Source organism: uncultured Microscilla sp. (genome assembly GCF_947493425.1).
In the GTDB taxonomy this organism is placed as follows: domain Bacteria; phylum Bacteroidota; class Bacteroidia; order Cytophagales; family Microscillaceae; genus Microscilla.
In genome coordinates this window covers 1-40,842 of the sequence record NZ_CANLRP010000071.1, presented here as the reverse complement: position 1 = coordinate 40,842, position 40,842 = coordinate 1, and the positions used below count along the sequence as shown (strand labels likewise).

Below are 40,842 nucleotides of genomic sequence, written 5' to 3'. Positions count from 1 at the left end.
AAAAATATTGAGGCAAGGGCTTTTGCCTCTATCCGTTAACGTGAACCATTGGGTTATGCGTTGGGTGAGAATCCCCTTTGCTTTAGCTTGGGGAGTAGTCAAAAATCTGTGACTTCTACCTTCACCGTAGGGGGTATGTTCGATTTAGGAATGAGCAAGTGGTATACCACAATAGGTGCTATGGTCAATCGCCCTTTTTTAAGGGTAATATTGAGCAGGTTAGATTCACAACTTTGGGCAAGCTCATAACCCAAGTCAGCCAGATTACTGCTTAGTTGTTTTTTGCCAATTACTAGTTCATATTTTGAAAAATCTATAGGAGTAAAACACTGCGATGGAGTGACCAGTTCATTGAATCTTTCTTGTGTTTGTATAATGGTATACTCGTTTTCGGGTAAGTTTACATCAATGACAATCGGTGTTTTGCAGGTATTCAATGAGTCTAAGCTAAGTGGACGTAAGTCAGGCATTACACAGCCTGTTTCTTCGTCTGATTTATTAGTACAGCTACTCAGACAAGCGACACATAAAAATATGCCCAGACATAAAAGTATAAACAGCCTTATTTTATAAATATTTTTCATGACAATTGTAGACAGGTATAGCATATAATCAGTTCTTAGCAAGGTCTTGTGAGCTTTACCAACCTTGCAGTTGTCTATTCGTTGAACAACACAAAAACGTTTCAATTCCAATGAATGTCCCATATTTACTGTATGCAACAGATCAAAAAAAAATTACAAGAAGTATTTGCTTTGCAACCCAAAATCCAAGCACAGGTATGGCAGTGGCATCAAGCCCAACAGTGGAAATACTTACCTGCCCTTCGGTATTCGCTCAAAGAACTCGAATATCACTTCGAGCTATTGCCAGATAAAAAACAGAATCTACTCACCTGCGAAGAATATCTCAAAACCTATCTCATCCGTGAAAACGGGCGAAAAACATTGCCCAACGAATGGGTAGATCTTGCCACAGGTAAACTTGACCAACAAGGTTTAGATCATTTGTGGCTTAAGCCTGAAGAGGGGTATTTGGTAAAGCTACTTAAGGCATCAGGCCAGGAAGGAGACCAAGAACGCCTCAAAAAAATAGTCAAAAGCAAAGCTTTTAAATATCGTGGACTGGACAAAAGCATTGAAGAGCGTAAACAAGCGCGCCTAGGCAAGCTTCAGCAAAGTATTGACAAACAAGAGGTTGTGTTGTTTTTGGGTAGGCAAAACCGGGTGTACAAGGCTTTGCAACAAAAGCTGAATGAGCGATACAGTGGCAAACTACGCTTTATAAGCGATCATGTATGGTCGTCGCGAGGTTATATAGAACCAGGAGTGAAAGCGTCAGACAATCGGCTGAGCCTTATTCAGGCGGCTGAAACTATTCATCGTTTACCAACATTGGGGTTGAGTGGTGAGGCTATAGCCCAACGTTTTATTATGTTTTCTTTGGACAACTACAACGCCAAAACTTGTATGGCAGCCATGTACTCAGATTGTAATCGAATTGCGCGAAGTTATGGTAAACCTATAATTGAGGGCATCGATAGGTTTGCTTTTGCCTACACTGGTTTGACCGATCTTGAGCTTGCCAACATTGTAAGAAATAAACATTGGTTAAGTTATACCCGGTTTTGTCGCACCGGTGCCAATGGCGAGCCTGAAGAGTTGAGCCAACAACAAGTGTTAGAAGAGTATGGTATTAAGGAAGTTCCGCTGCCGCTTGTATAGAAATAGACATTGTCTAAAAACCTGATTAAAACCTCTACTTTACAAACTTAAAAGTATAAGCATATAAATGTAGAGGTTGTAAGGCAGTTTAAGTGGGCAGTTTGGAGATAGTTGCCCTAGCCAAAACAGTTTAAAAACAAGTTCTTACTTCAGGTTTTCCTCAAACAGCTTAAAAATGCGTTTATACTCGTCTGCCCAACTGGTAGGTTCTACAAAACTGTGGCGTTCTATAGGGTAAACCGCCAATTCCCAGCGCTCTTTTCTTAGCTCTATCAAACGTTGGCTCAAGCGTACAATGTCTTGAAATTGCACATTGTAATCAATCATTCCGTGACACATCAACAAGGCTCCCTTGAGCCCTTCAGCAAAATAAATGGGGGAACTTCGGGCATAAGCAATGCTGTCGAGCACCGGAGTGTTGAGTATATTGTTGGTATAAGGGTGATTGTAATGCGCCCAGTCAGTAACGGACCTTAATGCAGCACCTGCTTTGAATACATCAGGAGTGGTAAACATTGCCATCAGTGTAATAAACCCACCATAAGACCCTCCGTAAATCCCGATTTTATTAGGGTCAATGTTATAACGGTCAACCAATACCTTAGCCCCATCTACATTGTCAGTCAAGTCTTTACCGCCCATGTGCCGATAAATACCCGTGCGCCAGTCTCTGCCATAGCCCCTACTTCCCCGGTAGTCTATATCCATGACAGTATAGCCATTTTGCACCAAAAAATTATGAAACATGTACTCTCTGTCATAGGTGCTCCAGCCTTTATGGGCGTTTTGTAAATACCCTGCTCCATGCACAAAAATAGCTGCCTTACCTTGTTTAGGAGAGTTTTTGGGACGGTATACTCTAGCATATACAGTAGCTCCGTCACGGGCTTTAAAACTAATGATCTCAGGAGCAAGCCAAGAATATTGTTTAAAGGCAGTAGTGCGTGAATCAGTGATTTTTACTGCTGGTGCGCCTGCTTTATTGGGCATAAGATAGAGTTCGGGCGGGGTGTTGGTGTTAGAGTATAACACAGCTGCTTGTGTTTCATCGGGCGAAAGGGTTACATTGTTGAACCCGGTTTTGGTAGTAATTTGGGTGCGTTTTCCCCCTTTTAAGGGCATTTTGTAAACCTGGTAGACCCCTGGGTGCACCTCGTTGGTACGTAAATACCACCATTTTTTATCCCTCGAAATCCAGGCTTCTGTCACTTCAAATTTTCCTTGGGTCAATGCCTTGGTTTTGCCATTGTTTACATTGACTGTGTACAAATGTGAGTAGCCCGTTTTTTCTGATTGAAAATATACCCGTTGGTTATCAGGCATCCAGCCTACATTGCCCATAAAAAAATTCCAGCTAATTCCTGGACCGCCTATCCAAGCTTCGTTGCGTTGGCGATTGAGGAGTTTAAGTTTACCAGTGCTGGCGTCTAAAAGTACAATCCAGCGGTCTTTAGAGTCTTGCGAACGAATGACCATTACCGCCTTTTTACCATCTGCCGACCAAATAGGTGAGTGTGGAATTACTTTTCGGGCTTTTTTCTTGTCAGGTTTTCGGCCGTACTCTTTATAATAAGCAGGTAAGTCGTAGATACCTGGTAATTGGTCAAAATCGACCATTTTTACTTTGTTTGCCTTCAAGTCAAATATACCAAACGCATAACTTGTTTGGGGGCTACCCACTTTGGGGCGTTGGTTTACCGGGTTGGTATAACCCGATTTGGTAATAAATTGCATGACACTGGTACGCTTGCGGTCAGGATAACTTGATAGCCTAAAAGTAACAAAGTCCTTATTGGGGCTTAGTTGTAAACTGTTCACGTATTTGCCCTTGAGGTAAATTGTCTTGGGGCGTTTGGGACGGGGAGTTCGTCGGTTTCTTTTCCTAAAAGCTTGTTCTTTTTGGCGTTTTTTCAAGACATCCATCAGCACCATTTGTTGGTCTTTCAGCCATTGGTCTTGCTTATTGGTTTTTTTGTTACGTTTGGGATTACCCGACTTAAAGTTAGTCAGTTGTTTAAGACTACCATCATCCAGGCTCCATTCAAATAAATTATTCCCTTGTTGGTAAATTAAGCTTTTTTCATCCCCCGAAAAACTCACGTTACTTTCTTGTGCTGTAGTATGGGTGATTTGGCGTATTTTGCCGTTTTTATACCAATAAACATCCCCGTTTTGAGTATACACTTTTTGGGTGCGAGCTTTGTTATAACTGCCAAATCTGCCTGGCATATTGGCTAGTTCATTTTTGCTTATTTTTTCAGGCGTACCCACTACTTTCCCATCACGTATTTTTACCCCATACAGTGCTCCTTGTGGAGCTTGTTTAGGGTTCCAGCGAAAGTAAACCTTGCTGCCATCTTCTGCCCAAAATATTCTTGAGGGAGCATAGCCAATAAATTTTTCTCCCTCCATGATTTGATCAATGCTCAGTTTTTTTTGAGCCATTGCCCTTTCATAAACACCTGATAAGCAAAAGTAGCTTAAGCAGAAAAAGGTTTGTAAGAATAGTTGTTTCATTGTTATATGATAATTATTTATTGAATATATGAGAATATACTAGCCCTAGTAAAGTCCCTGCGCTGGCACTGCCTAGTGTCCAGACAATAAAACTTGTCACTGCTTCGGTGGGAATAACCTGAAGTAAATAAAGGATAATGGCAATTATCACCACTATCATAGTACCACCACCAACCAGTTGTAGCAAGTTTTTAAAAATTTGAGGAACCATTCATCAAGTGTTTATAAGAGAGGATGTTATGCATTTATATTGCCTGAAAATCAGTTGTTTAGTATTTTGGTAATAAAAAAATGCAGTAAAGCCACCCCCTGCGTTGGTATTTGACCACCACAAGGTGAGCAGCGAAAACTATTCACAGATTTTGTTCAAATATATGTTAAAACTACCTTAGATTGCGAATATCCAGAGTGGATTTGCTTGGTATTCTATGAATTTTACGATTTAGATAAAATAAAAATGAAAGCTGTAGTTATCAAAGAATTTGGTGGTCCCGAACAACTTAGGTTGGGAGAGTGGGACAAGCCAATCCCGGCAAAAAATGAAGTATTAGTAAAAGTTCATGCGTCGGCACTCAATCGTGCCGATACGCTCCAGCGCAAAGGAGTGTATCCACCACCAGCTGGAGCCAGCCCTATCTTAGGACTTGAGCTTGCCGGAGAGGTAGTAGAGGTAGGAAGTGCCATAAGTCGTTGGAAAACAGGCGATCAAGTGTTTGGTTTGGTGCCAGGAGGGGGCTATGCTGAGTATGCTGTTATTCATGAAGATATGGCCATGCCTTTGCCCCAGGGTTTTACCTTTGAGCAAGCGGTGGCTATTCCAGAAGTATTTCTGACGGCATTTCAGGCGTTATGCTGGCTTGCCCGTGTTCAACCCAACGAGACGGTGCTGGTACACGCAGGCGCCAGTGGGGTAGGTACTGCAGCCATTCAACTTGCCAAAGCAATGGGAGCCAAGGTGGTGGTGACTGCCTCAGCGGGCAAACACCAAACCTGCCTCGACTTGGGAGCAGAGTTGGCCATCGATTACAAAACGGAGGATTTTCAGCAGCGTACCCTTGATTTTACCCAAGGCAAAGGGGTTGATGTAGTCATTGATTTTATTGCTGCACCATATTTCCATCAAAACATAGAAGCCTTGGCAGTAGACGGGCGTATGGTGATATTAGCCTTAATGGGGGGAACTAAAGTGTCAGCGTTTAACCTTGCCAAAATGTTGCGTAAACGTTTGTCAGTGATGGGGTCTACCTTAAGAGCACGTAGCCAAGACTATCAAATAAAGCTTACTCAAGACTTGGCTGAGTTTGCTATTCCATTAATAACCCAAGGTAAAATAGCACCTGTTATTGATTCGGTGTTTGACTGGACAGAGGTTGCTGAAGCACATCGTTATATGGAAGCCAACAAAAATGTAGGTAAAATTATATTGAAAATAAGTTAAAAGCCCCGACAAGGTTCTAGGTATACCCTGTTCCACAAGTATCTACGCTTTTTGTATCACATTGATTTTCAATTGTTTACAAAAAGCGTAGTTAAAAGTAAGTTTATGCCTCTTCAGGTATTCCTTCTTTCAGAATGATACTAAAAGTAGTGCCTTTGTCAACCTCTGAGGTTTTGATAAAAATACGCCCTTTGTGGTATTCTTCAATAATTCGTTTGGCAAGCGTCAGTCCCAGCCCCCAGCCGCGTTTTTTGGTAGTAAAACCAGGATTAAACACTTGCTTTACCTGCTGTTTGTTCATTCCTTTGCCCGTGTCGGTAATGTCAATTACTACATCTCCTTCTGGGATTTCGCGTAAGCGCAAACGTAGTTCTCCACGGCCTGCCATGGCATCTACCGCATTTTTACAAATGTTTTCTATGACCCACTCAAACAAATAACGGTTCATGTTGACCATTTTTTCGGGAGGAAGCCAATCCTTTACTCTCACCTTTACTTGACTGGAAATACGCCTTTGCAGGTAGTTCATAAAACCTTGCACTACTGCTGAGATATTTTCTGGCTGGAGGGTAGGCTCAGAGCCTATACTTGAAAAACGCGCCGTAACCATTTGTAAACGTTGCACATCTTTTTCGAGTTCATCGGCTACTATTGGGTCAGCGGTGTCATCCAGACGCAAGTATTCTACCCAAGCCATGAGCGACGAAATAGGTGTGCCCAGTTGGTGGGCAGTTTCTTTGGCAAGCCCTACCCAAATCCGGTTTTGTTCGGCACGACGTGAATAGTTAAATGCCATATAGGTAAGCAAACCAAAGATAACAATGACAACAAACTGCACATAAGGATAGTAACGGAGTTGTTCTAACAGGTCAGAGTTTCGATAATAGATGTAGTTTTTTTCGCCCAAAAATGAGACTACTATAGGTAGGTTTTCTTCCCTCATAATGGCAAGCTCTTTTTGAAGAATCTTTTCCTCTTGCTCCACAATCTTTTGTGCTTCGCCTACTGATAGTAGCTTTTGGGGTTCTTCGATGGAGCCATTTTGCTCGCTGGGTAATTTTATGTTACGTGAATTGATGATTTTACCTTTCTCATCAGTCAAAATCATAGGAACCGAGTTATTGGCGCCCACTATTTCTTGCATCAAAAATGTCAGCTCATCACCTACTTTTTCATCTACAGCAAACTCCAGCCCTTTGGCATACAAGTCAATCAACCTTTTCTCTCGTTGTTCAAGTTTTTTTACCAATGTGTTGGTATAGTATAATGACACCCCGGCAAGCAGCAAAGCAATAGCTACTATTCCAACCTTAAACTTCGATTTGTTGTTGTATATATCCATAAAACCTCTGTGTGCTTTTCAAGAAAGAGTCGAGCCTGCAAATATCAAAACTAAAATGGTATAGTAAATATAAAATACAAAATTAAAGCTAATAAAAAGACTTGGGCATGTGAATATTCACATTGCCAGGTGTCCAGTCAAAAGGACAATTAATTGGGTAAGTACTACCAGGTGATGTAATAAAATCGTACATAATGAACAAACTTAAAGCCTTTTCAGGGTGTTAAACCAAGGAAAATTGACATATATCATTTTCTTATCAGAGGGAATTGGCTTCCTTGCAGCATCTTTAATAAGTCAAACTTAAAGACTAAAAAACACAAGCCCTTATTTGGAATCTATCTAAATTAGTAGGGTGTGGCTCTGTTACTTTCTATGTTGAAAAATTAGATATTACTTTTGTGAAAAATAATCGTGCGGCTCATATGTATAACAACTTCAAATCTGTTACATTATCATACAAAAACACTCCAATCAATATTCGTGAAGCTTTGTCATTAAATGAAAATGATTGCAAGGCTTTGTTGCGTGAACTTAGAGAGTTGGAAGACATGACCGATATGTTGGTACTGTCTACCTGTAACCGTACCGAAGTGTACTATACCTCGTCACAGGATTATTCTGCCGAAGTAATTCAACAACTGGGCGTTTTAAAGAATATTCCGCATATTCAAAACTACACTGAATACTTTACCCTCCTTAATAATTCGCAAGAAGCAGTACATCACTTATTTAGTGTAGCAATGGGGCTAGAGTCTCAAGTAGTAGGTGATATGCAAATCTCTAATCAAGTAAAAAATGCTTACCAGTGGGCAGCCGATATAGGTACAGCCGGACCGTTTCTGCACCGTTTGTTGCACACTATTTTCTTTACCAATAAGCGAGTAGTACAAGAAACAAATTTTCGCAGTGGGGCAGCCTCCACTTCTTATGCTTCAGTAGAATTGATAGAAGACCTTGCCAATGACATTCGTGACCCTAAAGTGTTGGTATTAGGTGTAGGCGAAATAGGTACCGATGTGAGCCGGTCGTTGGAAGGCAGCTTTATCAATGACATTACGATATGTAACCGTACCTTGGCAAAAGCCGAAAAACTTGCTGCGGAGTGTGGCGCAAAGGTAATACCGTTTGAAAATGTAAGGCAAGCCATTCTGGAAGCAGACATTGTCATTTCTTCGGTAGCCCTTAACGAACCCTTTATTACTAAAGATAGTTTGAGCCAGCAAGACCTACACTCGTTTAAGTATTTTATAGATCTTGCCGTGCCTCGAAGCGTAGAGCCAGTAATAGAAGATCTGGCGGGAATGGTGGTATACAATATTGATGATATCAACAATAAAGCGTCTAAGGCACTTGAGCGTCGCCTTCAGGCAATTCCTGATGTAAAGGCGATTGTTAATGAAGCAATAGCCGAGTTTGGCGAGTGGTCAAAAGAAATGGAAGTGTCGCCCACTATTAAAAAAATAAAAATGTCGCTTGAGCAAATTCGCCAGGAAGAGCTTGAACGTTATATGAAAGACCTTACTCAAAATGAGTCGGACAAACTGGAAAAAATCACCAAAAGCCTCATGCAAAAAATTATCAAGCTTCCAGTGTTACAGCTCAAGGCAGCCTGCAAAAGAGGGGATGCCGAATCATTAATTGATGTCTTAAATGATTTGTTTGACCTCGAAAAACAACCTACCCAAAAAATACGCAAGTAATCTTACACGTTACATACTAAGTGTTAAAATAATGTGTTTATAACAAACATAATTACAAATGAGATTATTTTTGTTAAGGCATATATGCCACAATGCTTAGGCTAAGTTGGATTTCATTACCCTTTTTTATAGCTTTACCCGCTTAGTTTAGCATTGTAAATTTATTTTTACAAAATGTATCAGGAATTGTATATTTTTGCTTGAAATATGTATTTGTAACATTTAAAATTACATCCTATCCCTTCAACGTGGATTGAATAATTTTTAAACTGATAAAAGGCTTATTTTTTGGTATAGCCTAACCAACCTAAAGTATGATGTACTTATTAACTACAAAAAAAACTTGGCTACTGGTTTTATTTTTTTTCACTACTACTTTCATACAGGCTCAAACTGTTCAATGGGCATCCAGTGTGTTGGGTGTTTCGTCTGAGCGTAGAGAGTTAAACCCAGAATCTAAGTCACCCGAACCACATCAGTTTCGGGCAAAACAAGCATTGGGCATCCCTAATAAATTACCTGCGTTAGGCAGTAGCAAATGTGCCTGGTCACCGGCTCAGTCAAAAAATGCTACTCCTGAATGGATCAAAGTAGGTTTTGCCAATCCTATGCAAATAAGCCAAGTGGCTATTGCCGAAAATCATAATCCTGGAGCCATTACTCATATATATGTATACGATGAGGCTGGCAGAGAACACTTGCTTTATCGCAATACCAATGTTGCTCCACTTACAGTAAGTGGTCGTATTTTTCATTTTTTTGTTAAAAAAACAGCCTACAAGGTAAAAAGCGTAAAAGTGACCTTAAATACTGCCCGTGTGCCTGGTTATAACCAGATAGACGCCATTGCTATTTCAGATTCAAATGACCCGGTACAAGCAAAAATTAATTTGGCAAAAAAATTAAATGTAAAATCTAAGCCTCTCAACCTGGGCACCAATATCAACTCTCGCTATGACGAGATTTCTCCTGTAGTAGCCCCCGATGGTTCAGCCATCTATTTTACCAGAGCCAAGCACCCCCAGAACATTGGCAAAGAGCACAAGCAAGATGTGTGGTATGCCAATCTAAGGCCTGACAATAACTTTGATCTTGCTAAAAATATGGGTCCCCCCATTAATACTGAACACCATAACTCGTCTTTTTCTATTGCTCCTGATGGTAATACTATGTTGTTAAACAATGTATATCGTCCTGATGGCAAATTGGTAAAAGGTCTATCAATTACCCGTAGAGGGGCAGATGGTAATTGGACCCGCCCCGAAAAAGTAACCATTAATGGCTATAAAAATCTCAACAAATATTCTGAGTTTTGTTTGTCACCAAATGGCAAGGTATTGTTAATGACAATACAACAAACCGACACAAGGGGAGGTAAAGATATTTATGTATCATTCTTGAATTCGGATGGTAAAACTTGGTCGAAGCCGCGAAACCTGGGCAGTAGAGTAAATACAGCCGAAAGTGAAACTTCACCTTTTTTGGCTGCCGACGGAGTAACATTATACTATTCTACTTCAGGCTTTAGTGGTTTTGGTTCAAACGACATTTTCGTAACTCGTCGTTTAGATGATAGCTGGTCAAACTGGAGTACTCCTAAAAATCTGGGGCCTGAGATTAACACAAGCAAATGGGATGCATACTTTAGCATTCCTGCCAAGGCTGATTTTGCCTATTATATTACTTACCATCGTTCAATTGCTGGTAGTGGTGATATTTTTAGAGTAAGTTTGTCAGAGTCAAACAAGCCTAAACCAGTAGCTTTGGTAAAAGGTAGGGTGTTCAACGCAAAAACCAAACAGCCTATCAGCGCAAGCATCGAGTATGAGATTTTGTCTACTGGAAAAAACGTAGGTAGGGGACGGTCAAACCCCAAAACAGGAGAATACAAAGTAGTATTACCTCTGGAGCAAAAGTATGCATTATTGGCAGAAGCCAAAGGGTTTTTATCGGTAGACACGACCATTGACCTCAAAGGGATTACTAAATATACAGAAATTGTTGCCGATTTGTACCTGGTACCTATAGAGTCGGGCGGATTGGTAAGGCTAAACAATATATTCTTTAGTAGAGGTAGTGCTCGTTTGTTGCCAGAATCTTATCCAGAATTGAACCGTCTGGCCAAAGCAATGAAAGAGAATCCTACCATGAGAATTCGCCTTGAAGGACACACTGAAATTTTTGGTAACAAGAAGTTCCTGATGAATTTGTCTAAACAAAGGGTAAAGTCTGTACAAAAGTATTTGTCAGAAAAGGGAATCAATGATCGAAGGGTAAAACTCAAAGGGTTTGGATATAAACGTCCGCTGAGTCGTAAAAAAGATGAAAAGTCCAGAGCGCTTAATAGAAGGGTAGAAGTAAGAATTTTATCAAAATAAACTAAGGGATGTTGTCTGATTTCAGACAACATTTTTTTTTGCCTGTGACAGAACAAAGTACATATACACATAAGTTTGGAATATGCCATCTGGGTATTATCCCGGTAAGGGCAACACCTGCCAGCAAAAGTGAGCAGGTAACTCAATTGCTTTTTGGCGAAACATACCAGGTAACCAAAGTAAGTGCAGATCATAAGTTTGTATGGATCATTGCCGACTACGATGAATATAGTGGGTGGGTAGACATCAGCCGTTGGAAAAAAGTGTCTGAGGCTTTTTATCAAAAAGCAAAGCAAGCCCAACATTTGATGGTTGACCAAGCCTTTGCTTTATTGACTAAGTCAGTTTATACAAATACCTTGTCTTTTGGTTCTACCTTGCCTACTTATACCAAAGGTGAGTTGTGTTGGGAGGAGGAGGCAATGTGCTACAATGCCAAAATAAGGGATACCCGAAATAAGGTGGACAGGGATCAAATAATATGGATGGCTTTTACTTTTTTAGGTACTCCTTATCTCTGGGGGGGGAAGTCTATATTTGGCATAGATTGTTCAGGTTTGACACAATTGGTATACAAGGCAGGAGGATATTTTTTGCCACGCGATGCTTACCAACAAGCAACACTTGGTGCCAAAGTAGCGTGTCTGGCAGAAGTCAAAACGGGAGATTTGGTATTTTTTGCACGTAAAGACAATATTATTCACGTAGGTATTGTTTTAATAATCAGTGACATATATAAAACTTTTCCTACAATTGCCCAAAAAATGGAAGAAACTGTCGCAATATTGGAAGGGCAAAAGTTAGAAGTCAATCCTGCAACCAAACAACCTTACCAGTGGGTTTTACATGCGTATGATTGCGTACGTATAGATATTTTAGACAGCAAGGGGATTTACAACGTAAATGAAAAACAATATACTCATTACACACATTCTATAAAACAAATCATTCCATAGCTTGATAGTTTATAGGGGAAACAAAGGCTGCTTCAACTCTAATGATTGGCAGTATTGGTGAATTAGATTTAAATAAGATGATGAGCGTATCACGATTGCTTTTACGCTGGTTTATTGAACAAATATAATTTTAAGTTGGGCTGAAAGTGACAAATTGATTTTGGTTTTATGAGTTATATATCATACTTTTGTTGCTATTTGGAGCATAACATGTGTAATATGTGTGAATGTTAATTTAAATACACGTGTTTTTGAAGTAATTTAAGGAGCTATTAGAGCGACTTGTCTTGAAAGAGTGATGGTAACCAGATGTTTGAACGTTGTGCTACTTCATAACACATTACAAAACCAACCCAAAGCAGAGTGCTTTGTTCACAATTTATTACCAAAAATTAAATTCAAGGGAAGATGAGTCTCAATGGAAGAAAGGTTCTTATTTTAAACCAAGACTACACTGCACTGACAATATGTACAGTACAGAAGGCGTTTATATTGGTTTATTTGAAAAAGGCTGAGATGATTTCTGAAAATGAAGATCAGCCACTGCGTACAGTGTCCAGTACTTATCCAATGCCATCCATTATTCGTTTGTTTCGATATGTAAATCTTCCATATAGAGGAGTAATGCTGAGTCGTCAAAACATTTTTAAACGAGATGGCAATGCATGTCAATACTGTGGGTCGCCTTATGACCTCACTCTGGACCACGTAATTCCTAAATCGAGAGGGGGACGTTCTACCTGGGACAACCTCGCCACAGCTTGTAAAAGCTGTAACTCAAAGAAGGGAGATTTAACTCCTGAAGAAGCAAGTATGCCCCTCAAAAGGCCTCCTTTTAAACCTTCATTTATTATGTTTCTGAGAGATTTCTCCGGAGCCATAGATGAAGAGTGGAAGCAATATTTAGGAAAAAGATTTAAAATTTATTAATCAACAAGTTTAATAGTTGTTGATTTTCTTTATAACTTTGCATTTCTGTTTAGCAAAGGTGTTTTTTTAGAAACATTTTTACTATTGGAAATGCATTTTTTATTTTATTGTTAAACCTTAAAATCTGCTCTCAATGGCTCTATGAGCAGATGTATGACAGAGCCATAATTCAAAAATATGGGTAATTCTCCAGAAGAATTTGATTGGGATAATGTAGAAACTAAAAGTTTCGGATTAGGTTATTCAGAAGAAAAGCGAGCAGAGCTCGAAAAAATGTACGATGAAACCCTTACTCAAGTACAAGAAAAAGAAGTAGTAACGGGTACTGTTGTAAAAATTGTTGATAGAGAAGTCATCTTAAACATAGGTTTTAAATCAGATGGATTAGTTCCCTTGTCGGAATTCCGTGATATGCCTGATTTAAAGTCTGGTGATGAAGTTGAAGTTTTTATCGAAAACCAGGAAGATGCTAACGGACAGTTGATCCTTTCTAGAAAGAAAGCGAAGATTTTGACTGCCTGGAAAAAAATTCAAGCGGCTTTGGACGAAGATACCATCATCGAAGGTATCGTAAAACGTCGTACCAAGGGTGGTTTGATTGTAGACATCTATGGTATAGAAGCGTTCTTGCCTGGATCACAAATTGACGTGAAGCCAATCCGTGATTTTGACATCTACGTAGGTAAGAAGATGGAAGTAAAAGTTGTGAAAATTAACTACGCAAACGATAACGTAGTAGTTTCACATAAAGTACTTATTGAGAAAGATCTCGAAGAGCAGAAAGCACGTATTTTGAACAACCTTGAAAAAGGTCAAGTACTTGAAGGTGTTATCAAGAACATGACTAACTTTGGGGTATTTATAGATTTAGGTGGTGTAGATGGATTACTCCATATTACTGACATCTCCTGGGGACGCATCAGTCATCCAGAAGAAGTATTAAACCTTGATCAAAAAGTGAATGTAGTAGTGTTGGATTTCGACGATGAGAAAAAACGTATTTCTCTTGGTATGAAACAACTTACTCCTCATCCTTGGGAATCATTGCCAGAAGAAATTCAGGTAGGTACAAAAGTAAAAGGCCGCATTGTAAATGTAGCTGATTATGGTGCTTTCTTGGAAGTAATTCCTGGTGTAGAAGGTTTGATCCACGTTTCAGAAATGTCTTGGTCTCAGCACTTGCGCAATCCTCAGGATTTCATCAAAGTAAGTGATGAGCTTGAAGCTGTTGTATTGACTTTAGACCGCGAAGAGCGTAAAATGTCACTAGGTATCAAGCAATTGACCGATGACCCTTGGACTAAACAAGATGTATTGGATCGTTATGCGATTGGTACCAAGCACAAAGGTATCGTTCGTAACCTAACTAGCTTTGGTTTGTTCATCGAACTTGAAGAAGGTATCGACGGACTCGTACACGTTTCTGACTTGTCTTGGACTAAAAAGGTGAAACACCCTTCTGAGTTCGTAAAAGTAAACGATGAGTTAGAAGTAGTAGTACTTGAGCTAGACGTAGACAACAAACGTTTGGCACTTGGACACAAGCAGTTGGAAGAAAACCCTTGGGATACTTTCGCTACTATCTTTACCAACGGATCTGTTCATCCTTGTACTATCTTGTCTCGCAGCGAGAAAGGTGCAATTTTGGAACTTCCTTACGGTATCGAAGGTTCAGTAGGTGTGAAGCATCTTAAGAAAGCAGACGGTTCTTTACCAGAAGTTGGCGAAACTCTTGACTTTATTGTATTAGAGTTTTCTAAGGACGAAAAGAAAATTGTTTTATCTCACGCAAGAACTCACGAAACTGAGGAAGAAAGAGAGCAACAAAAGAAAAAGGCTCCCGCCAATACAGGAAACAAAAAGAAGAAAGGAAAAGACGTGGCTGAAAGCAAAACGACTTTAGGCGACATCGAAGCTTTGTCTTCTTTGAAAGAACAAATGGATAGCAATGATGGCGACGCCTCTTAATTATCCCTGTTCGTTATAAATATATAAAAAGCGTGGTATAGCAATATGCCACGCTTTTTTGTTTTTTCGCACGTTTGCCTTACAGCTGATTACACCCACGAAGATTAGCTTATCTGCTTATTTGATTGTATGAATCGACCATTTGGCTATATAATTTGAAAATCTTGTCTGGTGAACCTTTATCAGGAAAACTAGGGTGACCAATGCTGTATTTGAAATCATTGGTTTTAATCCTTTCTTTCAGGCTCCGAATATTTTTAATAAAGTCTACCCCATTGGTTACATAGCTATCCAAATTTGATCTTTTAAACACCGTCATATTGCCAAATGCTTTTTCAAGTTGTGCATCATCGTTTTGTAGGTTTTCCAACTTACTATGACTTTCCTTGAAGATTTTCATCTTTTGATCTAACACTTTCATGTCAACCTTTTTTAAATCAACCCCATCTAGGCTATCAATAAGCGTAGCTACATCCTCCACACTTTTGAGGTTGATCATTAAATTATAGTGAAGTGTTTGTCCACTGGCTTTAAACTTTTCTACATCGAACTTAAAGCTCTCATCTTGTAATTTTTGAAATGGCAAGCTTATTTTTTCGTAAGCAGCAAAATACGCTTCAAAGGCTTTCATAAGTTTAGGGTGTAGCGCTTGTCCTTTGGCAAAATCGTCATCTTTGTAATCCTCTTTTTCATAATACTTGTTAGCAGTGTTTATCAAGTGATACAAATCATCTGCTTTCTCAACAATTTGTCGCATGGGTTGATCAATGCCTTTCATTGGAGGATCAATATTTACCTCTTTAGCTACTTGTTCAAGACTTCTTTCGTGTAACTCATACAATGTTTGTGGAGTGTCTTTACCGTATTTGGGTCCTTTAGTTTTGTCTGCCCAAGTGAGATATTTTTCGTAGCTTTTGGTGGCGCTTTCATGAAAGCGGTTGCTAAAAGCTATGTAAGCATTAAATTTTTTAGCAAAATCTGGGTGTTCAAATAAGCTGACGTGTTCAGCATTGCCTTTGGCTGTTTTAGTAGTGATGTTTTCATTTGTACTGTTTTCAGTACCACAGCTTGTAATCACTATACTAAATAGTAATAAGGTAAAAAAAATATTTTGCATTATGTTTGATCTTTTGTGTTAGTAAATAAAATAAGACGAAGATAAGATTTGTTTTGTTCTATTTATATTAAGTGGCTTTTGAGTTACTGAAGGGTAGATGGCAAAGAAGGAGTGAGGCTTTTTTATGAATTTTTATTAAAAAACATAAGGAATGTTTTGAACATAAAATCTTATTGCGTACTATTGCAATCCCTTTTGGGAAGCACTTCTAAAAAGGTCGGATGGCCGAGTGGCTAGGCAGAGCTCTGCAAAAGCTCGTACAGCGGTTCGAATCCGCTTCCGACCTCTTTTTTTTACCCCAATTCACACTTATTTTTACGTACTTAACCAGTAATATATAATAATTACAAAAACAAAAGATGAGTGTTATATAAACCCTATCTGCCCCTAAATTCAAATCACCAAATCATATCATTTATATTCAAACCATTCCTCCTTTTTTCTGTTTTGATTATATCTCAATCTTACTGAAATTTAACTGAACACATTATTGGACAAAACACAGGCAAGATAGTAGCTTAGCCAAGAATTAGTTATTTATAATAGTTCTAAATTAACAGTGTATTAACAATTGTGTTTGCTAATATATTGATAAACAGATGGTTATGAGTCTTTGCTTTACCAATGCATCCTAAGTTTTGTAGGGAAATTTCAAAAACAAATCTTTGATACAATCCATTTGTACATTAGATTTGTGTCCAAAATTAAGTGAGGCTTGTTCGAGCAAATAAGTATAATAACTATTGCCAGATAAGTATATTGTCTGGTAATGAAATAATTATATTATTTGCCCGAAAGGTTCAAGAGGTTCAAAACAGAATTTGGTCACTTAACTTTGGAAAAACATTTAAGAGAATAATTGCGAAACTCAATAGATTTAATAGTTAGGTATGTTTTCAAAAAATCGACTAAACTATCTCAAATATTTAAGCGTGTGGGCTTTTGCGCTTTTGTTGATACCTGGTGCTCTATGGGCACAGGACTCGACCAAGACTGGTGGAGGAGGAGATGTAGCGGCTGGTAAAACGCTCTTTGACAACAATTGTCAGCAATGCCATAGCCCCGGAGCTGATGTGATAGTAGGCCCTGGTCTAAAAGGGATTATGGATCGTCGTTCAATGGAATGGTTGATCCCTTGGGTGAAAAACTCAGCAAAAGTAATTGCAAGTGGTGACCCTTATGCAGTAAAGTTGTATAACAAATACAACAAAACTGCCATGCAGAGCTTTAGCCTAAGTGACGAAGAGATCAAGAATATCTTTGCTTATGTGCAGGCTTATAAGCCTGGTCCTACAGGTGGTTCTGAACAAGTAGATCCCAAAGGACAAACTGCAAACACTGGTAGTGGTCAGTCTAACTACTTCAATTTGGTATTAGGAGTATTGGTATTTGTTCTCATACTTATCTTAGCGGTTCTTTTCCTCATCATTTCGGTATTGCGCAGGTACCTCAACCAACAAGAGAATGAGGGCAAACTAGATGAAGAAGACAAAGAAATTCTACACGAAAAATTCAACATTGGAAAGGTATTACGCCACCCGGCATTGCTTGGAGGAGTAGCGGCTATTTTCTTATTGGTATTTGCCCAGGCAGGTTTAGATACTTTGCTTTCGGTAGGTGTACAACAAGGATACGCACCCACTCAGCCAATCCCTTTCTCTCATAAATTACACGCTGGTCAATACGAAATAGGTTGCGAATACTGCCATACTGGAGTAAGAAAAGGTAAAAATGCTGGTATTCCTTCTGCAAATATTTGTATGAACTGTCACAATGCTGTAAAGCAAGGTTCGCCAAGTATGCAAAAAATCTATGCAGCTATTGAAAACAACAAACCCATAGAATGGGTGCGTGTACACAACTTACAAGACTTTGCTTATTTTAACCACTCTCAACACACGGTTGTGGGAGGCATTGAATGTGAAACTTGTCATGGTGAAATCAAGGAAATGGAAGTTGTTCAACAACAATCTCCACTTACTATGGGATGGTGTATCGACTGTCACCGCAAGACTGTGGTACAAGGTGCACAAGACAAGGGTGATGGAAAAGCCAAAAACGCTTACTATGATAAGCTACTGGAAATCCATCAGAAAGATAGTAAAAAACCAATCACTGTAGAAAACATTGGTGGGCTTGAATGTGGTAAATGTCACTACTAAAAGCAGGTTTATTTATACATCCCAATTACACTTAAAAACTTGATTTTCATTTAGGAAGAGATTCATTAAATTATGGAAAACAATAAAAGATATTGGAGAGGCATAGAAGAATTCACTAATGATACAGAGTTTGTAAAAAACGCAGAAAGTGAATTTCCTGAGTACTTGCCGATCAACGAAAAAAGTCCTACAAAGGAAGAGGAAGGAATGTCTGGCGGACGTAGAGACTTCTTAAAGCTTATGGGGTTCAGCATTGCGGCTGCTTCGTTGGCTGCTTGTGAAGCTCCAGTCAAAAAAATTGTACCTTACCTTAACAAACCAGAAGACATAGAGCCAGGGATTCCCAATTTCTATGCTTCTACTTATTTTGCCGAAAATGAGTACGCCAGCGTTGTGGTGAAAACCCGCGAAGGTCGTCCTATAAAAATAGAAGGTAATGATTTGTCGCCTGTAAGCATGGGCGGAACATCAGCTCGTATCCAGGCATCAGTGCTTGACCTGTACGACACTACTCGTTACCAAGACCCACAAAAAAGTGGTAAAAAAGCAAAGATAGAAGACATTGACAAAGAAGTGATGTCGCAACTAAGCGGTAACATTCGCATAGTTTCTCACTCTATCATCAGTCCTTCTACTAAAGAAGCAATCAAAGAATTCATTGCTAAATACCCTTCTGCCAAACACGTAATGTATGATACCAATTCATCTTACGGAATCTTGAAAGCAAACAAAGATTCGTTTGGCAAAATGGCAGTACCTAATTATGATTTTAGCAAAGCCAATACTATAGTAAGCATCGATGCGGACTTTTTGGGTACTTGGGTAAACCCTATAGGGCACGCCCGCCAATACGCTAAAACCCGTAAATTGAATCACGGCAAGACAGATATGTCACGCCACTATCAATTTGAGTCTCGTTTATCTCTTACCGGATCAAACGCTGATTATCGTGTACCAGCTAAACCCTCTCAACTTGGCTTAGTGGTGGCAGCCTTACACAGTGCAGTTGCTGGTGGAGGTGATACCAAAGGGCTAAGCAAAGAAATTGTTGCAAAAATTAAAAAAGCAGCTACTGACCTAAAAGCAAATAAAGGCAAATCATTGGTTGTATGTGGGTTGAATGACCCCGCAGTACAAACCTTGGTAAATGACATTAACAACAAGTTAGGCAATTACGGAGAAACCATTGATATGTCAAAAGCATCTAACCTTCAACAAGGGAACGATGCAGAGATGAACAAGTTTATTGATGATGTAAAAGGTGGAAGCGTAGACAGTGTTATTTTCTTTGGAACTAACCCAGTGTACAATCACCCACGTGGTGCAGAACTTAAAGCTGCTTTGTCAAAAGTAAAACTAAGAGTTTCTTTGGCTTCAAAACCAGATGAAACAGCCACTGCTTGTACTTATATAATGCCAGATAATCATTTCTTAGAGTCTTGGAGTGATGCCGAGCCTGTAGAAGGAATGTTTAGCGTACAACAACCTACTATTCGTCCTTTGTTCCGCACACGTGCTGCTCAAGAAACATTGTTGGCGTGGGCAGGCAAAAAGGTCTCATTCTATGATTATGTTCGTGATTACTGGAAGAAAACCTTGTTTAGCCAACAAAGCAAGCACAACTCTTTTGAGAAGTTTTGGACAAATGCTTTGCACGACGGTGTATTTGCTGGAAAGACAGCACCAAAAACTGAGAAAACTACTCCAAAGCCTCAAACCCCTACCGATTCTACCCAAACAGATACCCCTACCATTGTTGCAGGAGGGTCTGTAAGCTTTAGCGGAAATGTAAGTGCAGCGATGTCAGCTGTTGCTAGTAATTATACTACCTCAAGTAAAGACATAGAGCTGTCTTTGTACGAAAAAATCTCTATTGGTTCTGGTTACCAGGCAAACAACCCTTGGTTGCAAGAAATGGCAGATCCTATCTCTCGTGCTTGTTGGGACAACTATTTGGCGGTTCCTTTAGCTTATGCCAAAGAGCAGAAGTTGAAGCAAGGAGATATTGTAAAGCTTACTGCTGGAAAAGCAAGCATTGAAATTCCAGTATTGGTACAGCCAGGACAAACTCGAGGCACAGTATCGCTTGCGGTGGGTTATGGACGCACCAAGATTGGAAAAGTTGGGAAAGGTGAAGCCGAAACGATTGCTTTTGGTAAACAAACCTGGGGTGGACAAGATGCTTACCCGTTTGCCACAGTGAAGAACGGCGTAGTAGTAATGGGTAACCCAAAGGTGTCTATTACTAAGACCGAAAAGAAAATGGAAATTGCTCAAATACAAACACACCATACTATTATGGGGCGTGATATTGTACAGGGAGCAACCTTAAAAGAATATCAAAAAGAAAACCACGCTGGTAGAACTTACCCAAAAGTGACCTTTAAGGGTGAAGAGAAAAAACCTTACGATATTACTCTTTGGAAGTCAAACCACAAATATCCAAACCATTCATGGGGGATGGTTGTAGACCTTAACTCTTGTATTGGTTGTGGAGCTTGTACTATTGCTTGTCAATCAGAGAACAACGTTCCTGTGGTAGGAAAGCAAGAGGTACTGAACCGACGTGAAATGCACTGGATTCGCATTGATCGTTATTACACATCATCGTTTATTTTAGATGAAAAAACTACCCCAGGATTAAGCGACTACCAGAAAATGGAAGAAGCAGCTGAGAATCCTCAGGTAGTATATCAACCTATGATGTGTCAGCATTGTAATAATGCACCTTGTGAAACAGTTTGTCCGGTATTGGCAACTACCCATAGTACCGAAGGTTTGAACCAAATGGCTTATAACCGTTGCTTTGGTACTCGTTACTGTGCAAACAACTGCCCTTATAAAGTACGTCGTTTCAACTGGTTCAATTACTTTGATGATAAGCGTTTTACAGAAGTAAACTACTCACAGTCAAGTGACTTAGGTAAAATGGTATTGAACCCTGACGTAACAGTACGCTCTCGTGGAGTAATGGAAAAATGCTCTATGTGTGTACAACGTATTCAGGCAGGCAAACTTCAGGCTAAGAAAGAAAAGCGTCGCCCAACAGATAAAGACATCAATGTTGCTTGTGCGCAGTCTTGTCCTACTCAGGCTATCACCTTTGGAGATATGAACAACGAGGATAGCAATATCTTTAAAATGTTGAAAATCAAAGAAGTAGAGCAAGAGAAAGAAGGGGAACTAACTAAGGGACACGGTCATAAAAAGGAAAAAGAAGGAGAGCAGGGACATGATAAACACTTCCTAAACCTTCAGGATCGTGAGAAAACTCGTGGTAAGGAAAAAGAAAAAGTGTGGGTAATTACTGAACCCCGTGCATACCACGTGTTAGAAGTCATCAATGTTCGCCCACAAGTTTCTTATCTTACTAAGATTCGCAACAATGAAAACGAACTTGTTGAGGGGATTATTAAGAAATCTGAAGAAGAAAAGAAAAAAGCATAGATAATTAGGGAGTTGGTCTTTTGACCAATTCCCTCTTAATTTTGAAAAAACTAATAATTGCCAAATACATATGCAAGTAACATCACCGGTAAGAGCCCCTCTTGTATTAAAAAAAGAGGAAAACGGACAGAAACGAGCAACTACATATCACGATATTACTGAGGATATCTGTAGACAGGTGGAGGCTCCACCTACAAACCCCCGCTGGTTATTGGCTATGCTGTTGTCATTAGCAGCCTTAGGTTGGGGTGGTTATACATTATACCGCACCTGGTGGTTTGGTCTCGGAGAATGGGGACTAAACAAAACCATTGGATGGGCGTGGGATATTACCAACTTCGTATGGTGGGTAGGTATTGGTCACGCTGGAACCCTTATTTCAGCAATTTTGCTTTTATTCCGCCAAAAATGGAGAACATCTATTAACCGCGCGGCAGAAGCAATGACCATTTTTGCGGTACTTTGTGCAGGTAGTTTTATTTTGATGCACATGGGACGTGCCTGGATGGCTTATTGGGCATTGCCTTTACCAAATACTTATGGATCACTGTGGGTAAACTTTAATTCACCACTTGTATGGGACGTATTTGCAATTAGTACATACCTTACTGTATCTGTAGTGTTCTGGTACATAGGCTTAATTCCTGATTTAGCAACTATTCGTGAAAGAGCGATTGCCCGTGGTGATAAAATTAGAGCTTTTGTATATGGAATACTAAGTTTTGGTTGGGACGGTTCAGCTAAAACCTGGGCACGATATGAAGAAGTAGCTTTAATTCTTGCTGGTTTATCTACTCCACTGGTACTGTCTGTACACACCATTGTAAGTATGGACTTTGCAACCTCATTAATTCCTGGATGGCACACAACTATCTTCCCGCCGTACTTTGTGGCTGGTGCGATCTTCTCAGGTTTTGCAATGGTACTTACCTTGATGTTGATTACTCGCCATGTATTTAAACTACAAGCTTATATTACTCTTGAGCACATCGAGTCTATGAACAAGGTAATTGTTCTAACGGGTTCTATAGTAGGTATTGCTTACTTAACTGAGTTTTTTATTGCTTGGTATTCGGGGGTAGAGTATGAGTCTTATGCATTTATTAACCGTGCTTTTGGTCCTTACTGGTGGGCGTATGCTGCCATGATGAGTTGTAACGTACTTTCTCCTCAATTTTTCTGGTTTAGATCACTTCGTCGTAACATTTATGTTACATTTATCCTGTCTATTGTGGTAAACATAGGTATGTGGTTTGAGCGATTTGTAATTATTGTGACTTCTTTGCACAGAGATTACTTGCCCTCAAGCTGGGCTATGTTCTATCCAACCTGGGTAGATTTAGGAGATTATATATTCACTTTCGGTTTATTCTTTACTTTGTTTTTCTTGTTCGCTAAATTTTTGCCGGTAATTAACATGGCAGAGGTAAAAGCAGTACTAAAGTCTACTTCTCAAACTACTCTTGAGAAAGTACAGGCGCGTTCTGCTGAGAGTGTAGCAAGTGATACACATCAGGGTGATGATAAATAATAAGTGAGTCATAATTATTCAAAAGATCCAAAATACTAAATCTTACGATTGATTAAAGATATGGCAGAAACTAAAAAATATATAGTAGGGGTATTTGACGACGAAGATGTTTTGTTACCTGCGGTAAAAAAAATACGTGCAGAAGGTGTGCAAATCCACGATGTATATACTCCTTATCCAGTTCACCACCTGGATACTTACCTGGGTTATAAAAGAACAAGACTAGGTAAAGCAGCTTTCCTTTTTGGAGCTACTGGTACTACCCTGGCAATTACAATGATTAGCTATATGCTGGGCTTTGACTGGCCAATGGATATTGGGGGTAAAGACTTTTTACCTGCACCTAACTTTGTTCCAGTTACATTTGAATCTACAGTATTGATCTCTGCATTGGGTATGGTAGGTACATTCCTGGTATCTCGCGGGCTTGGTCCTGGTAAAAAAGCTACAATGTTTGATCCTCGAAGTACAGATGACAAACACGTAATGGCGATTAACCTGGACAAAAACACCAAACATTCGAAAGAAGACATTGTGGCTATTTTGAAACAAAATGGTGTGACTGAAGAACCCAAAGAAGTGGATTTATAAAAGTATAAATGGCAGATAATTAGTGAATATTTCTACTTTAAAAAATTGCAAAGATGTTACTTAGATCAAAAAAATATATACCGTTGATGTTAGTCCTGACTGTGATGGTCTTGAGCTCTTGCTCTCGAAACCCCAACAGTCCAGGAACAGAATATGCGCCTCAAATGTATGTGTCTATTCCTTATGAGCCATATACACAGGTGAAGAAAAATCCTTTGAACCCTACTGGAATGAACTTGCGTAAGCCACCCGAAGGAACTGTGGCTCGTAAAGGGCACTACAATATGACAGTAGAGAATGATAAGGGAGAAAGAAGTGCATTGTTGGTTTACAATTTCCCAGCAGGCGAAGAAGGCTTGAAAATGGCATCAAAAGTAAGCAATCCTTTGGCTTTGCCTAAAGATTCTGCGGCTATTGACAAGTATATCCTTGAAGAGTGCCAGCCCTTGTACGAGCGTTATTGCCAACATTGTCATGGCGCTACCGGTAAAGGCGACGGAAAAGTCAACGATCAATACAAAGGGGTTGCAAACCTCACTGCTGGAGCCCAAAAAACAAATACTAGTGGGCATATCTTTCATGTGATTACACATGGTAAGGGGCGTATGTGGCCTCACAAACAAATTGTGACTCCAGAAGAACGTTGGAAAATTGCTTATTATGTACATAAGTTACAAGGACGCTTACACGAAGCAGTAGCTAATAACAGGTCTGACAAAAACACTTCTAAGGCAAAGGCTGATGAAGATAAGAAAACAGACAGCACTGCTAAAAAAGAAGCTAAGAAACCTGAAGCTGAAAATAAAGGACATTAATAGCAGTATCATCATAATAAACAGAAGAAAAGCTTAAAAGAATCTATAATATTATGGCTGGAGACAAACATATTGCGCTTTCAGACTTGTCGCAGGAAAAGAATTTTGAATTTACCCCGAAACTGCGTAAACAGCTGATGACTGCTATAGTAGTTGGAGCTGCTTTGCTGATAGTGGGGATTATTTTATGGACGCAAGGCATAGGACTTGGCGGCGAACATCATGGTGGAGGTCATGCTCCCGAAGGACATGGTGCCGGAGGCGGTGGAGATGAAGGTGGACATGGTGCCTTCCACTGGACCAAACGCCTGTATGCTGTACTTTGGCATGACAGTGTATTTTTTACCGGTATTGCTCTGGTAGGGGTTTTCTTTGTTGCGTTCAACTACCTGGCACTTTCTGGATGGCCAACAATTATTAAACGAGTTCCTGAAACTTTTGGTAAATTCTTGCCAATTACTGGTGTTATCCTATTAGCAGTATTTGCTCTAGGTGGTCATGACCTTTTTCACTGGACTCACCACGAGTTATTTGACCCTACTAGCCCTAAATATGATAAAATCATTGCAGGCAAAGAAGGATACCTGAATACACCTTTCTTCGTAATAAGAACAGTTTTATATTTTGTTCTATGGTATGTTTTATACGTTTTATTACGCAAGATGTCTTTGAAAGAAGACGAGGTAAACGATTTTTATGCTTACACTAAAAACCCTGTCTTCCATAAGAAAAGTGGTATTTATGCAGCAATCTTTATCGTGATATTTGCCATTACAACCTCTACTGCTGCCTGGGACTGGGTGATGTCAATCGACGCACACTGGTTCAGTACAATGTTTGGCTGGTATACATTTGCCAGTTGGTTTGTTACAGGCTTGGCAGCTATGGCATTGTATGTAGTGGTGCTTAAAGACCACGGGTACTTCAAATATGTAAATGAAAACCACATTCATGATTTAGGTAAATTTATCTTTGCATTTAGTATTTTTTGGACATATATATGGTTTGCTCAGTTCTTGTTGATCTATTATGCTAACATTCCTGAAGAAACTGTGTACTTCCTCCACAGGATGGAAGATTTCAAATTCTTATTCTTTTTTAATATCATTATTAACTTTGCCTTCCCATTCTTGTTCTTGATGCCAAGAGCAGCTAAAAGAAAAACTTTACTTGTAAAGATTGCGGCTGTTGGGGTTATCTTTGGTCACTGGTTAGATTTTTATATGATGATTATGCCAGGTACAGTAGGTAAACATAGTGGTATTGGATTGGTGGAAATAGGTATGGTAATCTTATTTATTGCGGGTTTTATTTGGGTAACAGCTGCTGCTCTGGCGAAGGCTAACATTATTCCTAAAAACCACCCAATGATTGAGGAAAGTTTGCACCACAATATTTAAACATTTACCTTAAACGAATTTTTATAGAACCAAACAGATAAATAATAGATTGATCTTATGGCTAATTTGATATTGGGTCTTGCAATCGTATTAATTTTTGTGATTCTGTTAATGCTTTTCAGAATCCAAAGGTTAGTATCTGTTGCAAAAGGCGAGCATAAAGAAAAAGTAGACGGATTTAACAATCTGAATGCTAACTTGATGTGGATTTTTCCTTTGATAGGTGTAATCGCAGCAATTTGGTATTCAGGAGAGGCTGCCAAGAATTTTTTACCTGAAGCATCCTCTATACACGGACAACAAACAGATAGTTTGTTTTGGTTTTCTACTGCGGTTATCTTATTAATGTTTGTGATTACCAACGCAGCGTTGTTTTACTTTGCTTTCCGTTATCGTTACAAAAAAGAGAACAAAGCATCGTTTTTCCCTGAAAACCATAAACTGGAAATAGCTTGGACAATTACTCCTGCTATCATACTTACTATATTGGTATTTTATGGTAACAAAGTGTGGTGGGATATTATGGGAGAAGTTCCAAAAGATGCTGAAGTGGTAGAAATAGTAGGGCAGCAATTTGCCTGGAAAACCCGTTATCCTGGTAAGGATAAGAAAATGGGTAATTATGACTATCGTTTGATTGATGCCACCAATGATTTAGGCATCGACTTTGGACACAAAGATGCAAACGATGACTTTGTGAGTGGTAAGCTTGTATTACCTGTAAATCGTCCAATTCTTTTTAAAATTAGAGCTAAAGATGTGTTGCACAGTGTTTTTGCACCTCACTTTCGCTTAAAAATGGATGCTGTACCAGGAATGCCCACCCAGTTTCATTTTACTCCCACTAAAACAACTGCACAAATGCGATCTGAATTAGGTAACCCTAAATTTAACTACGAGATTGCTTGTACAGAGATTTGCGGAAAGGGGCACTACAGTATGCGTTTGTTGGTAGAGGTTGTTGAAGAAGCTGAGTATAAGAAATGGTACGCATCTCAATCTCCTTTCCTCAAGGATAACCCTGAGTACAAAGGGAGAGATTTAAAATGGCTGCGCAAGAAAAAGAATTTTGCGAGCAAAAAGCAGGAAGAAAAAACAGCGCACGCTAAAATTGACTAGACTTGTAAACATTAAAAAGCGAATTGACTATTATGGCAGATAATCATAATCAAGGTGATGCAATCAAGGAGGTAGGTCACGATCACGCTCATGATCATGGACACGACCACGATCATCACCATGACCAAAGCTTTATTTCAAAGTATATTTTTAGCGAAGATCACAAGGTTATCGCAAAACAATTTTTATTTACTGGAATTTTTTGGGCAGTAATCGGTGGACTTATGTCACTTGTTTTCCGTTTACAGCTTGGTTTTCCAGAAATGAGTATGGAGTTTCTTCGCCCTATTTTGGGTGGATGGATTACAGAAGCAGGAAAGCTAGAACCAGAGTTTTATCTTGCTTTGGTTACAATGCACGGGACCATTATGGTATTCTTTGTATTGACTGCAGGACTAAGTGGTACTTTTAGTAACTTCCTTATTCCTTTGCAGATTGGTGCACGTGACATGGCGTCAGGTTTTATGAACATGCTTTCATATTGGTTCTTCTTTGGATCAAGTGTAATTATGTTTGCTTCTATTTTCTTAGAAACGGGACCAGCTTCTGGTAGTTGGGTTATTTACCCTCCACTAAGTGCTTTGCCTCAGGCAATGTCAGGTTCAGGTGCAGGTATGACAATGTGGTTAATTAGTATGGCTTTGTTTATTATTTCAGTATTATTAGGAGGTATAAACTATATAACAACTGTAATTAACCTAAGAGTAAAAGGAATGTCTTTTACTCGTTTGCCACTGACTATATGGGCTTTCTTTATTACAGCCATCATTGGTCTGTTGTCATTCCCTGTGTTATTCTCAGCAGCATTGTTGCTGATTTTTGACAGAAGTTTAGGGACAAGTTTCTTCTTGTCTGAAATATATATAGCAGGTGAAGCTTTGCACCACCAAGGAGGTAGTCCTGTACTATTCCAGCACTTGTTCTGGTTCTTAGGACACCCTGAAGTATACATTGTATTGATCCCTGCATTGGGTATTACTTCTGAAGTAATAGCAACCAACGCCCGCAAGCCTATTTTTGGCTACAAAGCAATGATTGGTTCTATTTTAGGTATTGCCGTCCTATCATTTATTGTATGGGCACACCATATGTTTGTTACTGGTATGAACCCATTCTTAGGGTCTGTATTTATGTTCCTTACATTAATTATTGCAGTACCATCAGCAGTAAAATCATTTAACTATATTACTACATTATGGAGAGGTAATATCATTTTTACCCCAGCCATGATGTTCTCTATTGGATTGGTATCAATGTTTATCTCAGGTGGTGTTACAGGTATTATACTTGGAAACAACGCAATGGATATTCAGTTACACGATACCTATTATGTAGTAGCTCACTTTCACCTTGTAATGGGTAGTGCTTCTTTCTTTGGAATGATGGCAGGTGTGTATCACTGGTTCCCAAAAATGTTTGGGCGAATGATGGATGAAAAACTAGGGTATATCCACTTTTGGTTTACGTTTGTAGGTGCCTACCTTGTGTTTTTCCCAATGCACTACATCGGTATTGCAGGTTTCCCTCGTCGTTATTATGCTTTTACTAACTTTGACTTTACAAAATCATTTACTGATTTGAATGCTTTCATTAGTGTTGCAGCAATTATTACTGTATTCTCTCAGTTTGTATTTGTATTCAACTTTATATATAGCATTTTCCGAGGTAGAAAAGCCTCTGAAAACCCTTGGGGATCAACTACACTTGAATGGACTACTCCTATAAACCCTGGACATGGAAACTGGCCAGGAGAAATTCCTCAGGTATACCGTTGGCCTTACGATTACAGTAAGCCAAACTCAGAAAAAGACGGATTTGGAGATTTTATTCCTCAACATATTCCATTATCTCAAACACCACATTCTAACTTGCCACACGAGAAAGAAATGTTGGAGCGTGGGGGGAATAATGAGGATGAAATAAAGATAAATGAGCAATAAAAACACACATAAGATTTTCAGGAAACTGGGAATTGTAACCATTGTTGCTGTATACTTTTTGATTGCCGTTGGGGGCATCGTCAGAACCACTGGTGCTGGCATGGGGTGCCCTGACTGGCCAAAGTGTTTTGGAAGTTGGATACCTCCTACCGAGGTATCCCAACTCCCAAAAAATTATAAAGAAAAATTCAAAGTACAGGGAAAAGAAATTGCAGATTTTAATCCTGTAAAAACCTGGATAGAATATATTAATCGATTGATTGGAGCATTGATCGGATTACTTATATTTGCAACTTTCATTGCTTCCTTTACTTATTGGAAAGTAGATCGAAGCATTGTTTTTTTGAGCTTTGCAAGCGTGTTGTTGGTAGGATTTCAGGGGTGGATAGGTGCAAAGGTAGTCGCTACTGATTTAGCAGTTTCTATGATCACCATTCACATGGTTTTGGCTCTTGCCATTGTTTTTTTGTTAATATACACCATTATTAGAGGGTTTAAAGTAGTTTGGAAAACTACTCCCATAACAAATAAAAAACGAATCAACCAAGTAATTATCTTAGGTTTGGTTTTGTCTTTTATACAAGTAGTGCTGGGGACACAAGTGAGAGAGGCAATAGATTTGATTGCCAAAAATATGGGAGAGGCTCAACGAGGTTTATGGGTAGATAACTTAGGGATGACATTTTACATCCATCGCTCATTTTCTTGGATAGTGTTTCTAACCCACGTGTATTTAGTTTATTTACTTTATACACGACTTAAAGAAAGAAATCATTTTGTATTTAAATATACAATCTATCTGTTTTTGATAATAATTAGTGAAGTCGCTACTGGAATAGCAATGGCTTATTTCGGAATACCTGCATTTTTACAACCTATTCATTTATTGTTGGGTTCATTAGTGCTAGGCATTCAATTTTTCTTATTGCTGGCGATTAATTACGAGAGAGTTTTTGTGAAGAAAGGAGTAAATTCGTTGGGAGAACTTTCTCAAGAGCAACTAATTTCGCAATGATAACAACTGAGACAAACATTAATACATCAACCTCAGTATTGGTAAAATTTAAAACCTATACTGAGCTATTAAAGCCGAGATTATCATTTCTTGTAGCTTTTTCGGCAGCATTTGGCTACTTGTTGGCATTCGAAGGAACCATCAACTGGGCAACCTTTATTAGCTTGTCAATGGGAGGTTTTTTGGTGTCAGGAGCATCGATTATGATCAACCAAATCATTGAGAAAGATTTGGACAGAATGATGAGTCGAACTCAAAACAGACCAATCCCCTCGGGTAGAGTAACAGTAAACGAAGCCATTTTCTATACAATTATTACTGGAATAGGTGGTTTGTTTTTGTTGCTTAGTTATACCAATGTACTGACTACTGCCTTAGCATTTGTTTCAATGTTGCTATATGGCTTTTTATATACACCACTCAAAAGAGTAGGTTCTATAGCTGTATTTGTGGGAGCCATCCCTGGAGCTCTGCCACCTATGTTGGGTTGGGTTGCGGCAACTGGACGCATTAGTTACGAAGCCATTATTATTTTCGCGTTTCAGTTTATATGGCAATTCCCTCATTTCTGGGCAATTGCCTGGGTACTGGACGATGACTACAAGAAAGCAGGGTTCAAACTGTTACCCTCTAAAAAAGGCAAAGATGTAAGCACTGCATTTCAAATAGCTGTTTACACAATGTTCCTGATTCCTATGGGACTGTTACCCACGCAAGTAGGCATTACAGGTTTAGCAGCAGGAATTATAGCAACTGTGTGTGGGATCTTGTTTTTAGTGCCTGCATTACAGCTATTAAAGATATGTTCATCAAAAGGGGATGCAGAACTGGCAAAACAACAGGCTAAACGTATTATGTTCGGGTCGTTTATTTACCTTCCCGTTGTACAAATTGCGTTTTTGATTGATAAGATATGATAGCAGGAAACACATTGGATAATAAAGCAGAATTTATAGAAGAACCACAAGAGACACTATCAATGCACCCTCAAAAGTTTGCGTTGTGGTTGTTTATTGTTTCTATAATCATGTTATTTGCGGCGTTTACCAGTGCTTATATAGTACGTAGAGCCGAAGGTAACTGGTTAGAGTTTGATTTGCCGAATCTATTTTGGGTAAATACCATCATTATATTAATGAGTAGTGCTTCTATGCATTGGTCTTTAATTTTAGCGAAAAAAGATAACATAGATTTGCTTAAAATAGCGGTAGTCATTACTTCTCTTTTAGGTTTCGCGTTTTTAGTGGGGCAACTGTATGCCTGGAAAGATTTAGTAGCCTCAAGCGTATGGTTTGCTGGTGAGCAATCTAACCCTGCCGGATCATTCCTGTATGTAATTACAGGTTTACACGCGGTTCACTTGATAAGCGGGATTGTCTTTTTAGCTATAGTATTAGTATCAACCTTTAGATTAAAAATACATTCCAAAAGATTGGCCAGGATAGAAATGTGTGCAACATATTGGCACTTTTTAGACATTCTTTGGTTATATTTGTTTGGCTTTTTATTATTGAATCACTAAAAGAAGTTTAATAATCACACGAGAAAATTATGGCAACAGTCGCAACAGCAGACGAGAAGAAAAAAGGGATTGACTGGGGTGGGGGTAATCGCCCACTTGGAGGTGTTCGTTATGGAAAACTGATGATGTGGTTTTTCCTCCTTTCCGATGCGTTTACATTTTCTGCATTACTGATCTCTTATGGTATGATCCGTTATAGCCATGAAGGTTATAGCTATGAGAAAACATATCAAGTAGAACAATATGGGCTCAATGTTCCAACTGCCCACGTTGTAATGGAAAACGGTGTAGCAGTAACCAAAAAAGGAGAATTTTATTTTTCCCAAAAATATTGGCCAGTACCCGAAAAAGTATTCGAGGCTGTTCCTTTCTTACACGGAAAGTCGCTTCCATTGGTCTTTGTGGGTATCATGACTTTTATTCTCATTATGAGTAGTGTGACAATGGTTCTGGCGGTGGAGGCTGGTCATAGGCGAGACCAGCGAGATGTAGAAAAATGGATGCTCTGGACGATTCTCGGAGGAATTGTGTTTCTGGGTAGCCAAGCCTGGGAGTGGACTCACTTTATTGTCGGGACCGACGGTGGGGGAGCGCTGCGGACTTCCGGGGATGGAAGAAACCTCGGTGAAGTTATCTACGGAGCAGGCTTATCTGAAAACCAATATGGTCCTACGACTTTTGCCAACCTGTTCTTTTTTATCACAGGATTTCACGGAACACACGTATTGAGTGGAGTGATTATCAACATTATTATCTTTTATAATACTGTAATGGGTATCTATGCCCGTAAAAATGACTACGAAATGGTCGAAAAAGTTGGTTTATACTGGCACTTTGTAGACTTAGTATGGGTATTTGTATTTACATTCTTTTACCTTGTTTAACAGTGTTTTAAATAAAGTAGGAAATAAAAAAAGATTTTAAATATATAGATATTATGTCAAACATTCACGAGACATCTACTGGTGAGATTCCAAAGGCTAAAACCAAGCAAATTTGGAAGGTTTTCTGGATACTGTTAGGTCTTACAGCTTTAGAATTTGTGATTGCATTTGTATTTCCTCCTTCTATGTGGAGAGTAGGAGTATTTGTATTCTTGACCATTGTAAAAGCATTTTATATTGTGGCTGATTTTATGCACTTAGGGCATGAAGTAAAGTTTTTGGTTTGGAGTATCATCCTCCCAATGATCTTTGTTGCCTGGTTTATTCTTGCAATGATGGTTGAAGGTGATTCTGTATTTACCTTACGCCTTTAAACATTTGAGTTAATCAACGGTTTTTCGTATTTGAAATAACTAAACTCAAAGATTTAATTATATGCGAAAATTTAACAAAACTGGTTTACTAATAGTTTTATTGGTACTACCAGTTTTTTTATTTCTGTTCTTGCGAACATTTGGTGAGAACAAGTATAAGCTGACTATATTTTATCCACAAGGAGTAGATTCTGTAAAAGTAAACGGGCAGTGGAAAGTTGATTCTGTATACCATACCATTACCCCATTCAAGTTTACCAATCAGAGTAATCAAGAGGTGTCTAACAAAGAGGTAAAAGGCAAAATATATGTGGCCGATTTCTTCTTTACACGTTGTGGTAGTATTTGCCCTAAAATGACCTCGCAACTTACCCGGGTGCAGAATGCATTTAAAGACAATAAAGAGATAAATATACTCTCTTTTTCGATTGACCCTGAACACGATTCGGTAGAAGTACTGAAAAACTACGCCGATCAATACAAGGCAATCCCTGGACAATGGCACTTTCTGACTGGGAATAAGCATGAAATATATAACTTAGGAGTAAAAGGTTTCAAAATCCCTGTAGGAGACGAAGGGCAAGAAGTAACTCCAGACTACTTCCACAGTTCAAGACTGATATTAGTAGACCGTGAGGGAAGAATAAGAGGTTATTATAATGGGGTTAGTCGAGACGAGGTAGACAAGTTGATCTTAGAAATTAAAGTGTTGCTTCAGGAGTATAAAGATTGATGATTTAATAAATGTATAAATATGACTAATGCGTTGATTGCTGAAAAAAACAAGCGTTTTATGCCTGTTATCTGGACAGTATCAATACTGATTCCACTGGTAGTGGCAGTACTATTTTATTTACAGCGAAAAATGGGTGGTTTAGGTAACTTGAATGTTTCTTTTTTGCCTCACTTAAACGCCATATTAAATTCTGCTACTTTTATATGTTTAATAGGTGGTTTCGTTTCTATCAAAAACAAGAAAGAACAGTACCATCGAGTATTTATGATGACCGCCTTTGTGTTGTCATCATTGTTTTTGGTCTCTTATGTAATATACCATTCACAGGGGCATGAAGTGCCTTTTGGTGGACAAGGAACGATTCGGTACTTTTACTTTGTAATACTCATTACCCATATTGGACTATCTCTGTTTGTTGTACCGTTAGCGTTGTTTGCCATATATTTTGCCATTACCAAGCAAATTGATCGTCATAAAAAAATAGTTCGGTGGACATTCCCTGTATGGGTGTATGTAGCTTTTACAGGGGTGTTGGTTTATTTAATGATTAGCCCTTATTACCCAGCATAAGGAATGGTGAGAAATTAAATTACCATTCTTGAGGTAGAGGTTTTGTTTTGAGACGAGGCTATTTTTTGCGCCCATAGCAGCGCTACGGGCAATAAAAATAACGAAGTATCAAGGCGAAAAATCACCCCTTAGGAACGATGCAAAAATAAATTTCTATAGTTTAAGGAAATATTTTTTGGTCAGGCGAGGTCAAAAAACGCGGCATAGCCATAGCTATGGTAAGTTTTTTTAACGAAGCATGTCCAAAAAAGATGAGGTTAAGAATGTAAATTTATTTTGACACCGTTCCTTAGAGTGTAAATTTATTTTTGAACAATTCCTAAGACAAAGAATAATTGAAGTATTATGAAAAAATTACTGACTCTACTTATTTTATTTACTGTTCAGTTTTTGTTGGTTGCCCAAGAAGTCGCTGCTCAGTGTGCTATGTGTCAGGCAACTGTTGAAAGTAGCATGAGCGAAGGAGCAGGCATTGGGGCAGGATTAAATGCTGGTATACTATACTTGGCTGCTTTTCCCTACTTGGTGTTGGGGGGTATCGCTTACTTTTGGTATAAAAACAGTAAAAAACGTCGTGATGCAAAACGTATCCAAATTTCAGGCAATTACCCAGTGTAAATGTCCTAAATGTCGCAAAGGCAATGTTTTTCAGTATCCTTGGATCAGACTCAACAAATTCAGTGAAATGCACAAGCATTGCCCGGTTTGTGGGGTAAGGTTTGAGGTAGAGCCAGGTTTTTTCTTTGGTGCTATGTACATTAGTTACGCATTTTCAGTGGCTACTTTTATTATATGCGGCTTAGCAACTTATTTGTTGGGCAACAACCCAGAAGCCTGGGTGTATGTGACGGTAGTGATAGTAGTAGTATTGCTTACTTTTCCCTCCTCATTTCGTTACTCAAGAATTTTGATGTTGCATCTGTTCTCAGGAATAGACCATGAACCAGACGCTGTTGATAAAGAGGTTAAACATAAAAACTGACTTTACAAATACTAAAAATATACAAGGTTGAGGCAATGTCTCAGCCTTTTTTTGTAGCCTGTTTTTGACCTTAAACTCTATATATAAAGGATAAGCTTATGTGCTGGAAATTTCGCTTTGAAATAAAACTTCCTACCTTTATTTGATCAATGTCGAATAATCGGCTTTTTGGATGAAATAACAGAGAAGAGTGAGTAAAGCAGAGCAAACCAAAACACATATTTTAAATACAGCCTTTCGGCTTTTTTTGCAAAAAAGCTACCGCGAAGTAACCATGCAAGAGCTACAGGAAAATGCTCAAGTGAGTAGGGGAGGGTTATACCACCATTTTAAAAATAAAGAAGAAATATTTCTTGCCACAACACAAAAGTTTTTCTTTTCTATGATGGATGAATCGCTCGATATGAGAGTAATGGAAGAGCAGTCGTTTATGGAAAACTTTCAGGCATACCTTGTCCATAAGCAACAAGTAATGGATAAAATGTTGGCTCACACCGAGTTAGAAGACTTAGATGCAAACTATTTTATGTTGGTCTTTCAGACCATACAGTACTTCCCTGAGACCCGCGAAGAATTGAAAAAACAAGTTTTCCAAGAAACCAAAAACTGGGCAAGGATTATTAAAATAGCTCAAAATAAGGGAGAGGTTAAACAGCATTTGGATGCTGATGCTCTAGCCAGGCATATTTATTATTTGTTAGATGGAGTAGAAATGCATTTAGTGATGATGGGTAATATTAACAGTGAAATGCACAATCGTATTACTACCATGATTGAGCAGTTGTATGAGCTTATTAGATGGTAGGTGATGAAAGCAAAACCATCTGCTTGATGCTTCAGGCAGATGGTTTTGTTATTAGAATTACCTTAAAGCTTACATATCCAACTTTATGCGTCCGTCAGAAGTTCTCATTTGTATAAGTTTCCCTCCTCCGTTCATTTTTCCATGGATACGCTTTTTAGTGGCTTTTCCGCTAAAATTTTGTAAAGGAATACTCAATGATTCTCCTCGAATATCTAAGTCTAAACCTTGTTGTTTGGGTAAGGCGATTCTAATATTACCATCACTGGTTCGTGCTTTGATGCTATTTTTTAGTTCTGTAAGGTTTCCATGAATACTTCCATCAGAAGTGATTAAATCTATCGAACCAGCCACATTCTCAAAAGTAATGTTACCATCAGAAGTACGGGCAGTGATATCACCTTTGACTTGCATGATTTTAATATCTCCGTCACTAGTACGCAGGCTCTGGCGGTTTGTCAACCCTTTGATCATAATATTGCCATCAGAAGAACGTAAGCGACAAGCAGTTTGGGTAGGAACATATACCTCAAGGTGAATATTGATGGAGTTGCCATAGTTCTTCATACGCCTTTTTTCTTTAATCTTCACCTCCAGGTTATTTTGCGAGTGTGTGACAATAAAATCAAACTCTTTCTCTAGCTCAGCCTTAGATATTTTTAAGGTTCGATTATGACGTCGGGCAGTGTAGAAAATTTGTACTTGATTATTACTTGATGCATGCACCTTTACATCTCCATCAGAGGTGTAAAGACTTACCTTAGGAGCATTGGAAACAGGATAAGTTTCTTTAAACGAGTAATCGGTTTTTTGTGCTTGACATACTAGAGTAATCAAAGCAAACGTAAGTGTAAATAATAACGGTTTTCTCATGAGTATAATAATGGGTTACGTTGTTTCCTTATAAGATATCTTTAGGAAGGGAAAGGTTGCATTTATTCAGGAAGAATTTTTTATGCATAAAAAAAGCCCTGACTTATGCCAGAGCTTGTATCGGATAAAAATAAGTTCATTCTTCTACTGTGGTGCTTCTGCTTTCTAATACTTTGGGTTGAAGCTGGGCATTTTGTAAAACAATTGCTTTAAGACAACCTATCCAGAGAGGATTGCTATTGAGGCTTTCAACCAATTGCCAATGTTCACCACCTGCTTCTTCAAACACTTCTTTATATTCTTCTCCTACTTCAATGGTTGTTTCCAGACAATCGGCAACAAACGCCGGGGAAAAAGCCAATACTCTTTTTTTTCCTTTTTGAGCCAATTCTTTAATAGTATCTTCGGTATAAGGCTTGAGCCAAGGGTCGCGCCCTAAGCGAGACTGAAAACAAGTAGTTACTTGATCATCTTTGAGCTCTAGCGCCTGAGCCAGTAGGCGGGTAGTGGCAAAACACTGTGCTCTATAGCAACCACGGTTATGGTTATGCAAAGTAGCACAACAATTAGCTTCTCCTTCGAGGTAAGGATTAGCAGTAGCTTCTTTCAAACAAGTACCTGTATGGTCTCCCTTACGAATTTGTCTTTCGGGTAAGCCATGATAACTAAATAGTACATGGTCATATTCAGCTTCTTTCAAGTATTTTTTTCCTATTTCGGCAAAAGCATGCACAAATTCAGGATAATCAAAAAAGCTCTGTACAAAGTGAATATCAGGCACAATTTGCCATTTTTTTACCAATTCCATTACTTTTTGATGTACCGAGCCAGAAGTGGCAGAAGCGTATTGAGGAAACAAAGGAATCACAATGATACGTTCAAGGCCTTTGTTTTTGAGTCTATCCAACGCCACTTGTACACTGGGGTTTTGGTAACGCATACCAAGGCTTACAATAAAGTCATCACCTAAAGCCTCCTGGAGTAGCTTTTCTACTTCAAAGCCATAAATCTTGATGGGAGAACCTTCTTCAGTCCATAGCTTTTGGTATTCTTTGGCAGATTTGGGCGCCCTAAAGGTAGAGATAATACCATTGACCAATAAGAAACGAGGAATATAAGGAATATCAATCACTCTTCCATCCATCAAAAACTCACGCAAATACCTGCGCACTGCTGGAGTTTTAGGGTTGTCAGGAGTACCTAAGTTAACAATCAAAACCCCTGTTTTGGGCTGATGTGTAGTGCTTGCCATATCAAATTCAGTTATTTCAGAGCAATATTACAGACAAATATGCTTCAATAACAAATATTTGGGGAGGGTTGTTTATAGATAATTTTGAATCAGTCATTGAAAGAATCTAAAAGTTTACCTTTTTTAGTATTAGATGCTTTATACGGGTAGGTTTATATAGCCTAAATGCTGTTTTTATCAGGTGTTCTACAGTTCTTGTTTGATCAGTGGAGTACATCAGCCCAAGCCCAGCTTATAACCTTATTATAATGTTACTTATCTATTTTATAAATTTTGCTGGATAATATAGCCTATCATTGCAACGAAGTTAATCACTGTAAATAACAGTGGATAATGAATCATTCACCAAATTAAATACACAAAACATGTTTAGTAAAAAACAAACATTCGTCAACTTTCAACAGTCACAAATCTCAAACAAAGCAGCACAGCATATTTTAGGAGGAGCTGGCGCTGGTTCTGACAGCAATTGCCAAAGGTTGGAAGCTGACCTGGAAGCTGCCATTGCAGTAGGCGATACAGCAAGAGTCCGCATGCTAATGGGTGCTATTCGTCGTATTTGTGGGCACCCTAGTCGTGTATAGCTAAATACGTGACTACCAATACCGTGTAGTGAAGATAAATGCCCTGACTACTTTAGGTGTGTCTTTCTAATTTTTAAGAGATGATACACAAAGTAGTCAGTTTTTTTTATTGGTTGGCTATATACACCTATTCCAGGTCAGTTTTCTGTATTTACCAAAACACTGGTAGGTTTTAAAATAAAATCCTAAAACTTTCAGTCACAAATCTTTATAGTTTTCAAACAGGTTTTTACCTTTGCCGCGTTATGGCACAGAAAAATAAAAAAAACAAGGGTTTAGATAACCCACTACAACCTATTATTTCTCACGCAAAAGAGTATGGGTTTATTTTTCCCTCCAGTGAGATTTATGGAGGCTTGCAAGCCGTATATGACTATGGGTCGAACGGAGCGGAGCTAAAGAAAAACTTAAAAGAGGTCTGGTGGAAAGCCATGACCCAGTTTAACCAGAATGTAGTAGGAATAGATGCAGCCATTTTTATGCATCCAACTACTTGGAATGCATCAGGGCACGTTGACAGTTTCAGCGACCCTATGGTTGACAACAAAGACTCTAACAAACGCTACAGAGTAGATGTGTTGTTAGAAGACAAAGCCAACGAATACCGCAAGGCAGGTGATACTGCCAAAGCTGATGCTCTAGAGCAAGAGTTGGGTAGGCTAATGGATGTGGAAGATATGGATGGCTTACGTGAGCTACTCATTAGTGAAGGTATCAAATGTGCCATCTCTGGTACTGACAACTGGACAGAAGTACGCCAGTTTAACCTCATGTTTTCTACCGAAATGGGGTCAGTGGCAGATGAATCTAATAAGATATATTTACGCCCTGAAACGGCACAAGGTATTTTTGTAAACTTTATGAATGTACAAAAAACCAGCCGCCAGCAAATCCCCTTTGGTATAGCCCAAATAGGAAAAGCTTTCAGAAACGAGATTGTAGCTCGCCAATTTGTATTTCGTATGCGCGAGTTTGAACAAATGGAGATGCAATACTTTGTGCGTCCTGGTGAAGAAATGCAATGGTATGATCACTGGAAAGAAACCCGTATGAAGTTTTTACAGGCAATTGGTTTACCTGCCGAAAAACTACGTTACCATGACCATATTAAATTGGCACATTATGCCAATGCAGCGGCTGATATTGAGTTTGAGTTTCCGATTGGTTTCAAAGAGCTGGAAGGTATCCATTCTCGTACTGACTTTGACTTGAGCAAACATGCGGAGTTTTCAAAAACCAAAATCCAGTACGTAGACGATACCATAGAAGACAAAGACAAACGTAAGTACATTCCTTATGTAGTAGAAACCTCCATTGGTTTAGATCGTTTGTTTTTGGCAGTATTGTCTAACTCGCTCACCACCGCTGAAGGGGTAGATGCTAAAGGAAACGCCAAAACGCGTACTTTCTTAAAAATACACCCAGCGCTGGCGCCAAACAAGGTGGCTGTTTTCCCTTTATTACGCAAAGATGGCTTACCAGAAATAGCCAAAGGTATTTTCAACGATTTGCGTCATGACTTCAAAACAATCTACGAAGAGCGTGGAGCCATTGGGAAACTATATACCCGTCAAGATATGATTGGAACACCGTTCTGTATTACTGTAGATCATCAAACCAAAGAAGACAATACAGTTACAGTACGTGAGCGTGATACCACCGAGCAGAAGCGAGTAAAGATTGAAGATTTGCACGCAATGATCAACAAAGAGGTATCATTGAGAAATATTTTTGACAAGCTTGTGTAAGTTTCAAAACTCCTTGTTTGCAGGCAGTTAACCTTCATTTCAACTGCCTGCATTTTTTTTCAAAAAAGCGATGTTTTTTTTGCAGATTATAAAAAAGAATGTACCTTTGCACTCCCAATTAACAATAACACATTGTTAATTAGAAGTAAAAAAAGAATAATGAATCCTTAACTCAGTTGGTTTAGAGCATCTGCCTTACAAGCAGAAGTCGTTCCGATAGCGCATCGGAACAGGCTCCACATAAAAAACTTCAAACAGCAACGCAAACACAAGGAATAATTGGATCCTTAGCTCAGTTGGTTCAGAGCATCTGCCTTACAAGCAGAGGGTCGCTGGTTCGAATCCAGCAGGGTCCACAATACAACCAAAAGGACGATGGATCCTTAGCTCAGTTGGTTCAGAGCATCTGCCTTACAAGCAGA

At 38.9% G+C, this 40,842-nt stretch carries 34 protein-coding genes and 3 tRNA genes; 30 read left to right on the top strand and 7 right to left on the bottom strand.

All coding sequences use genetic code 11. The annotated features are described in order from the left end of the window. Positions 1-98: 98 nt before the first annotated feature. The gene (locus Q0954_RS18010; protein ID WP_299458927.1) at positions 99-584 is read right to left on the bottom strand and encodes a hypothetical protein; all 486 of its coding nucleotides are present in this window, start codon (positions 582-584) and stop codon (positions 99-101) included. Positions 585-716: 132 nt separating this feature from the next. On the opposite strand from Q0954_RS18010, the gene Q0954_RS18005 reads away from it, so the two are divergent. Next, complete coding sequence (locus Q0954_RS18005) at positions 717-1,724, top strand: hypothetical protein (protein WP_299458925.1); 1,008 nt, start codon at positions 717-719, stop codon at positions 1,722-1,724. A gap of 144 nt (positions 1,725-1,868) precedes the next feature. Here the strand turns inward: Q0954_RS18005 and Q0954_RS18000 are convergent, their stop codons facing one another. Together Q0954_RS18000 and Q0954_RS17995 are read right to left on the bottom strand one after the other, a co-directional pair. Further along, positions 1,869-4,241 (bottom strand): prolyl oligopeptidase family serine peptidase, encoded by a 2,373-nt coding sequence (locus tag Q0954_RS18000; protein ID WP_299458923.1) that lies wholly within the window; start codon positions 4,239-4,241, stop codon positions 1,869-1,871. A 13-nt stretch (positions 4,242-4,254) separates the two neighbouring features. After that, positions 4,255-4,452, bottom strand: a complete 198-nt coding sequence (locus Q0954_RS17995; protein WP_299458921.1) for a hypothetical protein — start codon at positions 4,450-4,452, stop codon at positions 4,255-4,257. Positions 4,453-4,698: 246 nt separating this feature from the next. Between Q0954_RS17995 and Q0954_RS17990 the strand changes: the two genes are divergently transcribed. Then, positions 4,699-5,679 carry an NAD(P)H-quinone oxidoreductase gene (locus Q0954_RS17990; protein WP_299458919.1) on the top strand — a complete coding sequence of 327 codons (981 nt, stop codon included), beginning with the start codon at positions 4,699-4,701 and terminating at the stop codon, positions 5,677-5,679. Between the two features lie 103 nt (positions 5,680-5,782). On the opposite strand, the gene Q0954_RS17985 is transcribed toward Q0954_RS17990, so the two are convergent. After that, positions 5,783-7,021, bottom strand: coding sequence for an ATP-binding protein (locus Q0954_RS17985; protein WP_299458917.1), 1,239 nt, complete (start codon positions 7,019-7,021; stop codon positions 5,783-5,785). 425 nt (positions 7,022-7,446) lie between these two features. Between Q0954_RS17985 and hemA the strand changes: the two genes are divergently transcribed. From hemA to rpsA, 5 genes are all read left to right on the top strand, one after another. After that, positions 7,447-8,724: a glutamyl-tRNA reductase gene (gene hemA / locus Q0954_RS17980; protein WP_299458928.1), complete on the top strand. Its 1,278-nt coding sequence runs from the start codon at positions 7,447-7,449 to the stop codon at positions 8,722-8,724. Between the two features lie 314 nt (positions 8,725-9,038). After that, positions 9,039-11,102 (top strand): OmpA family protein, encoded by a 2,064-nt coding sequence (locus Q0954_RS17975; protein ID WP_299458915.1) that lies wholly within the window; start codon positions 9,039-9,041, stop codon positions 11,100-11,102. Between the two features lie 8 nt (positions 11,103-11,110). After that, on the top strand, positions 11,111-12,058 hold the full coding sequence (locus Q0954_RS17970) for a C40 family peptidase (RefSeq protein WP_299458913.1): 948 nt from the start codon (positions 11,111-11,113) through the stop codon (positions 12,056-12,058). Between the two features lie 408 nt (positions 12,059-12,466). Next, a complete protein-coding gene (locus Q0954_RS17965) occupies positions 12,467-12,988 on the top strand; it encodes an HNH endonuclease (RefSeq protein WP_299458911.1) in 522 nt (173 codons plus the stop codon). 177 nt (positions 12,989-13,165) lie between these two features. Continuing rightward, entirely contained in the window at positions 13,166-14,956 is a 1,791-nt protein-coding gene (gene rpsA / locus Q0954_RS17960) for a 30S ribosomal protein S1 (RefSeq protein WP_002697271.1), read from the top strand. A gap of 109 nt (positions 14,957-15,065) precedes the next feature. On the opposite strand, the gene Q0954_RS17955 is transcribed toward rpsA, so the two are convergent. Continuing rightward, entirely contained in the window at positions 15,066-16,073 is a 1,008-nt protein-coding gene (locus Q0954_RS17955) for a DUF3829 domain-containing protein (protein ID WP_299458910.1), read from the bottom strand. A 215-nt stretch (positions 16,074-16,288) separates the two neighbouring features. On the opposite strand from Q0954_RS17955, the gene Q0954_RS17950 reads away from it, so the two are divergent. From Q0954_RS17950 to Q0954_RS17860, 19 genes are all read left to right on the top strand, one after another. Beyond that, positions 16,289-16,359: transfer RNA gene (locus tag Q0954_RS17950), tRNA-Cys, on the top strand. 604 nt (positions 16,360-16,963) lie between these two features. Continuing rightward, positions 16,964-18,235, top strand: coding sequence for a c-type cytochrome (locus Q0954_RS17945; protein ID WP_299458909.1), 1,272 nt, complete (start codon positions 16,964-16,966; stop codon positions 18,233-18,235). Between the two features lie 72 nt (positions 18,236-18,307). After that, positions 18,308-21,682 (top strand): TAT-variant-translocated molybdopterin oxidoreductase, encoded by a 3,375-nt coding sequence (locus Q0954_RS17940; protein ID WP_299458907.1) that lies wholly within the window; start codon positions 18,308-18,310, stop codon positions 21,680-21,682. A gap of 70 nt (positions 21,683-21,752) precedes the next feature. Continuing rightward, entirely contained in the window at positions 21,753-23,213 is a 1,461-nt protein-coding gene (gene nrfD / locus Q0954_RS17935; RefSeq protein WP_299458905.1) for an NrfD/PsrC family molybdoenzyme membrane anchor subunit, read from the top strand. Positions 23,214-23,273: 60 nt separating this feature from the next. Then, positions 23,274-23,804 (top strand): DUF3341 domain-containing protein, encoded by a 531-nt coding sequence (locus Q0954_RS17930; RefSeq protein WP_299458903.1) that lies wholly within the window; start codon positions 23,274-23,276, stop codon positions 23,802-23,804. 86 nt (positions 23,805-23,890) lie between these two features. Continuing rightward, on the top strand, positions 23,891-24,619 hold the full coding sequence (locus Q0954_RS17925; RefSeq protein WP_299458901.1) for a cytochrome c: 729 nt from the start codon (positions 23,891-23,893) through the stop codon (positions 24,617-24,619). A gap of 53 nt (positions 24,620-24,672) precedes the next feature. Beyond that, positions 24,673-26,019, top strand: coding sequence for a quinol:cytochrome C oxidoreductase (locus Q0954_RS17920; protein ID WP_299458900.1), 1,347 nt, complete (start codon positions 24,673-24,675; stop codon positions 26,017-26,019). Positions 26,020-26,076: 57 nt separating this feature from the next. Continuing rightward, positions 26,077-27,138 (top strand): cytochrome c oxidase subunit II, encoded by a 1,062-nt coding sequence (locus Q0954_RS17915; protein ID WP_299458899.1) that lies wholly within the window; start codon positions 26,077-26,079, stop codon positions 27,136-27,138. 32 nt (positions 27,139-27,170) lie between these two features. Beyond that, a complete protein-coding gene (locus tag Q0954_RS17910; RefSeq protein ID WP_299458898.1) occupies positions 27,171-29,078 on the top strand; it encodes a cbb3-type cytochrome c oxidase subunit I in 1,908 nt (635 codons plus the stop codon). Then, positions 29,068-30,093: a heme A synthase gene (locus tag Q0954_RS17905; protein WP_299458896.1), complete on the top strand. Its 1,026-nt coding sequence runs from the start codon at positions 29,068-29,070 to the stop codon at positions 30,091-30,093. Before Q0954_RS17910 ends, Q0954_RS17905 begins: the two co-directional genes overlap by 11 nt. Next, positions 30,090-31,010, top strand: coding sequence for a heme o synthase (gene cyoE, locus Q0954_RS17900; protein ID WP_299458894.1), 921 nt, complete (start codon positions 30,090-30,092; stop codon positions 31,008-31,010). Before Q0954_RS17905 ends, cyoE begins: the two co-directional genes overlap by 4 nt. Continuing rightward, positions 31,007-31,615 (top strand): cytochrome c oxidase subunit 3, encoded by a 609-nt coding sequence (locus Q0954_RS17895; RefSeq protein ID WP_299458892.1) that lies wholly within the window; start codon positions 31,007-31,009, stop codon positions 31,613-31,615. The genes cyoE and Q0954_RS17895 overlap by 4 nt, the downstream gene beginning before the upstream one ends. Before the next feature lie 29 nt (positions 31,616-31,644). Further along, a complete protein-coding gene (locus Q0954_RS17890) occupies positions 31,645-32,499 on the top strand; it encodes a cytochrome c oxidase subunit 3 (protein WP_299458890.1) in 855 nt (284 codons plus the stop codon). 53 nt (positions 32,500-32,552) lie between these two features. Next, entirely contained in the window at positions 32,553-32,873 is a 321-nt protein-coding gene (locus Q0954_RS17885) for a cytochrome C oxidase subunit IV family protein (RefSeq protein ID WP_299458889.1), read from the top strand. Between the two features lie 61 nt (positions 32,874-32,934). Continuing rightward, on the top strand, positions 32,935-33,606 hold the full coding sequence (locus tag Q0954_RS17880) for an SCO family protein (RefSeq protein WP_299458888.1): 672 nt from the start codon (positions 32,935-32,937) through the stop codon (positions 33,604-33,606). 21 nt (positions 33,607-33,627) lie between these two features. Continuing rightward, positions 33,628-34,179: a DUF420 domain-containing protein gene (locus Q0954_RS17875; RefSeq protein ID WP_299458886.1), complete on the top strand. Its 552-nt coding sequence runs from the start codon at positions 33,628-33,630 to the stop codon at positions 34,177-34,179. Positions 34,180-34,524: 345 nt separating this feature from the next. Next, positions 34,525-34,797 carry a hypothetical protein gene (locus Q0954_RS17870; RefSeq protein WP_299458884.1) on the top strand — a complete coding sequence of 91 codons (273 nt, stop codon included), beginning with the start codon at positions 34,525-34,527 and terminating at the stop codon, positions 34,795-34,797. Next, complete coding sequence (locus Q0954_RS17865) at positions 34,757-35,161, top strand: DUF983 domain-containing protein (protein ID WP_299458882.1); 405 nt, start codon at positions 34,757-34,759, stop codon at positions 35,159-35,161. Before Q0954_RS17870 ends, Q0954_RS17865 begins: the two co-directional genes overlap by 41 nt. Positions 35,162-35,351: 190 nt before the next feature. Then, complete coding sequence (locus Q0954_RS17860) at positions 35,352-35,966, top strand: TetR/AcrR family transcriptional regulator (RefSeq protein ID WP_299458880.1); 615 nt, start codon at positions 35,352-35,354, stop codon at positions 35,964-35,966. A 69-nt stretch (positions 35,967-36,035) separates the two neighbouring features. On the opposite strand, the gene Q0954_RS17855 is transcribed toward Q0954_RS17860, so the two are convergent. Further along, the gene (locus Q0954_RS17855; protein WP_299458878.1) at positions 36,036-36,836 is read right to left on the bottom strand and encodes a DUF4097 family beta strand repeat-containing protein; all 801 of its coding nucleotides are present in this window, start codon (positions 36,834-36,836) and stop codon (positions 36,036-36,038) included. Between the two features lie 136 nt (positions 36,837-36,972). Further along, entirely contained in the window at positions 36,973-38,088 is a 1,116-nt protein-coding gene (hemH, locus tag Q0954_RS17850; protein WP_299458876.1) for a ferrochelatase, read from the bottom strand. A 365-nt stretch (positions 38,089-38,453) separates the two neighbouring features. On the opposite strand from hemH, the gene Q0954_RS17845 reads away from it, so the two are divergent. The 4 genes from Q0954_RS17845 to Q0954_RS17830 all read left to right on the top strand — a co-directional run bounded on the left by Q0954_RS17845 (position 38,454) and on the right by Q0954_RS17830 (position 40,776). Beyond that, the gene (locus Q0954_RS17845) at positions 38,454-38,672 is read left to right on the top strand and encodes a hypothetical protein (RefSeq protein WP_299458874.1); all 219 of its coding nucleotides are present in this window, start codon (positions 38,454-38,456) and stop codon (positions 38,670-38,672) included. A gap of 245 nt (positions 38,673-38,917) precedes the next feature. Beyond that, on the top strand, positions 38,918-40,420 hold the full coding sequence (locus Q0954_RS17840; RefSeq protein ID WP_299458872.1) for a glycine--tRNA ligase: 1,503 nt from the start codon (positions 38,918-38,920) through the stop codon (positions 40,418-40,420). Between the two features lie 161 nt (positions 40,421-40,581). Then, positions 40,582-40,659 (top strand) — tRNA-Val (locus Q0954_RS17835). A 42-nt stretch (positions 40,660-40,701) separates the two neighbouring features. Further along, a tRNA-Val gene (locus Q0954_RS17830) sits at positions 40,702-40,776 on the top strand. Positions 40,777-40,842 lie beyond the last annotated feature (66 nt).

Excerpts from the sequence above, each read along its gene's own strand:
- Q0954_RS17910 (WP_299458898.1), top strand. The coding sequence starts at position 27,171 with ATGGCAGATAATCATAATCAAGGTGATGCAATCAAGGAGGTAGGTCAC.
- Q0954_RS17915 (WP_299458899.1), top strand. The coding sequence starts at position 26,077 with ATGGCTAATTTGATATTGGGTCTTGCAATCGTATTAATTTTTGTGATT.
- Q0954_RS17870 (WP_299458884.1), top strand. The coding sequence starts at position 34,525 with ATGAAAAAATTACTGACTCTACTTATTTTATTTACTGTTCAGTTTTTG.
- Q0954_RS17865 (WP_299458882.1), top strand. The coding sequence starts at position 34,757 with ATGCAAAACGTATCCAAATTTCAGGCAATTACCCAGTGTAAATGTCCT.
- Q0954_RS17880 (WP_299458888.1), top strand. The coding sequence starts at position 32,935 with ATGCGAAAATTTAACAAAACTGGTTTACTAATAGTTTTATTGGTACTA.
- Q0954_RS17855 (WP_299458878.1), bottom strand. The coding sequence starts at position 36,836 with ATGAGAAAACCGTTATTATTTACACTTACGTTTGCTTTGATTACTCTA.
- Q0954_RS17995 (WP_299458921.1), bottom strand. The coding sequence starts at position 4,452 with ATGGTTCCTCAAATTTTTAAAAACTTGCTACAACTGGTTGGTGGTGGT.
- nrfD (WP_299458905.1), top strand. The coding sequence starts at position 21,753 with ATGCAAGTAACATCACCGGTAAGAGCCCCTCTTGTATTAAAAAAAGAG.
- Q0954_RS18000 (WP_299458923.1), bottom strand. The coding sequence starts at position 4,241 with ATGAAACAACTATTCTTACAAACCTTTTTCTGCTTAAGCTACTTTTGC.
- hemH (WP_299458876.1), bottom strand. The coding sequence starts at position 38,088 with ATGGCAAGCACTACACATCAGCCCAAAACAGGGGTTTTGATTGTTAAC.
- Q0954_RS17905 (WP_299458896.1), top strand. The coding sequence starts at position 29,068 with ATGAGCAATAAAAACACACATAAGATTTTCAGGAAACTGGGAATTGTA.
- Q0954_RS17985 (WP_299458917.1), bottom strand. The coding sequence starts at position 7,021 with ATGGATATATACAACAACAAATCGAAGTTTAAGGTTGGAATAGTAGCT.
- rpsA (WP_002697271.1), top strand. The coding sequence starts at position 13,166 with ATGGGTAATTCTCCAGAAGAATTTGATTGGGATAATGTAGAAACTAAA.
- Q0954_RS17970 (WP_299458913.1), top strand. The coding sequence starts at position 11,111 with ATGTTGTCTGATTTCAGACAACATTTTTTTTTGCCTGTGACAGAACAA.
- Q0954_RS17965 (WP_299458911.1), top strand. The coding sequence starts at position 12,467 with ATGAGTCTCAATGGAAGAAAGGTTCTTATTTTAAACCAAGACTACACT.
- Q0954_RS17945 (WP_299458909.1), top strand. The coding sequence starts at position 16,964 with ATGTTTTCAAAAAATCGACTAAACTATCTCAAATATTTAAGCGTGTGG.
- Q0954_RS17845 (WP_299458874.1), top strand. The coding sequence starts at position 38,454 with ATGTTTAGTAAAAAACAAACATTCGTCAACTTTCAACAGTCACAAATC.
- Q0954_RS17890 (WP_299458890.1), top strand. The coding sequence starts at position 31,645 with ATGGCAACAGTCGCAACAGCAGACGAGAAGAAAAAAGGGATTGACTGG.
- Q0954_RS17875 (WP_299458886.1), top strand. The coding sequence starts at position 33,628 with ATGACTAATGCGTTGATTGCTGAAAAAAACAAGCGTTTTATGCCTGTT.
- Q0954_RS17940 (WP_299458907.1), top strand. The coding sequence starts at position 18,308 with ATGGAAAACAATAAAAGATATTGGAGAGGCATAGAAGAATTCACTAAT.
- Q0954_RS17930 (WP_299458903.1), top strand. The coding sequence starts at position 23,274 with ATGGCAGAAACTAAAAAATATATAGTAGGGGTATTTGACGACGAAGAT.
- cyoE (WP_299458894.1), top strand. The coding sequence starts at position 30,090 with ATGATAACAACTGAGACAAACATTAATACATCAACCTCAGTATTGGTA.
- Q0954_RS17955 (WP_299458910.1), bottom strand. The coding sequence starts at position 16,073 with ATGCAAAATATTTTTTTTACCTTATTACTATTTAGTATAGTGATTACA.
- Q0954_RS18010 (WP_299458927.1), bottom strand. The coding sequence starts at position 584 with ATGAAAAATATTTATAAAATAAGGCTGTTTATACTTTTATGTCTGGGC.
- Q0954_RS17975 (WP_299458915.1), top strand. The coding sequence starts at position 9,039 with ATGATGTACTTATTAACTACAAAAAAAACTTGGCTACTGGTTTTATTT.
- Q0954_RS18005 (WP_299458925.1), top strand. The coding sequence starts at position 717 with ATGCAACAGATCAAAAAAAAATTACAAGAAGTATTTGCTTTGCAACCC.
- Q0954_RS17895 (WP_299458892.1), top strand. The coding sequence starts at position 31,007 with ATGATAGCAGGAAACACATTGGATAATAAAGCAGAATTTATAGAAGAA.
- hemA (WP_299458928.1), top strand. The coding sequence starts at position 7,447 with ATGTATAACAACTTCAAATCTGTTACATTATCATACAAAAACACTCCA.
- Q0954_RS17840 (WP_299458872.1), top strand. The coding sequence starts at position 38,918 with ATGGCACAGAAAAATAAAAAAAACAAGGGTTTAGATAACCCACTACAA.
- Q0954_RS17920 (WP_299458900.1), top strand. The coding sequence starts at position 24,673 with ATGGCTGGAGACAAACATATTGCGCTTTCAGACTTGTCGCAGGAAAAG.
- Q0954_RS17885 (WP_299458889.1), top strand. The coding sequence starts at position 32,553 with ATGTCAAACATTCACGAGACATCTACTGGTGAGATTCCAAAGGCTAAA.
- Q0954_RS17990 (WP_299458919.1), top strand. The coding sequence starts at position 4,699 with ATGAAAGCTGTAGTTATCAAAGAATTTGGTGGTCCCGAACAACTTAGG.
- Q0954_RS17925 (WP_299458901.1), top strand. The coding sequence starts at position 23,891 with ATGTTAGTCCTGACTGTGATGGTCTTGAGCTCTTGCTCTCGAAACCCC.